Source organism: Actinomycetospora chiangmaiensis DSM 45062, assembly GCF_000379625.1.
Taxonomy (GTDB): Bacteria; Actinomycetota; Actinomycetes; order Mycobacteriales; family Pseudonocardiaceae; genus Actinomycetospora; species Actinomycetospora chiangmaiensis.
Genome location: NZ_KB903243.1, coordinates 168526 through 222404, shown reverse-complemented (window position 1 = coordinate 222404; position 53879 = coordinate 168526). Strand labels below are relative to the sequence as shown.

At 74.9% G+C, this 53879-nt stretch carries 59 protein-coding genes and 1 pseudogene (2 of these 60 only partly in view); 32 read left to right on the top strand and 28 right to left on the bottom strand.

Annotation, left to right across the window (positions count from 1 at the left end):
• Both A3CO_RS0120545 and A3CO_RS0120540 read left to right on the top strand, forming a co-directional pair.
• Positions 1 to 928, top strand: partial view of an amidase gene (locus A3CO_RS0120545; RefSeq protein WP_018334131.1) — the 3' portion only. It extends 488 nt beyond the left edge of the window; the window shows 928 of its 1416 coding nt (coding positions 489–1416); its start codon lies off the left edge, out of view; the stop codon is at positions 926 to 928.
• Between the two features lie 51 nt (positions 929 to 979).
• Entirely contained in the window at positions 980 to 2239 is a 1260-nt protein-coding gene (locus tag A3CO_RS0120540; RefSeq protein WP_051086036.1) for an acetamidase/formamidase family protein, read from the top strand.
• Positions 2240 to 2275: 36 nt separating this feature from the next.
• Here A3CO_RS0120540 and A3CO_RS0120535 read toward each other — a convergent pair whose 3' ends face one another.
• On the bottom strand, positions 2276 to 3730 hold the full coding sequence (locus A3CO_RS0120535; RefSeq protein WP_018334129.1) for an MFS transporter: 1455 nt from the start codon (positions 3728 to 3730) through the stop codon (positions 2276 to 2278).
• Positions 3731 to 3806: 76 nt separating this feature from the next.
• Here A3CO_RS0120535 and A3CO_RS0120530 point away from each other — a divergent pair, with 76 nt between their 5' ends.
• Together A3CO_RS0120530 and A3CO_RS0120525 are read left to right on the top strand one after the other, a co-directional pair.
• Positions 3807 to 4391: a TetR/AcrR family transcriptional regulator gene (locus tag A3CO_RS0120530; RefSeq protein WP_018334128.1), complete on the top strand. Its 585-nt coding sequence runs from the start codon at positions 3807 to 3809 to the stop codon at positions 4389 to 4391.
• A 57-nt stretch (positions 4392 to 4448) separates the two neighbouring features.
• Positions 4449 to 4793 carry a DUF3040 domain-containing protein gene (locus A3CO_RS0120525; protein ID WP_018334127.1) on the top strand — a complete coding sequence of 115 codons (345 nt, stop codon included), beginning with the start codon at positions 4449 to 4451 and terminating at the stop codon, positions 4791 to 4793.
• On the opposite strand, the gene A3CO_RS0120520 is transcribed toward A3CO_RS0120525, so the two are convergent.
• From A3CO_RS0120520 to A3CO_RS0120510, 3 genes are all read right to left on the bottom strand, one after another.
• Entirely contained in the window at positions 4794 to 5672 is an 879-nt protein-coding gene (locus tag A3CO_RS0120520) for an alpha/beta fold hydrolase (protein WP_018334126.1), read from the bottom strand.
• A 110-nt stretch (positions 5673 to 5782) separates the two neighbouring features.
• Positions 5783 to 6268 carry a DnaJ family domain-containing protein gene (locus A3CO_RS0120515; protein WP_033414780.1) on the bottom strand — a complete coding sequence of 162 codons (486 nt, stop codon included), beginning with the start codon at positions 6266 to 6268 and terminating at the stop codon, positions 5783 to 5785.
• A 39-nt stretch (positions 6269 to 6307) separates the two neighbouring features.
• A complete protein-coding gene (locus A3CO_RS0120510; RefSeq protein WP_157647730.1) occupies positions 6308 to 7327 on the bottom strand; it encodes a hypothetical protein in 1020 nt (339 codons plus the stop codon).
• A 414-nt stretch (positions 7328 to 7741) separates the two neighbouring features.
• On the opposite strand from A3CO_RS0120510, the gene A3CO_RS33465 reads away from it, so the two are divergent.
• From A3CO_RS33465 to A3CO_RS0120485, 5 genes are all read left to right on the top strand, one after another.
• Entirely contained in the window at positions 7742 to 8293 is a 552-nt protein-coding gene (locus A3CO_RS33465) for a recombinase family protein (protein ID WP_033414721.1), read from the top strand.
• Positions 8294 to 8334: 41 nt separating this feature from the next.
• The gene (locus A3CO_RS0120500; RefSeq protein ID WP_018334122.1) at positions 8335 to 9240 is read left to right on the top strand and encodes a cytochrome c oxidase assembly protein; all 906 of its coding nucleotides are present in this window, start codon (positions 8335 to 8337) and stop codon (positions 9238 to 9240) included.
• Between the two features lie 97 nt (positions 9241 to 9337).
• A complete protein-coding gene (gene ftsW, locus A3CO_RS0120495; protein ID WP_018334121.1) occupies positions 9338 to 10516 on the top strand; it encodes a putative lipid II flippase FtsW in 1179 nt (392 codons plus the stop codon).
• Positions 10517 to 10547: 31 nt separating this feature from the next.
• On the top strand, positions 10548 to 11003 hold the full coding sequence (locus A3CO_RS0120490) for a MaoC family dehydratase (RefSeq protein ID WP_018334120.1): 456 nt from the start codon (positions 10548 to 10550) through the stop codon (positions 11001 to 11003).
• Complete coding sequence (locus A3CO_RS0120485) at positions 11003 to 12319, top strand: LLM class flavin-dependent oxidoreductase (protein ID WP_018334119.1); 1317 nt, start codon at positions 11003 to 11005, stop codon at positions 12317 to 12319. The genes A3CO_RS0120490 and A3CO_RS0120485 overlap by 1 nt, the downstream gene beginning before the upstream one ends.
• A 707-nt stretch (positions 12320 to 13026) precedes the next feature.
• On the opposite strand, the gene A3CO_RS0120480 is transcribed toward A3CO_RS0120485, so the two are convergent.
• The 3 genes from A3CO_RS0120480 to A3CO_RS37110 form a co-directional block, all read right to left on the bottom strand.
• Entirely contained in the window at positions 13027 to 14184 is a 1158-nt protein-coding gene (locus A3CO_RS0120480; protein ID WP_018334118.1) for an acyl-CoA dehydrogenase family protein, read from the bottom strand.
• An 83-nt stretch (positions 14185 to 14267) separates the two neighbouring features.
• A complete protein-coding gene (locus tag A3CO_RS0120475) occupies positions 14268 to 14954 on the bottom strand; it encodes an SDR family oxidoreductase (RefSeq protein WP_018334117.1) in 687 nt (228 codons plus the stop codon).
• A 258-nt stretch (positions 14955 to 15212) separates the two neighbouring features.
• On the bottom strand, positions 15213 to 15821 hold the full coding sequence (locus A3CO_RS37110) for a L,D-transpeptidase (RefSeq protein ID WP_245561560.1): 609 nt from the start codon (positions 15819 to 15821) through the stop codon (positions 15213 to 15215).
• A 164-nt stretch (positions 15822 to 15985) separates the two neighbouring features.
• Between A3CO_RS37110 and A3CO_RS0120465 the strand changes: the two genes are divergently transcribed.
• Both A3CO_RS0120465 and A3CO_RS40445 read left to right on the top strand, forming a co-directional pair.
• Positions 15986 to 17248 carry an NAD(P)/FAD-dependent oxidoreductase gene (locus A3CO_RS0120465; RefSeq protein ID WP_018334115.1) on the top strand — a complete coding sequence of 421 codons (1263 nt, stop codon included), beginning with the start codon at positions 15986 to 15988 and terminating at the stop codon, positions 17246 to 17248.
• A 67-nt stretch (positions 17249 to 17315) separates the two neighbouring features.
• A pseudogene (locus A3CO_RS40445) lies at positions 17316 to 17462 on the top strand (YrhK family protein); the annotation flags it as partial.
• Between the two features lie 52 nt (positions 17463 to 17514).
• Here A3CO_RS40445 and A3CO_RS33460 read toward each other — a convergent pair.
• From A3CO_RS33460 to A3CO_RS0120445, 3 genes are read right to left on the bottom strand one after another with little or no spacing between them, the layout of a single operon-like run.
• Positions 17515 to 18966 (bottom strand): chloride channel protein, encoded by a 1452-nt coding sequence (locus tag A3CO_RS33460; protein ID WP_018334113.1) that lies wholly within the window; start codon positions 18964 to 18966, stop codon positions 17515 to 17517.
• A gap of 16 nt (positions 18967 to 18982) precedes the next feature.
• Complete coding sequence (locus tag A3CO_RS0120450; RefSeq protein WP_018334112.1) at positions 18983 to 19258, bottom strand: SHOCT domain-containing protein; 276 nt, start codon at positions 19256 to 19258, stop codon at positions 18983 to 18985.
• 25 nt (positions 19259 to 19283) lie between these two features.
• Entirely contained in the window at positions 19284 to 19745 is a 462-nt protein-coding gene (locus tag A3CO_RS0120445; protein ID WP_245561559.1) for a DUF6325 family protein, read from the bottom strand.
• Between the two features lie 152 nt (positions 19746 to 19897).
• On the opposite strand from A3CO_RS0120445, the gene A3CO_RS0120440 reads away from it, so the two are divergent.
• Entirely contained in the window at positions 19898 to 21412 is a 1515-nt protein-coding gene (locus A3CO_RS0120440; protein ID WP_018334110.1) for an MFS transporter, read from the top strand.
• 3 nt (positions 21413 to 21415) lie between these two features.
• Here A3CO_RS0120440 and A3CO_RS0120435 read toward each other — a convergent pair whose 3' ends face one another.
• Together A3CO_RS0120435 and A3CO_RS0120430 are read right to left on the bottom strand one after the other, a co-directional pair.
• A complete protein-coding gene (locus A3CO_RS0120435) occupies positions 21416 to 21796 on the bottom strand; it encodes a hypothetical protein (protein WP_018334109.1) in 381 nt (126 codons plus the stop codon).
• Positions 21797 to 21811: 15 nt separating this feature from the next.
• The gene (locus A3CO_RS0120430; RefSeq protein WP_245561558.1) at positions 21812 to 22348 is read right to left on the bottom strand and encodes an Lrp/AsnC family transcriptional regulator; all 537 of its coding nucleotides are present in this window, start codon (positions 22346 to 22348) and stop codon (positions 21812 to 21814) included.
• A 94-nt stretch (positions 22349 to 22442) separates the two neighbouring features.
• On the opposite strand from A3CO_RS0120430, the gene ald reads away from it, so the two are divergent.
• Positions 22443 to 23543: an alanine dehydrogenase gene (gene ald, locus A3CO_RS0120425; RefSeq protein WP_018334107.1), complete on the top strand. Its 1101-nt coding sequence runs from the start codon at positions 22443 to 22445 to the stop codon at positions 23541 to 23543.
• On the opposite strand, the gene A3CO_RS0120420 is transcribed toward ald, so the two are convergent.
• Both A3CO_RS0120420 and A3CO_RS33455 read right to left on the bottom strand, forming a co-directional pair.
• Positions 23489 to 24388, bottom strand: coding sequence for a hypothetical protein (locus A3CO_RS0120420; RefSeq protein ID WP_018334106.1), 900 nt, complete (start codon positions 24386 to 24388; stop codon positions 23489 to 23491). The genes ald and A3CO_RS0120420 overlap by 55 nt on opposite strands.
• Positions 24389 to 24450: 62 nt before the next feature.
• Positions 24451 to 25572: a branched-chain amino acid aminotransferase gene (locus tag A3CO_RS33455; protein ID WP_051086021.1), complete on the bottom strand. Its 1122-nt coding sequence runs from the start codon at positions 25570 to 25572 to the stop codon at positions 24451 to 24453.
• A 64-nt stretch (positions 25573 to 25636) separates the two neighbouring features.
• Between A3CO_RS33455 and A3CO_RS0120410 the strand changes: the two genes are divergently transcribed.
• From A3CO_RS0120410 to A3CO_RS33450, 5 genes are all read left to right on the top strand, one after another.
• Positions 25637 to 26200 carry an RNA polymerase sigma factor gene (locus A3CO_RS0120410; RefSeq protein WP_018334104.1) on the top strand — a complete coding sequence of 188 codons (564 nt, stop codon included), beginning with the start codon at positions 25637 to 25639 and terminating at the stop codon, positions 26198 to 26200.
• A complete protein-coding gene (locus A3CO_RS0120405; protein WP_018334103.1) occupies positions 26197 to 26793 on the top strand; it encodes an Asp23/Gls24 family envelope stress response protein in 597 nt (198 codons plus the stop codon). The genes A3CO_RS0120410 and A3CO_RS0120405 overlap by 4 nt, the downstream gene beginning before the upstream one ends.
• Before the next feature lie 66 nt (positions 26794 to 26859).
• Positions 26860 to 27591, top strand: a complete 732-nt coding sequence (locus A3CO_RS0120400) for a pirin family protein (RefSeq protein ID WP_018334102.1) — start codon at positions 26860 to 26862, stop codon at positions 27589 to 27591.
• Positions 27588 to 28157: a VOC family protein gene (locus A3CO_RS0120395; RefSeq protein ID WP_018334101.1), complete on the top strand. Its 570-nt coding sequence runs from the start codon at positions 27588 to 27590 to the stop codon at positions 28155 to 28157. The genes A3CO_RS0120400 and A3CO_RS0120395 overlap by 4 nt, the downstream gene beginning before the upstream one ends.
• A 2-nt stretch (positions 28158 to 28159) precedes the next feature.
• Positions 28160 to 28615: a MarR family winged helix-turn-helix transcriptional regulator gene (locus tag A3CO_RS33450; protein WP_018334100.1), complete on the top strand. Its 456-nt coding sequence runs from the start codon at positions 28160 to 28162 to the stop codon at positions 28613 to 28615.
• 1 nt (position 28616) lies between these two features.
• On the opposite strand, the gene A3CO_RS37100 is transcribed toward A3CO_RS33450, so the two are convergent.
• The 3 genes from A3CO_RS37100 to A3CO_RS0120375 form a co-directional block, all read right to left on the bottom strand.
• Entirely contained in the window at positions 28617 to 29138 is a 522-nt protein-coding gene (locus tag A3CO_RS37100; protein WP_018334099.1) for a L,D-transpeptidase, read from the bottom strand.
• A 109-nt stretch (positions 29139 to 29247) separates the two neighbouring features.
• Positions 29248 to 30018, bottom strand: coding sequence for a hypothetical protein (locus tag A3CO_RS0120380; protein ID WP_018334098.1), 771 nt, complete (start codon positions 30016 to 30018; stop codon positions 29248 to 29250).
• Between the two features lie 53 nt (positions 30019 to 30071).
• Entirely contained in the window at positions 30072 to 30386 is a 315-nt protein-coding gene (locus A3CO_RS0120375) for a hypothetical protein (RefSeq protein ID WP_018334097.1), read from the bottom strand.
• A 412-nt stretch (positions 30387 to 30798) separates the two neighbouring features.
• Here A3CO_RS0120375 and A3CO_RS33440 point away from each other — a divergent pair, with 412 nt between their 5' ends.
• Positions 30799 to 31215 carry a GNAT family N-acetyltransferase gene (locus A3CO_RS33440; protein WP_018334096.1) on the top strand — a complete coding sequence of 139 codons (417 nt, stop codon included), beginning with the start codon at positions 30799 to 30801 and terminating at the stop codon, positions 31213 to 31215.
• Here the strand turns inward: A3CO_RS33440 and A3CO_RS0120365 are convergent.
• Complete coding sequence (locus A3CO_RS0120365; RefSeq protein WP_018334095.1) at positions 31190 to 32326, bottom strand: acyl-CoA dehydrogenase family protein; 1137 nt, start codon at positions 32324 to 32326, stop codon at positions 31190 to 31192. The genes A3CO_RS33440 and A3CO_RS0120365 overlap by 26 nt on opposite strands.
• 141 nt (positions 32327 to 32467) lie before the next feature.
• Positions 32468 to 34030, bottom strand: a complete 1563-nt coding sequence (locus A3CO_RS0120360) for an aldehyde dehydrogenase family protein (RefSeq protein WP_018334094.1) — start codon at positions 34028 to 34030, stop codon at positions 32468 to 32470.
• 110 nt (positions 34031 to 34140) lie between these two features.
• Here A3CO_RS0120360 and A3CO_RS0120355 point away from each other — a divergent pair, with 110 nt between their 5' ends.
• Both A3CO_RS0120355 and A3CO_RS33435 read left to right on the top strand, forming a co-directional pair.
• A complete protein-coding gene (locus A3CO_RS0120355) occupies positions 34141 to 34722 on the top strand; it encodes a TetR/AcrR family transcriptional regulator (protein ID WP_018334093.1) in 582 nt (193 codons plus the stop codon).
• A gap of 71 nt (positions 34723 to 34793) precedes the next feature.
• On the top strand, positions 34794 to 36452 hold the full coding sequence (locus A3CO_RS33435) for a DHA2 family efflux MFS transporter permease subunit (RefSeq protein ID WP_084682117.1): 1659 nt from the start codon (positions 34794 to 34796) through the stop codon (positions 36450 to 36452).
• A gap of 99 nt (positions 36453 to 36551) precedes the next feature.
• On the opposite strand, the gene A3CO_RS0120345 is transcribed toward A3CO_RS33435, so the two are convergent.
• Complete coding sequence (locus A3CO_RS0120345; protein ID WP_018334091.1) at positions 36552 to 37043, bottom strand: GNAT family N-acetyltransferase; 492 nt, start codon at positions 37041 to 37043, stop codon at positions 36552 to 36554.
• Positions 37044 to 37171: 128 nt separating this feature from the next.
• On the opposite strand from A3CO_RS0120345, the gene A3CO_RS33430 reads away from it, so the two are divergent.
• Both A3CO_RS33430 and A3CO_RS0120335 read left to right on the top strand, forming a co-directional pair.
• Positions 37172 to 37909 (top strand): vitamin K epoxide reductase family protein, encoded by a 738-nt coding sequence (locus tag A3CO_RS33430; protein ID WP_084682116.1) that lies wholly within the window; start codon positions 37172 to 37174, stop codon positions 37907 to 37909.
• A 127-nt stretch (positions 37910 to 38036) separates the two neighbouring features.
• Positions 38037 to 40514, top strand: a complete 2478-nt coding sequence (locus A3CO_RS0120335; RefSeq protein ID WP_018334089.1) for a heavy metal translocating P-type ATPase — start codon at positions 38037 to 38039, stop codon at positions 40512 to 40514.
• Positions 40515 to 40555: 41 nt separating this feature from the next.
• Here the strand turns inward: A3CO_RS0120335 and A3CO_RS33425 are convergent, their stop codons facing one another.
• Both A3CO_RS33425 and A3CO_RS0120325 read right to left on the bottom strand, forming a co-directional pair.
• Positions 40556 to 41302: a DsbA family protein gene (locus tag A3CO_RS33425; RefSeq protein WP_018334088.1), complete on the bottom strand. Its 747-nt coding sequence runs from the start codon at positions 41300 to 41302 to the stop codon at positions 40556 to 40558.
• A gap of 78 nt (positions 41303 to 41380) precedes the next feature.
• Positions 41381 to 43297 (bottom strand): cytochrome c oxidase assembly protein, encoded by a 1917-nt coding sequence (locus tag A3CO_RS0120325; RefSeq protein WP_018334087.1) that lies wholly within the window; start codon positions 43295 to 43297, stop codon positions 41381 to 41383.
• Between the two features lie 143 nt (positions 43298 to 43440).
• On the opposite strand from A3CO_RS0120325, the gene A3CO_RS0120320 reads away from it, so the two are divergent.
• Positions 43441 to 44145, top strand: a complete 705-nt coding sequence (locus A3CO_RS0120320) for a DUF5134 domain-containing protein (RefSeq protein ID WP_018334086.1) — start codon at positions 43441 to 43443, stop codon at positions 44143 to 44145.
• Here the strand turns inward: A3CO_RS0120320 and A3CO_RS33420 are convergent.
• Positions 44131 to 44949 carry a helix-turn-helix transcriptional regulator gene (locus A3CO_RS33420; RefSeq protein ID WP_018334085.1) on the bottom strand — a complete coding sequence of 273 codons (819 nt, stop codon included), beginning with the start codon at positions 44947 to 44949 and terminating at the stop codon, positions 44131 to 44133. The genes A3CO_RS0120320 and A3CO_RS33420 overlap by 15 nt on opposite strands.
• A gap of 67 nt (positions 44950 to 45016) precedes the next feature.
• On the opposite strand from A3CO_RS33420, the gene A3CO_RS33415 reads away from it, so the two are divergent.
• Positions 45017 to 46162, top strand: a complete 1146-nt coding sequence (locus A3CO_RS33415) for a zinc-binding dehydrogenase (RefSeq protein WP_084682088.1) — start codon at positions 45017 to 45019, stop codon at positions 46160 to 46162.
• Here the strand turns inward: A3CO_RS33415 and A3CO_RS33410 are convergent.
• Entirely contained in the window at positions 46123 to 46527 is a 405-nt protein-coding gene (locus A3CO_RS33410) for a hypothetical protein (protein ID WP_018334083.1), read from the bottom strand. The genes A3CO_RS33415 and A3CO_RS33410 overlap by 40 nt on opposite strands.
• Before the next feature lie 174 nt (positions 46528 to 46701).
• Here A3CO_RS33410 and A3CO_RS0120300 point away from each other — a divergent pair, with 174 nt between their 5' ends.
• Positions 46702 to 48297, top strand: coding sequence for a CocE/NonD family hydrolase (locus A3CO_RS0120300; protein WP_157647728.1), 1596 nt, complete (start codon positions 46702 to 46704; stop codon positions 48295 to 48297).
• A gap of 118 nt (positions 48298 to 48415) precedes the next feature.
• Here A3CO_RS0120300 and A3CO_RS0120295 read toward each other — a convergent pair whose 3' ends face one another.
• Both A3CO_RS0120295 and A3CO_RS0120290 read right to left on the bottom strand, forming a co-directional pair.
• Positions 48416 to 48664 carry a hypothetical protein gene (locus tag A3CO_RS0120295; RefSeq protein ID WP_018334081.1) on the bottom strand — a complete coding sequence of 83 codons (249 nt, stop codon included), beginning with the start codon at positions 48662 to 48664 and terminating at the stop codon, positions 48416 to 48418.
• A 23-nt stretch (positions 48665 to 48687) separates the two neighbouring features.
• Positions 48688 to 49014 carry a DUF6247 family protein gene (locus tag A3CO_RS0120290; RefSeq protein ID WP_018334080.1) on the bottom strand — a complete coding sequence of 109 codons (327 nt, stop codon included), beginning with the start codon at positions 49012 to 49014 and terminating at the stop codon, positions 48688 to 48690.
• A 258-nt stretch (positions 49015 to 49272) separates the two neighbouring features.
• Between A3CO_RS0120290 and A3CO_RS0120285 the strand changes: the two genes are divergently transcribed.
• A complete protein-coding gene (locus A3CO_RS0120285; RefSeq protein WP_026204807.1) occupies positions 49273 to 49986 on the top strand; it encodes a hypothetical protein in 714 nt (237 codons plus the stop codon).
• Between the two features lie 158 nt (positions 49987 to 50144).
• Here the strand turns inward: A3CO_RS0120285 and A3CO_RS0120280 are convergent, their stop codons facing one another.
• Positions 50145 to 50399 carry a DUF2630 family protein gene (locus A3CO_RS0120280; protein WP_018334079.1) on the bottom strand — a complete coding sequence of 85 codons (255 nt, stop codon included), beginning with the start codon at positions 50397 to 50399 and terminating at the stop codon, positions 50145 to 50147.
• Positions 50400 to 50486: 87 nt separating this feature from the next.
• Between A3CO_RS0120280 and A3CO_RS0120275 the strand changes: the two genes are divergently transcribed.
• Complete coding sequence (locus A3CO_RS0120275) at positions 50487 to 50924, top strand: Brp/Blh family beta-carotene 15,15'-dioxygenase (RefSeq protein ID WP_018334078.1); 438 nt, start codon at positions 50487 to 50489, stop codon at positions 50922 to 50924.
• Here A3CO_RS0120275 and A3CO_RS0120270 read toward each other — a convergent pair.
• Positions 50896 to 51324: a TIGR03618 family F420-dependent PPOX class oxidoreductase gene (locus A3CO_RS0120270; RefSeq protein WP_018334077.1), complete on the bottom strand. Its 429-nt coding sequence runs from the start codon at positions 51322 to 51324 to the stop codon at positions 50896 to 50898. The two genes, A3CO_RS0120275 and A3CO_RS0120270, sit on opposite strands and share 29 nt — an antisense overlap.
• A gap of 97 nt (positions 51325 to 51421) precedes the next feature.
• Between A3CO_RS0120270 and A3CO_RS0120265 the strand changes: the two genes are divergently transcribed.
• The 4 genes from A3CO_RS0120265 to A3CO_RS0120250 all read left to right on the top strand — a co-directional run.
• Complete coding sequence (locus tag A3CO_RS0120265; RefSeq protein WP_018334076.1) at positions 51422 to 52222, top strand: ABC transporter permease; 801 nt, start codon at positions 51422 to 51424, stop codon at positions 52220 to 52222.
• Positions 52223 to 52634: 412 nt separating this feature from the next.
• The gene (locus A3CO_RS36130; RefSeq protein WP_018334075.1) at positions 52635 to 52985 is read left to right on the top strand and encodes a hypothetical protein; all 351 of its coding nucleotides are present in this window, start codon (positions 52635 to 52637) and stop codon (positions 52983 to 52985) included.
• A 123-nt stretch (positions 52986 to 53108) separates the two neighbouring features.
• A complete protein-coding gene (locus A3CO_RS40245) occupies positions 53109 to 53732 on the top strand; it encodes an Lsr2 dimerization domain-containing protein (RefSeq protein WP_018334074.1) in 624 nt (207 codons plus the stop codon).
• A gap of 75 nt (positions 53733 to 53807) precedes the next feature.
• On the top strand, positions 53808 to 53879 hold the 5' end (the start) of the coding sequence (locus tag A3CO_RS0120250) for an acetyl-CoA C-acetyltransferase (RefSeq protein WP_018334073.1). Its footprint extends 1071 nt past the window's final position; only the first 72 of its 1143 coding nucleotides appear in the window; it begins with the start codon at positions 53808 to 53810; its stop codon lies beyond the right edge, outside the window.

The window sequence follows — 53879 nt, the reverse complement described above, 5'->3', positions numbered from 1 at the left end:
GCTGGCCTGCCGTCTGCTGGCCGCCGCCGACGGCAGCGACTACATGGGCTCGCTGCGCAACCCGGCGGCCTGGTCGTCGGTGAACGGCCTGCGCCCCTCCCGCGGGCGCGTGCCCGGGTCGCCGGGCTTCGTCGCGCAGCTCGGCGAGGCCGGGCCGATGGCCCGCTCCGTCACCGACCTCGCCGCGCTGCTCGGGGTCATGGCGACCGGTGCGCCCGTCGGCCCGCTCGACCGGGCCGACCCGCTGGACCTCACCGACCTGCGCCCGGCCGAGCCGACGGCGCTGCGGGTGGGCTGGCTCGGCGATCTGGGCGGGCGCCTCGCCTGCGAGGACGGGCTCCTCGACCTCGCCCGCCTCGGGTCCGTCGACGTGTTCGCCGGGCTCGGCGCGGCCGTCGAGGACGTGGTCCCGCCGTTCGACCTCGACGCGCTGTGGGACGCCTTCCTGGTCTGGCGCTGGTGGAACGCCTGCGAGATGGCGCCGCTGCTGGAGCACCACCGGGACGACCTCAAGCCCGAACTCGTGTGGGAGATCGAGCAGGGGCTGCGGCTGACCGGGCTGCAGGTCCACCGCGCCGCCGCGGTGCGCGCCGAGTGGTACCGCGCGGCCGCGGGGCTGTTCGAGCGGTTCGACGTGCTCGTCGCGCCCGCGACCCAGGTGCACCCGTTCCCCGTCGAGGTGACGTGGCCGCGCGCGATCGCCGGCCGGACGATGGACACCTACCACCGCTGGATGGAGACGGTGGCGCCCTGGTCGATGGCTGGCGTCCCGGCGATGGGTGTGCCCGCGGGATTCACTCCCGGCGGGCTGCCCGTCGGGGTCCAGGTCATCGGCCCGCCGGGCGGTGACCGTCGCGTGCTCGAGGTCGCCCTCGTCCACGAGGCGGCCACCGGGTACGCCCGTGCCGTGCCGCCGCTCGCCGCCTGACGTCACACGCCCGCAACCTCCGGGCGCCCGGCAGCTGATCGGGTGTCCGACATGTCGGACACACCGGTGGACGAGCAGTGGGCGACGACGTTGCGCGGAGCCCTCGGGCGACGCGGCTTCCTCCTCGCGAGCGCCGGGGTGGCCGCGCTCGGGACGGCGGCCTGCTCGAGCGCGGCGCCCGCGCAGGCCCCGGCCGGGATCCCCGTCCTGCAGCCGCTCGGCGGCGGGGCCCCGCCGAACTACGTGCCGGCCACCCCGACGAACGTCCTCTGGGGTCGGCTGCCGACCCGGGGCACCCGGCCGGTGGCGACGGTGGACAACGGGGCCACCGTCGTCATCGACACCATCTCCCACGAGGGCGTCCTGGAGGACCAGGGGAAGGACCCGGTCGCCTACTTCACCGGGCAGGGCGTGGCGCCGGGCGACGTGCTCACCGACGCCGCCGCCGTCGCCCGGCAGACCCCGCACGACGGACCCGGCCCGCACGTGATCACCGGGCCGATCGCGGTCCGCGGCGCCGAGCCCGGGCACACGCTCGCCGTCGACGTCCTCGACCTCGCCCTGCGCGTGCCCTACGGCGTCGTCTCGAACCGCCACGGCAAGGGGGCGCTGCCCGGCGAGCTCCCCGAGCAGTGGGACGGGCGCCCGGAGTTCGCCCGGTGGTTCAACCGCGGCGGCGAGGTCAGCGTCTTCACCCCCGCCTCGGCCGGTCCCACCGGCCTTGTGGGCTCCCTCGGCCCGGCGACGTTCCCGCTGGCCCCGTTCCTCGGCGTGATGGGGGTCGCGCGGGACACCGACGCGGTCGTCGACTCGGTCCCGCCCACCGACGCCGGCGGCAACCTCGACGTCAACGACCTCGTCGTCGGCTCGCGGCTCTACCTCCCCGTGCGCGTCCCCGGCGCCCTGTTCTTCACCGGCGACCCGCACATGGCCCAGGGCGACGGGGAGGTGGCCCTGACCGCGATGGAGGGCTCGCTGCGAGCGACGGTGCGCCTGACCTCGATCCCGCCCGGCGGGCCGGCGCCGCGGGCGGCGTTCACCTTCCCGTTCGGCGAGACCCCGACGCACTGGGTGCCCATCGGCCTGTCCGACCCGGACGGCCCGGAGGGCGGCGGCAACCAGACGTCGCTCGACCTCGCGATGCGTGACGCGGTGCGGCGGGCCCTCGCCTTCCTGGTCTCCGACCGTGGGATGGCCGCCCCGGTCGCCTACGCCTACCTCTCGGCGGCGGCCGACTTCCAGGTCTCCCAGGTCGTCGACCGCACCACCGGGGTCCACGCCCTCATCCGCAAGGCCGACTTCGGGGCGTGATCCGACCCGGGCGTGTCCCGTTCCTGACGTCGGGTGTCAGCGGTGGGCCACGGCCGGCACCGGGATCGACTCCTCGGCCGGCCGCAGCAGCCGCGCCTGCCACGCGGCGTACGCGATCGCGACGGCCGCGACGGCACCCGACACGCCGAGCGCGACGGTGAACGCCGGGCCGGCGACGGCCGGGTCGACGCCCGCGGCGAGCGTGCCGCCGAGGGTCTCGCCCGGCACCCCGTCGGGCAGGCCCGCCCGGTAGACGGCCGCGGTGACGCTGCCCAGCACGGCGATGCCGAGGGCGCCGCCGAGCTCGAACCCGGTCTCGGAGATCGCCGAGGCGGCCCCGGTCCGGTCGGTGGGGGCGGACGTGAGGACGAGGTCGGTGGTCAGCGTCTCCACCATGGCGACGGCGAGGCCCGCCACCGCCATCCCGACGACGACCACCACCGGTCCCGCGCCGACCGCCAGGAGGGCGAGCGCCGACCAGCCCACGGCCGCGACCGCCAGACCGCCGACGACGAGGTGGCGCACCGCGACGCGGCGAGACAGCCGCGGGGCGGCCAGCGCGCCCGCGACGCCGGCGAGGCTGCCGGGCAGCAGCCACGTCGCGGCGGCCAGCGGCGACATCCCGATGACGAGCTGCAGGTACTGGGGGACCAGCACGAGCAGGCCGACCAGAGCGAACACACAGATCGTGTTCGTCGCGACCGACACCGAGAACGCGCGGTGGGAGAACAGCGTGAGGTCGATCAGCGGGTCGGGGAGGGTGCGCTGCCGGTGCACGAACGCCACACCCGCGGCGAGCCCGACAACGGCGGCCACCGCTCCCGTCGTCGTGATCCCGTCGGTGGCGACGGACTTCACCGCGTAGACCACCGGCAGCATCGTCGTGAGCGCCAGCGCCGCGGAGGCGAGGTCGAAGCGACCCGGGTGCGGGTCCCGGCTCTCGGGCAGCAGGAACGGCCCGACGCCGAGCAGGGCGAGACAGACCGGGACGTTGACGAGGAACACCGAGCCCCACCAGAAGTGCTCGAGCAGCCAGCCTCCGATGACGGGGCCGGCGGCGGCACCGCCGGAGAACACGGCGGCCCAGACCCCGATGGCCCGACGGCGGGCGTCGGGCTCCGGGAAGACGGTCCTGATCAGCGACAGCGTCGAGGGCATGAGCGTCGCGCCGCCCACGCCGAGCAGGGCGCGGGCCGCGACCAGCGCGCCCGCCGTGGGCGCGAACGCCGCCGCGACCGACGCGAGGCCGAAGGCGGCCGTGCCCAGGAGCAGCAGGCGGCGCCGGCCGATGCGGTCGCCGAGCGACCCCGCGACCACGAGCAGGCCCGCGAGGACGAACGAGTAGACGTCGACGATCCACAGCTGGGTCGCCGCGCCCGGCCGCAGGTCCTCGCTGATGGCGGGGAGCGCGGCGCCGAGGACGGTCATGTCGAGGGTGATCAGCAGGACCGGGGCGGTGAGGACCCCCAGGGCGAGGGCTCGCCTTCGCATGTCGTTCTCCGTATATCGACAGTCCGGACGGTACAGTAATGAAACTGTACCAGCTGGACGGTGTACGGTCCCGCGCATGCCCCGACCGTCCCAGCGGGACCGGATCGTCGACGCCTACGTCGACCACGTGGTGAGCGAGGGTCCCGAGACCGTGACGCTCGACGCGGTGGCCGCGCGGGCCGGGGTCTCCAAGGGCGGGCTGCTCTACCACTTCGGGTCCAAGGAGGCCCTGCTCGCAGGGATGCTCGAGCGGGTCCGGGCGCTGACCGATGCCGACATCGCCACGGCCCGCGCGGGCGCCGCGGCCGGCACCGAGTCGGTCGCCCACTACTACCTGCGCACCTCGGCCGCGGACCCGGAGCGCGACAGCGACGTCTTCCGCGCCATGGTCGCCGTGCTGAAGGTCGCGGCCACCGAGGAGGCGGCCGCGGCGACGGCGCGCGCGTCGATGTCGGCGTGGCTGGAGGTGCTCGTCGAGGAGACCGGGGACGAGCTCACGGCGGACCTGATCGCCGCGCTCGGCGACGGCATCTACCTGCGCGCGATCGCGGGGGAGCGGTCCACCCCGTTGACCCGCGACTGGCCCGCGACGCTCGCGCGTCTGGGCGTCCCGGTACCGGCCACGGCACCCGTCACGGCACCCTCGGAGCAGTCCCGATGACGCCGCGTGTCCGACCCCACGGTGTGCTCATGGACCGCGGCGGGTCACTCTGGAGGAGTGCAACCGTCTGACGAGGACGATCAGCGTCCCGACTCCGCCCGTGCCGACGGTGGGCGCGCCCCGGTCGACCGCCGCTTCGCCTCCCTCGTGGGGGACCTGCGGACGAGCGACCCGCGCTTCGCCCGCCGGGTCTCCGAGCCCCACCGGTTGCGCAGCGGCCAGATCATGATGCTGCTCGGTTTCGTGGCCACCGTGCTCCTCGGGCTGATCCCGCTCGCGCTCGGGATCCACCTGCAGGCGGCGGTGCTCCTCACGTTCGGCGCGATCGGCACCGCCTTCTCGCCGGTCGTCGTCCCGCCGCTGGCGGGCGTCGTGCTCTCGCGGATCCGCCCGCTCTGGTGATCAGCGTTTCACGGCGCGCGTGATCCAGTCGACCAGCTCGTCCTCCACGTCGTCGCGGTCGACCTCGTTGAGGATCTCGTGCCGGTCGCCGGCCCACACCCGGAACGTCACGTCGGTGAGCCCGGCGTTGCCGTAGCGGTCGGCGAGCGCCTGCGCGAGGACCACCGGGCCGCCGACGGGGTCGTGCTCGCCGACGGCGATGTACACCGGCAGGTCCTTCTGCATGGCGTCGAGGCGCTGCGGGTCGGCGACGGCACGACCGCCCTCGAACATGCCCGCACCGCCGGCCGGATCGAGGCCGAAGCCGCACCACGGGTCCGCCACGTAGGCGTCGACCTGGGCCTCGTCGCGGGAGAGCCAGTCGTAGTCGGTGCGCGCCGGGGCGAAGGGCGCGTTGAAGGCGGAGAGGTCGATCGGCCCGCTGGTGTCGATGGCGGCCTCGAGCTGGTCGAGCAGCGACGTCCCGGTGAGCACCGCGGCGTCCACCTCGGCGGAGTGGTCGAGCAGCCACTGCTGGACGGCGAACGAGCCCATGCTGTGGCCGAGGAGCACCACCGGCACTCCGGGCACGTCCTCGCGGCCGCGCTCGAGCAGCCGCCCGACGTCGGCGACGAGCTCGGCCCACCCGCCCTCGCCCAGCACGCCCGGCTCGGTGCCGTTGGCCTCGGCGGTGGCGCCGTGCCCGCGGTGGTCCTGTCCCTGCACGAGGAACCCCAGGGCGGTGAGCCGGTCGGCGAGGTGCTGGTAGCGGCGCACGTGCTCGCCCATCCCGTGGGTGAGCTGCACGACGCCGCGGGCCTCGCCCTTCGGGAGCCACCGGAAGGTGGCCAACGTCAGTCCGCCCGCGGAGGGCACGTCGATGCGGGTGGGCTCGGTCATACGGCTGGCTCCTCGTCCTCGGGCGGGTCAGGAGTCTGGCCCGCCCGAGGGCGGAGCGCCAGCGCCGATCGACGACGGGGTGCCCGTGCGGGTCGCGCCGACCGGGTCGCTCAGTCCCGGCGGCGACGCCACCAGCGGCGACGGGCCGGAGCGGCGGGCGGTGGCTCCGGGGCGGCCGCGACCGCACGGGCGGCGCGCCAGCGTCCGACCACGGCGTCGGCCGAGGGGCGGCGGATCGGGACCGGGGGCCCGACGGGGAAGCGCAGGTGGGCGACCACACGCCGGTCGAGGTCGGCGACGACGGCGCGCACGGCTGCCTCGTCGGCGAGGTCGCGCACGTCGTCGTCGAGCCGCTCGACGTCCTTGCGGAGTCGCAACGACGGCGGCAGGAGCGCGTCCGTCGGGACGCCCTCGGCCCGCAGCTTCGACCGGACCCACCAGTTCTCGTCGTCCCGGGCGGGCAGGTCGAGCGGCTTGCCCGCGCCCCGCAGGTCGTCGAACGCGCCCTCCGCGGTGGCGCGGCGGATCTGTTCGTCGATCAGCGACTCGTAGCGTTCCCAGTAGGTCTCGCCCGGCTCGCCCCGCTCGCCCCGCACCCCGACCACGGTGCCGGAGCGGGCCGGACGGCGCGACCGCTACCGGGCGGCGAGGACCACCGTCTGCGCCGCCCACGCCCCGAGGGGCGCCGAGGGCGTGAGCGACACGGGGGCCGCGGCGTCCGGGGACAGCGCGGGCCGGGCGACGAGGGCGGTGGTGGCCTTGACGACGTTGTCGGCCTTGACCGTCCAGGCGTCGTTCAGCGGGTCCGGCGGGGCGATGTCGGCGACGCCGGTGCCGGCGACGAAGTACAGGACCTGCGTGGAGCTGTCGGGCGGGGCGGGCGACGCCGTGACGGCCCCGCCGGTGCCGGTGCTCTCCGCGGGCGCGGTGACCCCGGTGATGTTCGACCAGGCCCCGATGCCGCCGAGCAGCGTCGCGGGGGAGTCGGACGTGAAGGTGATCGAGCCTGTCGGGTCCTGCGCCGTGGCGGTGAACAGCGAGACCGAGCCGGCGCCGTTCGGCAGCGCCGTGGTCCGCAGCGTGGTCCAGCCCGCCGGCGCGGTCACCTGCCCGGCCCCCGACCGGAAGATCTGGGCGACGAGGACGTCGCCCGCCTCCACCCCCGCGGGCGTCGACAGCGTCACCTGGGTCGCGGCGTCCGCGGCCGTGTAGGCGACCGCCCGCGAGAGGGGCAGCCACGGCACGGTCGCGACGACGACGAGCCCGGCCACGAGACCGATCGCGGCGAGCAGGCCGGCGCCGCCCCACAGGGCGGGGGCGGGCAGCGAGCGGGCCGCGGCGACGCCGATCACGACGAGCAGGCCCGCGAGACCGGCGGTGAGGCCGAGCAGCGTCGCGGTCGAGTCGGTCCGGAAACCGCGCACCCCGAACTCCGCGACGGCGACCGCGATCGCGGCCAGGCCGAGCAGGGCGCCGAGCGCGACGACGACGTTCTGCAGGCCCGGGGGCAGCGAGACCGTGGTCACGAGGGCGGCGGTGATGACGACCAGTACGGCCGCGGTCGCCCACGCCACGGCACTGGTGAGCGCCCCGGCGGCCACCACCGCCAGTACGGCGACCACGACGGCCAGGCCGATCGCGACGGTCTTGCGCACGTCCACCCACTCCTCCCGCGGGCCCCGGTCTGGAGCCCTGCTCTGTTCAGCGGTACCTCGACGGCCGCTTCGCACAGCGTGTCGCTCCGGGAGGTTCCACCGTTTCGGACGCGCGGGGGTGCCTCCGGAGGCCCGGCCGAGGTCACGGTTCGATTACGAAAACGCGAACGGCCGGGCCCTTCCTGATGGCACACAAGACATCCGGTAACGGAGCGTACCGAGTTCTCGTCACCCGTCCGAGGTGTGCCACCTGCGACGACGGTCCGCGCGCCCGTCCTCGGAACCGGTTTCTCCGCCGTTCGACGTGCCGTCAAGGGGACCGGGCTGTGATCACGGGGGCGATCGGGGGCGTTACGGAACGTGGCTCCGTGGCGATGCCACCTAGCGAACCGACGTCGAACAGGAGGCTGAGGGGTGCTGCGGGGCTATGCACGGGTGGCGTCGGCGACGGACGACGCCTCGGACCAGGTCGAGCGGCTGGCGGCCGCGGGGGTGCCCGCGGACCGGATTCGGGTCGACACCTCGCTCGGCACCCGCGGGGCGCGCCCCGAGCTGGAGGCGGTGCTCGGCGACCTGCGCCGCGGCGACGTCCTCGTGGTCGCCCGCCTCGACCGGCTGGCCTCCTCGGTGCTGCACCTCGTCCAGGTCGGGCAACGCCTGCGGGCGGTCGGCGCCGAGCTGCGCTCCCTCGAGGAGGAGGTCGACACGACCGCCGACCCCGGCGTGCTCCCCACCCTCGACCTCCTGGCGGGCCTGCAGCGCAGCCTCGTCTCGGCCAGCACCCGCGCCGGGCTCGACGCGGCGCGCGCCCGCGGACGGCGGGGCGGTCGGCCGCCGCGGCTGACCGCCGAGGCCGCCGCCGAGGCCCAGCGGCTCTACGACGAGGGCCGTTCGGTCACCGAGATCGCCGAGAAGCTCGACGTGCCGCGCACCACCGTCTACGGCCACCTGCGCCGGCCGACGTAGACCTCACACGGGGTGTACGGGTCCGGGCGTGTGCTGCGGCCGTGATCGTGCCGGGCGCGGGCCTGCCCCCGCTGAACGGAGCGCGCCTGCTCACCGCCTGGACCCTCTCGCCGGGGGTCCTCGCGGGCGTCGCGCTCCTCGCCGGCGGCTACGGCGCCGGCCTGCGTCGTCTCGCCGGACCGTGGCCCCGTCGGCGCACCGTCAGCTTCGGCGCGGGGGTCCTCCTGCTCGCACTCATCGGGTGCAGCGCGATCGCGGTCTACGACGACACGCTGTTCTGGGCCCGCGCGGTCCAGGGCGTCGTCCTGCTCGTGGTCGCGCCGATGCTGCTCGCGGGCGGGGCGCCCCTGACCCTCGCGCGGGAGACGCTGCCGGGACCCGCCGTCGTGACCCTCGGACGCTGGCGCCGGTCGGGTCTCGCCCGGACGCTGTGCGCCCCCGGGATGGCGACGCTCGCCCTCGTGGCGCCGCCCTTCGTGCTCTACCTGACCGGGCTGTACCCGCTGGAGCTCGAGAGCGCGACGGTGAGCGGGCTCGTCTCGCTCGGCCTGCTCGGCGCGGGACTGCTCTACGCGGTCAGCCGCCTGCAGATCGACCCGGTGCCGCGCACCACCCACCACGGACTGACCCTCGGGATCGCGATCGCCGAGGTGGTGACCGACGGCGTGCTGGGCCTCGTGCTCTGGCTCGGCCCGCTGCTCGCGGTCGCGCACTACACCGCCGTCGACCGGACCTGGGGCCCGAGCCCGCGCGACGACCAGGCCATCGGCGCCGGGGTGTGGTGGATCGGCGGGGACCTCGCGGGGCTGCCGTTCCTCGGCGCGATCGCCGCCCGGTTCGCCGCCGCGGACGCGAAGGAGGCGCGCCGGATCGACGCCGAGCTCGACGAGCAGGAGGCGGCCGGCGAGCGCGGATCGGGCCTGTGGTGGGAGCAGCAGGGTCGCTGAGGACGTCCGGTGACGGCCCGGGTGTCCGGATGCTGCCCGGGCACGCAGGTCGGGCACGTCCCGCCGTCGGGACGGTCGCTGCCGGAGGCTGGGCGGCGTGACCAGCGCACGCAGCCCGATCGCCCCCCACGTCGTCGCGCTGCGGCGCACGGTGGCGGCGACGCTGCAGCGGCCGCTGGCGTCGTACTACCTCGTGGTCGGGCTGACCGTGGTGCTCGCGGGCCTCGGGCTGGTGATGGTGCTCTCGGCGTCGTCGATCGACTCGCTGACGCGCACCGGCAACCCGTACGGGGTCTTCCTCCACCAGGTCGTCTACTGCGTGGTCGGCGGGATCGCCTTCTGGCTGACCGGCCGCGTGCCGGTGCGGCGCTGGCGGGTCCTGAGCCCCTGGCTGCTCGGGGCGAGCCTCCTCGCGCTCGTCGCGGTGATGGTGCCGGGGCTGGGCTCGTCGGTCGCCGGGGCGCAGAAGTGGTTCGTCGTCGGGGGGCTGTCGCTGCAGCCCAGTGAGCCGGCGAAGCTCGCGCTGGTGCTGTGGGGCGCCCACGTCCTCGTCGCGCAGCGCGGGGTGGTGGGGGTGCGCCGGCTCCTCCCGGTGGTCCCGGTCGGGGTCCTGACGGCGGGTCTGGTCGTCGTCGAGCCCGACCTCGGGTCCGCGCTCGGCATCGTCGTCGTGCTGTTCGCGCTGCTGTGGTTCGCCGGGGTGTCCGGCCGGCTCCTCGGGCTGCTCGGCGGCGGGGCCCTCGTCGCGGTCGGGGTGCTCGCCGTGACCGCGAGCTACCGGCTGGCCCGCCTGACGTCGTTCCTCGGCAGCGGCGACGACACGCTCGGCGCGGGCTACCAGTCCCAGCAGGCGCTGTACTCGCTCGCCGACGGCGGGCTGCTCGGCGACGGCCTCGGGCAGGGCGCGGCGCAGTGGAGCTACCTGCCCAACGCCTCGAACGACTTCGTCTTCGCGATCCTCGGCGAGGAGCTCGGGCTGGTCGGCGCGTGCGCCGTGCTGGGGCTGTTCGCGCTGCTGACGTGGGTCGGGCTGCGGATCGCGGCGCGCACCGTCGACCCGTGGAACCGGGTCGTGGTCGCGACCCTGACGGTGTGGCTGGTGGCGCAGGCCGTCATCAACATCGGCTACGTGCTCGGCCTGCTGCCCGTCACCGGCATCACGCTGCCGCTCATCTCGGCGGGCGGGACCTCGATGATCGTGAGCATGATCTCGCTCGGGCTGCTGGCAGCGGCGGCCCGCGACGAACCCGACGCCCGCGTCGCGCTGCGGGGTTAGGGTCGCGGGGAGATCACGTCAGGAGGCACACGTGGAGATCCTCGCCGGCGCGGACGGGGTGCGGGAGGCCATCGGCCGCGAGCTGGGCCCGGGGGACTGGTTCACGGTCGACCAGTCACGGGTGGACGGCTTCGCCGACGACACCGAGGACCACCAGTGGATCCACGTCGACCCGGAGCGGGCGAAGGCCAGCCCCTTCGGCGGGACGATCGCCCACGGGTTCCTCACGCTGTCGCTGCTGCCCCACCTCGCGAACTCCGCCCGCCGCCTCGACGGGGTGCGCATGGGCGTGAACTACGGGCTGAACAAGGTGCGCTTCCCGTCGCCCGTGCGGGTCGGCAGCCGGGTCCGGGCCACCGTGACCATCAGCGAGGCCGAGGACCTGCCGGACAACGGGGTGCAGGTCGTCTCGACGGTCACCGTCGAGATCGAGGGCATGCCCAAGCCCGCCTGCATCGCCGAGTGGGTCACGCGCGCGTACTTCTGATGCCCGCCCGTCCCCGCATCCACCTCAACGCCTTCGCCATGATGTGCGCGGGCCACCAGTCGCCGGGCCTCTGGCGCCATCCGGCCGACCAGGGGTTCCGGTACACCGACCTCGACCACTGGACCTCGCTGGCCCGGCTGCTCGACGGCGCGGGGTTCGACGCGCTGTTCCTGGCCGACGTCCTCGGGGTCTACGACGTGGCCGCCGGCTCGCGCGACGCCGCCGTCCGCGCCGGGATCCAGATCCCGCTGGGCGACCCGATGATGCCGGTGTCGGCGATGGCCGCCGCGACGACGAACCTCGGCTTCGGGGTGACCGTCTCGACGTCCTACGAGCACCCGTACGCCCTGGCGCGGCGCTTCACGACCCTCGACCACCTGACGCGGGGCCGGATCGGCTGGAACGTCGTCACCGGCTACCTGGCCAGCGCCGCCGCGAACCTCGGGCTCGGCGAGCAGTTGGCCCACGACGAGCGCTACGCCCAGGCCGACGAGTACCTCGAGGTCTGCCGCCGGCTGTGGCACGAGTCGTGGGAGGACGACGCCGTCGTCCGCTCCGGCGACACCTACACCGACCCCGCCAAGGTCCACGACATCGACTTCCACGGCCGCTGGTACGACGTGCCCGGCCCCTTCCTCTGCGAGCCCTCCCCGCAGCGCTCCCCGGTGATCTTCCAGGCGGGCGCCTCCCCGCGTGGGCTGGCGTTCGCGGGTCGGCACGCCGAGGCGGTATTCATCTCCGGGCCCTCGACGACGGTCCTCGCGGGCCAGGTCGACCGGCTGCGCTCCGCGGTGTCCGACGCCGGCCGCGACCCGTCGTCGGTCACGGTGTTCTGCCAGCTCGCCCCCGTCGCGGCGGCGACGTCGACGGCGGCGGACGACCTGTACGCCGAGTACCTCGACTCGTTCTCGCTCGAGGGCGCGCTCGCCCTGTTCGCGGGCTGGACCGGGCTCGACCTCACCGGCATCGACCCCGACCAGCCCCTGCGCTACGTCGAGTCCGACGCCGGCCGCTCCGCGCTCGCCTCGTTCACCACCGACGACCCGGACCGCGAGTGGACCGTCGGCGAGGTCGCCCGCCACCTCGCGGTCGGCGGACGGGGTCCCGTCGCGGTGGGCTCGGGGGCCGAGGTGGCCGACCAGATGGAGACGTGGGTCGACGAGACCGGCGCCGACGGGTTCAACCTCGCCTACGCCGTCGTCCCCGGGACGTTCGAGCAGGTGGCGGAGCACGTGGTGCCCGAGCTGCGCCGCCGGGGCCGGATGCCGTCGGGCCCGGTGCCCGGGACGCTCCGGGAGCGGTTGGCGCTGCGCTGACTCCACGTTCGTGGCAGCGAAGCGTCGTTGCTGTCGTCCAGTGGCAGGAACGCCACGTTCTCGACGGCGGGTGGGGCCCGGTTCGCCGCCGCGTGCTGCGCCCACTCTCGGCCCGGCCGTGGCTGGGTCGTGGTGACTGGTGCGCGGGGCGCACACAGCTCGGCCCCGCCAGAGCACGGCCAGGGCGGCTCCTGCGCGCCGCGCACACAGCTCGGCCCCGCCAGAGCACGGCCAGGGCGGCTCCTGCGCGCCGCGCACACAGCTCGGCCCCGCCATGACCCGGCCGCGGCCAGTCCGGCGCGGGGCGCACACAGTTCGGCTTCGCCATGACCCGGCCGCCGTGACTCCTGCGTCGGACACACCTTTCGCCGGCCCTGTCGCGGGTTCCGGCGGTCGTCCCGACGCCCTGTCGTTGTGATTCGTCGTGACAACACGTCCGAAGCGCCGCGGGTCACCGAGACAGGGTGCACCCGGGAGGCGGCGACGCGGCCAAGGAGTGCGACGGCCCGGTCGAGTTGTGTGCGCCACGCGCAGAGGTCCGGTGGGTCGCTCGTTGGGTCGCCAGAGTGTGTGCGCCACGCGCAGAGGTCAGGTGGGTCGCTCGTTGGGTCGCCAGAGTGTTTGCGCCACGCGCAGGGGTCGCGTGGGCCGGCGGCTGGGCGGCCGGAGTGGGTGCGGGACGCGCACCACCCCGGCCGCACCCGTCGTCAGGAACGCGCGGCCTTGCCCAGGGCGCCGCGGGCGATGATGACCTGCTGGATCTGACTCGTGCCCTCGTAGATGCGGAAGAGGCGCACGTCGCGGTAGATGCGCTCGACCGGCACGCCGCGCATGTAGCCCGAGCCGCCGTGGACCTGCACGGCGCGGTCGGCGATCCGCCCCACCGCCTCGGAGCAGAAGTACTTCGCGGTGGAGGGGCCGGTGACCTTGTCGGAGCCGTCGTCGTAGGCCTTGGCCGCCTCGCGGACGAGGGCGCGGCCGGCGTGCCAGTCGGTCACGGAGTCGGCGACGAGGCCCTGCACGAGCTGGTAGGTGGCGATGGCGTGCCCGCCCTGCTCGCGCTGGGTGGCGAACTCGACCGTCTCGTGGACGAGCCGCGCGGCCATGCCCATGCAGAGCGCGGCGATGTGCAGCCGGCCGTGCGCGAGGCACTTGAGCGCCGTGACGTACCCGCGGTGCAGGCCCTCCTCGCCGCCGACCAGGTTCTCCGCCGGCACCCGGACGTCGTCGAGGTAGACCTCGCAGGTCCAGGAACCGCGCTGGCCCATCTTCGCGTCGTGCTCGGAGAAGCTGATCCCGGCCGACGAGGTCGGGACGAGGAACGTGGAGATGCCGCGGGCCGGCGAGGCGTCGGGGTCGGTGCGGGCGAACACCATGAGGACGTCGGCGAAGGGCGCGTTGGTGATCCAGCGCTTCGCGCCGCTGAGGACCCAGGAGTCCCCGTCACGGACCGCCTTGGTCGTGAGCGACGACGGGTCGGACCCGGCGTCGGGCTCGGTCAGCGCGAACGAGGCGACCACCTCGCCGGACGCGAGCCGTGGCAGCCACTCCTTCTGCTGCTCGGGCGAGCCGCCGGTGAGCAGCACCTGCCCGGCGATGCCGTTGTTGGTGCCGAACAGCGAGCGCAGCGACGGCGTCGTCCAGCCGAGCTCCATCGCGAGCTCGACCTCCTCGGCCATCGACAGGCCGATCCCGCCGTGCTCCTCGGGGATCGCGAAGCCGTAGAGGCCCATCGCCTTGCACGCCTCACGGAGCTCGGCGGGGACCTCGTCGGTCGCCTCGATCTCGTCCTCCCGGGGGACGACCTGCTCGCGGACGAACTCTCGGACCGAGGTCAGGACGTCGGCGAAGTCGGACGGGTCCACGGCGGAGGCCTCCTGGAGAACGACGGTGTCCGGGGCATTCTCGCCCCTGCTCAACCCGTCTGCGTGGTCGAGCTCCGCTGTGCTCAACCCGTCGGCCGCACGACCAGGTCCGTGAGGTGCGCGTCGCGACCGGCCATGACCGCCGCGAGCACCACCGCCGCCACCGACTCCGGGCGCAGGTACGTCGAGCCGTCGTAGGTGCCGCCCTCGTGGGCGACGACACCGCGCTGCATGTCGGTGTCCACCCGCCCGGGGTGCACCGAGCACACGCGCAGGGCCGGTTCCTCCCCGCGCAGCGCGTCGGCGAAGGCCCGAAGCGCGAACTTCGACGCCGCGTACGAGCCCCACCCGGGTCGGGCGGCGAGGCCCGCGCCGGAGTTGAGGCAGACGACGGTGCCGCGGGCCGCGCGCAGCGCCGGGAGCAGCAGCCGCGTCAGCTCCGCCACCGCGACCACGTTCACCTCGAACTGCCGGCGCCAGGTGGTGACGTCGAGCTCGGCGACCGTCCCGAGCAGCCCGACGCCTGCCGAGTGCACCAGCACGTCGAGCTCGTCGATGCGCTCGGTGGCCCCGGCCAGGGCCTCGGGGTCGGTGAGGTCGACCGGCCACGGCAGCGCGCGGTCACCCAGTCGGGCCGCGACCCCACCGAGGGCCGCCGCGTCCCGGCCGCCGAGGAGGAGGTCGTGGGTGGGCGCGAGGGCCGTCGCGACGGCCGCACCGATACCGCGCGAGGCACCCGTGACCAGGGCGAGAGGACGCTGCGAGCTCACGTGGAGAACCCTAACGACGCGTTTCACACCCCGATCCGGACGTTCCACCCCACCGTGTACGGCACGGCGTGGACGCGTCACGAGCCGTGGGGACCCGCGTTGGGCAGGACATCTCTCCGGAGACGGAGGGTGACGAGCACGGCGTGGCGTTTCGTTCCCCAGCTGGCCCGCGTCCCACTCGTCGGGGACTACCCCGAACGGTCCCTGGATGTGACCCGGCGCCTCGCCCCACGAGGCGCCGGGTCACCTCGCTCCCGGCTACCGCACGACGACGACGGTGTCCCCGACGGCGAGCGTGCGGAAGAACTGCCGGGCGACGGCGTCGGACAGGTGGATGCACCCCGCCGACTGCCGCGACAGGCTCCCGGTGTGGAAGGCGATCCCGCCGTTGAAGAACACCGACCACGGCATCGGCGCGTCGTTGAACTCGCTCGACAGGTGGTTCGCGTCCTTCCACGTCACGTGGAAGGTGCCGGTCGGGGTGCGCTCCCCGGGACGTCCGCTGGTGATCGGGGCGCTCCGGACGACCTGCCCGTCCTGCACCAGCCAGGCCCGCTTCGCCGAGAGCGAGACGCACGCGCCGTCGCCGGTGATCGAGCAGGGCATTCCCGACGACGGGTCGCTCGTGGCCGTGGTGCGGGTGGTCCTCGTGGTGGTCGGCGTTGTGGTGGGTCGCGTGGTGGTCGAGGCCGGCAGCGTTGTGACGCCCGCGGTGACCGGGTGCACGACCGGGGCCGCGACCGACGCGACCGGTGTCGCGACGGCGGCCGGCCGGTCCGCGCCGACGTCGGGGAGCGCCAGCCCTGCCGTCACACCGATGGCGCCCAGCACGGCGACCGCCGACCCGGCCATCCCGACCCTGGTCATCCGCATCGCGACCCCCCGACCTCGTTCGAACCCCGGCGTCGAACCGTTGTGCTGTCGAGATCGCTCCGCTGGGCCGGCCGTGTTAGCGCACTCCCCCGAAGGGATGATCGTCGTGCGGCCGACGAGGGTGCCATAGCCAGAGTTACGGTCGTTACGCTCGGGACATGGCCGATCTGGTGGTGGTGGGAGCGTCGCTGGCGGGGCTGCGGGCGGTCGAGGCCGTGCGCAACGACGGTTTCGCGGGGTCGATCGCCCTGGTCGGCGCGGAGGAGCACCTGCCCTACGACCGGCCGCCCCTGTCGAAGGAGCACCTCGGCGACGAGGACCCGCGCGACCCCACCTACCGCGAGCGGGAGAAGCTCGCCGAGCTCGACGTCGAGCTCCTGCTGGGGGCGCCGGCGGAGGCGCTCGACGTCGGGAACCGGACCGTGACCGTCGACGGGCGCGACGTCGGCTACTCCGGGCTGGTCATCGCGACCGGGGCGGACGCCCGGGCGCTCCCGGCGTCGGTGTGCCGCCCGGACCTGGCCGGCGTGGTGACGCTGCGGACCCTCGACGACTCGCGGCACCTGCGGGAGCTGCTGTGGACCGGCACGCCGCGGGTGACGGTGATCGGGGCGGGCTTCATCGGCTCGGAGATCGCGGCCGTCGCGCGTACGCGGGGTCTCGAGGTCACGATCGTCGAGGCGCTGCCGGTGCCGCTGGTGCGCGGCGTCGGGGAGCGGATGGGCCGGGCGCTGACCGCCATCCACGAGCGGCACGGCACGACGGTGCTCACCGGGGTGTCGGTCGAGCGGATCACCGGGGAGGGGCACGTCGAGTCGGTCGTCCTCGCCGACGGCACGGAGATCCCGACCGACGTCCTCGTCGTGGGGATCGGGGCGGCGCCGAACACCGGGTGGCTGGAGTCGTCGTCGCTGACGGTCGACGACGGGATCGTCGCCGACGCGACGTTGGCGGCGGCGCCGGGCGTCTACGTGGCCGGGGACGTCGCGCGCTGGCCGAACGCGCTGTTCGACGACGTGCTGAGCTCCCCGATGCGCCTCGAGCACTGGACGTCGGCGTCGGAGCAGGGTGCCCTGGCCGCGCGCAACGCCGTCGACCCGGAGTCGGCGAAGTCCTACGAGACCGTCCCGTACTTCTGGTCGGACTGGTACTCCAGCCGCATCCAGTTCGTCGGGGTCTCGCGGGTCGACGACGGCCGGCCGCCGGTCGAGACGGAGATCGTCCTGGGCTCCGAGGACGACGGCGCGTTCGTCGCGCTCTACCGCAGCGGCGACCGGCTCGTCGGGGCGCTCGCCGTCGACAAGCGCGCCGAGGTGATGCAGTACCGCCGCCTCATCCTCCACCGGGCGAGCTGGTCGGAGGGCCTGGAGAAGGCCGAGGAGCGCCGAGAGCGCGCGGCGAGGAAGGCCGCCGCGGGCTGACCGGCCGCCGGAGTCACCCGTTGCGGGTGAGGGCCGGCGGCGCACCGACGGGTGAGGGTCCCGGACCGTGCTGCTCTTCCTCTACCTGCGTCGCATCTCCCGGACCGCGCACGATCTGCCGTGGGTCCACCTGTTGATCGGGCTGGTCGGGAACCTGGCCTTCGTCGTGGGGAGCCTGTTCTTCCTGTACCCGGCGCTCACCCGGGCCGGGACCTGGCTCTTCGTCGTCGCCTCGTGGGGCCTGCTCATCGGCGTGCTCGGAGAGATCATGGTCCGGTACGAGTCCCGTCGGCGGGCGCGGCAGGCGGCTCCGGCGCCAGCGACGACTCCCGGGGCTCCGGCTCCGGCTCCCGCGGCGGCTCCGGCTCCCGCGGCGGCTCCGGCTCCCGCGACGGCTCCGGCTCCCGGGGCGGCTCCGGCGGACGCAGCCTCGTGGCGGTCAGGTGGGCCACCACCACCGCGACGATGACGAGCGGCGTCACCGCGAGCGCGTCGGTCGAGAGCAGCAGGACCGCCAGCAGGACCGAGGTCAGCGGGAGGCGGAGCATCACGACCGCCATCGCGCCGATGCCCATCGCCACCGCGGGGACGAGCGGGAGCCCGGGCAGCCGGGAGAGCGCGAGACCACCGGCCGCGCCGAGGAACATCGCCGGGAAGATCGGGCCGCCGCGGAAGGCCCCGAGCGAGAGGGCGTAGGCGAGGGCCTTGGCCAGCAGCAGCGCCACGGCCGCCCCGGTGGAGAAGGTCGCCGCGCCGGTGAGCAGGGACGGCAGGGCGGTCTGGCCCGAGAAGAGCACGTCGGACGGCGGGTGACCGGTGATGAGACCGTAGAGCCCGGCGAGCAGGGCCACGACGACCCCGACGGCGACCGTGAGGGCCACGGTCCGCCGCGCGACGAGGTCGGCGAGGCGCCGGGCGACCCGCGACACCGCGGTGCCGAGCAGTGCGGCGGCCACCCCGATCACGATCGCCCACCCGAACTGCGGGAGGTCCGGTCGGAGGTCGGGCGGGAGGTCGGGCAGGGTCAGCGACACCGGACCGAGGCCGGTCAGCGACCCGAGCCCGACGAAGATCAGCGAGCCGACGCCGGCGGCCAGGAGGCCCGGCAGCAGGAGCGGCCCGACCATGCCCCCGCCCACCCCGGTGGCCTCCATGAGCAGGAAGGCCCCGAGGAGCGGGGAGCCCAGCAGCGTGGCGATCGCCGCGAAACTGCCCGTGCCCGCGATCACGCGGCGGGCCGACGGCGACGGTTCCTGACGGGTCACGCGGGTCGCGAGCACCGCGAGGCCGCCCCCGAGGGCGATCAGGGGCGCCTCGGGCCCGAGGACGGCGCCGCACGTGAGCGTCACGACCGCCGCGAGGGCGACCCCGGGCAGGGCGACGGCCGTGGGCGGCGCGTGGGTGCCGAAGCCCGCGGCCGGGGAGCGCCCGCCGTACCCGGGCAGGAAGCGGACCGTGCTCCCGACGATCAGTCCGCCGGCCGCCAGCACCGGGACGGGCCACCAGAGCGGGGCGTGACCTGTGCCGTCCGTCAGGTGGAGCGCCCGCGGCAGGTCCTCGTAGACCAGGCGCGCGAGGACGGCGGTGAGGGCGAGGAACAGGTAGGCGACGGCCGAGATCGGGATGCCGAGCAGGACGGCGAACAGGATGAGCCGCAGGTAGGCCGGCGAGCGCAGCAGCTCGTCGGGGGAGGGGTCGGCGCCCGGCTCCGTGGTCATGGCCGCCCCGGCGGGATCAGGCGCCGAGGACCCGTCGCTTGGCCGCCGCGAACTCCTCGTCGCTCAGCACGCCGCGGTCGCGGAGGTCCCCGAGCTGGCGCAGCTGGGCGACGGTGTCGTCCTCGGCGGGCGGCGCGGCGGCCGGCGCGGGTGCCGGGGCGACTCGCTCGGCCGCCCACGCGTCCTGCTCGGCCCAGCGTCCGGCCTGACGGCGGGAGACCCGGTTGGAGACCGCCGTGGCGGTCCCGGCGACGACGGCGGTCCGGGCGATCCCCCGGAGCAGTCCTGGCATGGCGCGCTCCCGTGAGCTGGTCGGATCAGTGGACGGCGTCGACGGCGTCGACGGCGTCGACGGCGTCGACCGACGCCGCCAGGACCTCGACCGGGATGCGACCCCCCGCCACGAGCTGCGCACCGTTCCGGCGCAGTGCCGCGGCGAGCGGGGCGGCCCAGAGGTTCTCGTAGACGAGCACGGCGGCGAGGGTGTCCGGCGCGAGGACCGTCCCGGCGTCGTGCAGGTCGTCCCGCGCCAGGAGCCCCGAGGCGACCCCGTGGAAGACGTCGAGGCCGTCCCCGCCCGCGAGGTCGGTGAGGTCGGTGAGCTCGACGACCTCCACCGCACCGTCGCGGGCACGGCGGACGAAGCCGAGGTCGAGGATCCGGATGATGCCGCGGTCGACGAGGTCGACGAGCAGCGGCAGGCCCTCGCCGGTCGGCTCGCCGTCGGCGAACTCGACGACGAGGTAGTCGACCGGCCCCATGTCACGTGGTTCGTTCACGTCCCCGAGGGTCGGGGCCGGACCCGCGGGACGTCCTCACCCGCACCGGGTGAGCCGGGTCGCGCCCGCACCGCCGGGTGTCGGGCGGCCGGGGGAGCCCGGGACCTTCGGCCGTGCCGACGGTGCCCGCGCCCGGCCCACCCTCCGGACCCATGACCCGTGCCACGACCCCCGGCGACACCACCCGACCCGGCGTGCGCCCGGGGGCAGGGGTCCTGCTCGTCGCCTGCGTGTCGACGTTCGTGGTCAACGCGAACACCTCGGCGGTCAGCATCCTGCTCCCGTCGATCAGCGCCGACCTCGGCGCCTCGCTCGGGCTGCTGCAGTGGGCGGTGACCGGCTACCTGCTGGTCGGGGCGGCGACGATCGTGACGACGGGCGCGCTCGGCGACGTCCTCGGCCGTCGGAACGTGTTCCTGGCGGGGCTCACGCTCTTCGTGGCCACCTCCGTCCTGATCGCACTCGCACCGACGGGCGAGGTCGTCGTCGCCGGGCGGGTGATCGCCGGGGCCGCCGGCGCGACGATCCTGGCCTGCGGGCTGAGCCTGCTCTCCGTGGCCTCGTCGGGGCAGGGGCAGATGTGGGGGGTCGCGCTGTGGGGCGGCGCGTCGGCGGCGGGGGCGGCCGCGGGGCCGGTGGTCGGCGGCGTGCTGAACGAGGTCACGGGCTGGCCGGGGCTGTTCTGGGTCAACGCCGTGATCGCCGCCGTGCTGCTCCCGGTCACCGCCGGGACCGTGCAGGAGTCCTCGGACCCGTCCCGCCCGCGGCGCATCGACTGGGCGGGGACGGTGCTGGTCGCCGTGGTCCTCGTGCCCTTCGTGCTCGCGATGACCGAGGCGCCGTCGTGGGGGTGGCTCTCGGCCCGCACCCTCGGGTGCCTCCTCGTGACCGTGGCGGGCGCCGTCGGGTTCGTGCTCGTCGAGCGGCGCGTCACCGCCCCGCTGGTCGATCTCGCGCTGCTGCGCAACGTCCTGCTCGTCGCCTCGACGCTCGCCATCCTGATCGGCGCGGGGGCGATCGCGGCGATCAGCTTCCTCATCAGTCTGTACTTCCAGAACCCGCTGATCTTCGGCATGTCGAGCCTCCGGGCGGGCCTCGCGACGTTGCCGGTGGCCGCCGTCGTCGTGGTCGTCGCCCCGGCCGTCAGCCCGCTCGCGCACCGCTACGGCGCCCGCCGCATCGTCATGGTCGGGTTCGTCCTGCTCACCGTGGCGTTCGCCGTCCTCGCGGCCGTCCGGCCGTCCTGGGGATACGTCGCCTTCCTCGTGCCGCTGCTCGGGGTGGCCGCCGGCCTGGCGCTGTCCAACGGTCCGGCGTCCTCGGTCAGCACCGCGTGCGTGCCTCCCGCCCAGGTCGGGGCCGCGTCCGGGATCTCGAACATGGCCCGCTACGTGGGCGGCGCGGTGATGACGGCGGTCGTGGCGGGCATCGTCACGCGGGTGGCGTCGGCGAAGGCCGACGCGGGCGCGGCGGGGGCCGAGGCGCTCGCGGCCGGGTTCGGCCGCGCGTGTCTGGTGCTGGCGGTCTTCTCGGCCTGCGGGATCGTGCTCGGCGTCCTCGTCGCCCGCCGGGTCCGGCGGCCGCGGCCCGTGGACCTGGCCGCCGCGGCGGCGGCGACGGTGCACACGCTGCCCCCGGTCGAGACCGAGGACGCCGCGGCGGCCTGACCGTCAGCGGATCAGCCCGACGACGGCGGCCCCCACCAGCCCGCCGCTGGTCAGCGTGAACGAGACGACGCTCAGCGCCTGGAACCAGGTGCGGGTCGCCGCACGGGGGAACCTGGCGAGCGGCAGGAACAGGGTCGGGTTGAGCCAGGTCCCGATCACGATCGCGACCGTGAGCCACGTCGGCAGGCCCGGGACCGCCAGCCCGACCGCGATCAGGATGATCCCCATGATCACGTAGTCGAGGTGGGCCTGGAGGATCCGCCGGGGCTTGCGCACTCCGGCGCGCTCCACGAGCTGCGGGGTGATCATCGTGGCCGCGACCGCCCACCCGAGCACGGCACCGAACGCCAGCTCCACCAGGCCGATGCGCGTCAGGACGTCCACGGCGCTGATGCTCTCTCACACCCCGTGTGCGGTGCGGACGTGGTCGAAGATCAGGCTGGTGACGGTCCCCGCCACGTCGCGGTGGTTGTTGAGGGTGGCGACGAGGTCGCGCAGCGCCCCCGTCCCCGCCGTGGCGACGTGGAGCAGGTAGTCGTCCGCCCCCGCGACGAAGTAGACGTCGCGCACGGCGGGCAGGCGCCGGACGAGCGCGGTGAACTCGCCGAGCCGGTCGCGGGCGTCGCTCTGCAGGCGCACCGAGATCATCGCCTGGAGCGGGAGCCCGACGGCGGCCGGGTCGACGTCGGCGTGGAACCCGCGGATCACGCCGCGCTCGCGCAGGGCCCGCACCCGGGCGAGGCAGGTGGACGCCGCGATCCCCACCTTCTCGGCGAGCGCGGCGTTGGTGGTGCGGGCGTCGGCGACCAGGTGGCCCAGCAGGGCACGGTCGATCTCGTCGAGGGCCCTCCCCGTCGCCCCGCTCGCCCCGGTCGGCCGCAGATCGTTCGGCGACGGGTCCGGCCGGACCACGGAATCGTCGGGAAGTTCGGCCACGCTTCCAGGTTACAGAACCTTCTTCAACAATCTACCCACGAAACAGCAGGACGTTCAGAATAGAGGAGCAGGCACGACGAGGAGGAGGACGATCATGAAGGTCGCGGTGCCCACCGAGGTCAAGGACAACGAGTTCCGGGTGGCCCTGACGCCCGGGGGTGTGCGCGAGCTGGTCGGCCACGGCCACGAGGTCGTCGTGCAGGAGGGCGCGGGCGTCGGCTCCGCCTTCGGTGACGAGGAGTACAAGGAGGCGGGGGCCCGCCTCGTCGCCGACGCGGACGCCGTGTGGGGCGACGCCGAGCTGGTCGTGAAGGTCAAGGAGCCGGTTGCCTCGGAGTACCACCGCCTGCGCCCCGACCTGACGCTGTTCACCTACCTGCACCTCGCGGCCTCCCGCGAGTGCACGCAGGCCCTGCTCGACGCGGGCACCACGGCGATCGCCTACGAGACCGTCACCCGCGACGGGGCACTGCCGCTGCTGGCGCCCATGAGCGAGGTCGCGGGCCGGCTCGCGCCGCAGGTCGGCGCCTACCACCTGATGCGCTCGCACGGTGGTCGCGGCCTGCTGCTGGGCGGCGTGCCCGGCGCCCCGGCCGCGCACGTCGTCGTCATCGGCGGCGGGGTGTCCGGCGCGGCGGCCATCCAGATGGCGGTCGGGATGCACGCGCGGGTCACGGTGCTCGACAAGAACCTCGACACGCTCCGCGCGCTGGACGCCCGCTACGCCGGTCGCGTGCAGACGCTGTACTCGAACACCGACAACCTGGAGCGTGCGGTCCTCGACGCCGACCTCGTGGTCGGCGCGGTGCTCGTACCCGGTGCCCGTGCCCCGAAGCTCGTCGGCAACGACCTGGTCCGGCGGATGAAGGCGGGCGCGGTGCTCGTCGACATCGCGATCGACCAGGGCGGGTGCTTCGAGGACTCCCACCCGACCACGCACTCCGACCCGACGTTCGCGGTGCACGACACGCTCTTCTACTGCGTGGCGAACATGCCGGGGGCGGTGCCGAACACCTCCACGCACGCCCTGACGCACGCCACCACGCCGTTCGTGCTCGCGCTGGCCGACCGGGGCTGGCGGCAGGCGACGGCCGACGACGCCGGGCTCGCCGCGGGTCTCGCGACCCACGCCGGTGAGCTCTACAGCGCCACCGTCGGCGAGGCGCACGACCTGCCGGTGTCGTCGCCGGCCTGACGCGGGGCGGGCACCGGGGCCACTCGTGCCCGCGCGGCCTCGACGGCCCGGGCCCGGGTCGCCCGGCGCGCCGCGGTGCGGGCGGGACGATCGGCCTCCGGGGCGCGCCGGTGGTGGGCATCGGTCATGCCCCGCAGTGCCCCGGCGAGGGCGCAGGCCGCGTCGACCGATGCGAGGTCGAAGACGCTCGTGATCCCGGCGGCGCGGACCGTGAGACGGCCGAGCCGACCGCCCTCGGCGCGGTCGAGGACGCTCGCGTCGACCTCCAGCCCGCCGTAGCCGACGACCGCGTGGAACCGGTCGTCGCGCAGCACGACGCGGTCGGGGAGGAAGGCGAGCTCCCGCGCCGTCCCGGCGAAGGTGGGCACGGGCAGGTCCGCGCGCAGGTGGCGCGGGCCGTCGCTGCGGCGGGTCACCGGGGCGTGCCCACCCTGCGGGGCCACCTCCCAGACGGCGGGCTCCCAGGACGTGGCGGCGCAACGCAGCCGGTCCCAGGTGGCCACGAGCTGCTCGTGGCGGCGGAGCCGGTCGGCGTCCGGCACCTCGTGCGTCGCGAGGACCGTGCGCCGCCCGCGGTCGCGGTGGTGGGCCAGCACGGCGGCGACGGCGGCGACGAGCACCGTGGCGAGGACGGCGGGGACGGAGAGGTCGGTCCCCGCCGCCACCGCCACCGCCAGGGCGAGCGCCGCCGTCACGACGGCCGGGGCGGCCGGCCTCCGCGCGGCCGCGGCGTCGAGGGCGTGGCGGAGGGCGTCGACGTCGGCCTCGCGCAGCCCGTCCGGCGTGCTCGTGAGGTAGTGCGCCCCGCCGGCCTCCAGGCAGGCGTGGTGGCGGGCGATCGGCACGGTCGGCCTCCGCTGCTCGGGGATCGTGACCGTGTGTCGCCGTTTAGGCGCACATTGTTACGTCAAGTGATGTCACTCGATGGGCTGTCCAGTCCAACCGGCACGCGCCAGCCCCGCGGGTCGGGGACCCGACCGAACTGGATGTCGAGCAGGTCGGTGCGGAGCGCGAGCGTGTGCGGACCGGGGGTGCCGGCGCCGACGGCGAACTCCCCGGACGCGGCGCGGAAGGCGACGATCGGGCTGATGACGGCCGCGGTCCCCGTCGCGAAGACCTCCGTGATCGAGCCGTCCGCGCACCCGGAGCGCAGCTCGTCGACCGACACCGCGCGCTCCACCGGGGTGAGGCCGTGGTCCGGGGCGAGCTCCAGGACGCTGCGGCGGGTGACGCCGTCGAGGATCGTGCCCAGGGGCGGGGTGACGAGCTCGCCGTCCGCCGTCACGAGCAGCACGTTCATCGTCCCGGACTCCTCGAGCCAGCGGTGCTCGCGGGCGTCGAGGAAGAGGACCTGGTCGCAGTCGTGGGCCCGGGCCACCGCCTGGGCGGCGAGGCCCGCGGCGTAGTTGCCCCCGCACTTCGCGTCGCCGGTCCCGCCCGGGGCGGCCCGGGAGAGCTCGTCGGAGATCCACAGGGTCAGCCCGGCATCGCGCCCGGCGAACAACGGGCCGGCGGGGGAGGCGGTGACGAGGAAGCGCGCCTCCTCGGCCGGCCGCACCCCGAGGAACGCCTCGGTGGCGACGGTGAACGGCCGCAGGTAGAGCGAGGCGGGCGGCTCGGGCACCCACGCCGCGTCGGCCCGCACCAGCGCGGCGACCGCGTCGACGAAAGCCTCCTCGGGCAGCGGCGGCAGGGCCAGCCGTCGGGCGGAGTGGGTGAAGCGGGCGGCGTTGAGGGCCGGCCGGAACAGGGCCACCGACCCGTCGGGCTGGCGGTAGGCCTTCAGGCCCTCGAAGATCTCCTGCGCGTAGTGCAGCACCGCGGCCGCCGGGTGCAGCGAGAGCGGCTCCGACGCGCGCACCCCGGCGTCGTGCCAGCCCCGGCCCGCCGACCAGGTGGCGGTGGCCACGTGGTCGGAGAACACCCGGCCGAACCCGGGGTCGGCGAGCAGCGCGTCGCGCTGCCCGGCGGGCGTCGGGTGCGGGGTGGGGCGGTGCGGGAACTCGACCCCCACGGCGGAACTGGTCATCCCCGGGACGGTGACAGACGGGCGGGGGCGGGTGCCAGTGCCACGTCACGGGTAGTGGCAGGGGGTGGACGGCGTCGGGGTCGACGAGCGCGACCGGGGCGCGCAGATCGACCGGTGGCTCGTCGGGAAGGCGCGGGACGGCGACCCGCAGGCCTACGAGGAGCTGATCCGGCGCCACCGCGACCGCATCTACCGGATCGCGCTGCGCATCACGGGCGACCGCGCCGACGCGGACGACGTGACCCAGGAGGTCGTCATCCAGCTCTGGACGGCGCTGTCGGGCTTCGCGGGGACCTCGGCCTTCACCACCTGGCTCTACCGCGTCGTGGTCAACCGCAGCCTCGACCACCGGCGGCGCCACCGCGTCGGGCCGGAGCCGCAGGAGACCGACCTGGCCCCCGTCGCCGGCCCGGAGCGCTCGGTGGTCGCCGGCGAGGAGGTGCGCGCCGGCCTCGAGGCCATCGCGCGCCTGCCCGAGAACGAACGCGTCCCGCTCGTGCTCTGCCAGATCGAGGGCCTGTCCTACGCCCAGGCGGCCGCCATCACCAAGACCTCCGAGGCGACCGTGCGCGGGCGCCTCGCCCGTGCCCGCGCGACCCTGCTCGCCGAGATGAGGAGCTGGTCATGACCGAGATCCCGGGTCTCCCGACGACCCTGCCGTGCGGGCGCCCCACGGCCGCGCTCGTCGAGCAGGTCGCCGAGGGCCGGGCCGACCGGCTCGACGCCCACCAGCGGGACTGCCCCCACTGCCGCGCGGCACTGGCGGAGTACGCGCGCCGCTGGGCGCCCGTCGCCGCGGTCGCCGCCGAGCGCCCGCGCGCGCCGACGTCGTCGATCGAGGCGGCGTTGCGGGCGCTGCGGGGGCCGGGCGGTGAGGAGGAGTACGGCCGCATCGGGTCCCCGCAGGGCCACACCCGGGTGGCCGCGCGGGTGGTGGTCGCGCTCGCCCGTCACCTGGCCACCGGGGTCCCCGGCGTGGAGGTGGCCCTCGGTGGGCTGGTGGCCGACCGGCACGGGGCCGGCGGTGAGGTGGTGCCCGACGTCGAGGTCGGCGTGACCGGCGGCTCGACGGCCGTCCGGATCACGCTGGCGGCCGCGTACGGCCAGGACCTGCAGGCCCTCGGGGAGCGCATCCGCACGGTGGTGGCCCGCGGGATCCGCGACGCCACCGGGCTGGAGCCGGTGGACGTGACGGTGCACGTCGACGACGTCTTTTCCTGACCCCGTTCGCGGATGGCAGCCGCGCCGGTCAGGCGCTACGTTGCAGGTTCAACGAAACGGGGAGCCATGGTCGGGACGGTCGAGGTGCGGCGCGCCGCCGATCGCGGCGTGCTGCCCGGCGTGCCCGGGGTCGACTCCCGCCACTCGTTCTCCTTCGGCGCCCACCTCGAGCCCGGCAACACCCACCACGGCGTGCTGCTCGCGCACCACGAGGACCGCATCGCCCCCGGCGCCGGGTACGACGACCACCCCCACCGCGACACCGAGATCGTCACCTGGGTGCTCGACGGGACCCTGGTCCACGCCGACGACGCCGGGCGCACGGCGTTCGTGACGCCCGGCTCGGTCCAGCGGCTGTCCGCGGGCCGCGGGGTGGTCCATAGCGAGCGCAACGCCGCCGACGACGAGCTGCACCTGGTGCAGATGTGGCTGCTCCCCGACGAGGCCGGGACCGAGCCGGTCCACGAGGTCGTCGACGTCGCCGAGGCCCTGCACGACGGCGGGTGGGTCCCGGTGGCGGGCCCGGCCGGCCGGTCCGTCGGGGCCGGGCTGGGCATCGCGGACGCGGTCCTGCACGTCGCGCGCCCGCCCGCGGGCCGCGAGCTGGCGCTGCCCGTGGCGTCCCACCTGCACGTCTTCGTCGCCCGCGGGGAGGTCGGCCTCGACGGGGCCGAGCTCCACGCCGGCGACACCGCCCGTCTCGTCGAGTCCCCGGCGACCGGGCTGCGAGCGCACACCGACGCCGAGGTCCTCGTGTGGGAGATGGCGTCCGACCTCCTGGGAGAGGGAGTCCGATGAGCACGACCGAGTCGCAGACGCCGGAGCCGACCCGCGACGAGTACGACCGCGAGGACAAGGCGTCCCTGATCAGCGCCGAGCAGCGGCGGGAGCTCGAGGAGATCCGCGACCGCGTGCGGGCGGAGTTCCTGTTCTCGAAGGAGAAGCGGCCGAAGAGCTACGGCCAGGGCGTCCACCACGTCGCGCTCATCTGCCGCGACGTGCGCACCACCACCGAGTGGTACCAGAACGTGGCCGGCTTCCCCGTCACGGTGCTGTTCGAGAACCGCGACCTCGCGGGCTCGACGCACTTCTTCTTCGACGTCGGGAACGGCAACCACCTGGCGTTCTTCGACCTGCCCGGGGTCGAGCCGGGGCCCTACCAGGAGGTGCTCGGCGGGCTGCACCACCTGTGCCTGTCGGTCTCCGAGGAGCACTGGCACGAGATCAAGGGCCGGCTCGACGAGCGCGGGATCGAGTACATGCTCGAGTCCGGCACGTCGATCTACACCTTCGACCCCGACGGTGCCCGCATCGAGTTCATCCACGACCCGCTGGGCCGGATGTACGGGCACGACACCATGTAGGGGTGGCACCCCCCGAAGAGCGCGCCGCGATCGTGCGGGCCCTGCAGCGGCTCACGGCCTCGTCGCGTCACCTCGCGGACGCGTTCGCCGCGCGGCAGGGCCTGCACCCGACCGACCTCGAGGCGCTCCTGCACGTGATGCAGGGCGAGGCCGAGGGCACGCCGCTCACCGCGGGTGCCCTCGGCGAGGCGCTGTCCCTGACGTCCGGCTCGGTGACCGGGGTGGTCGACCGGCTGGTCGCCGCCGGCCACGTCGAGCGGCGTCGTGACGCGGGCGACCGACGCCGGGTCCTGCTCTTCCACGCGCCCGAGGCGCGGGCGGTGGCGGCCGAGTTCTTCGGCCCCATCGGCACGCTCTCGGACGCCGTGATGGACACGTTCGACGACGCCGAGCTGGCGACCGTCCGCCGCTACCTCGAGGCGATGACCGACGCCGTGTCCGCCGCGCTGCGGACCTGACTCACGACACCACCTGCACCTGGTTGCCGGGCTGCAGCGTGTCGTAGAAGGTCTGCGAGGGGCCCCACCCGAGGTGCACGCACCCGTTGGACGCGACGTTGACGCTGTCCTCGTGGAAGGCGATCCCGGGCTGGAAGAACACCGCGTTCGGCATGGGCGCGTCGAACTCGGTGCTCCAGTAGTGCCTGACCTTCTTCTCGACGCTGAAGGTGCCCACCGGTGTGGGGGCGCTCGACTTCCCGCCGCGCGCGGCGAACGGCCCGGCGGTGACGTGACCGGCGCCGTCGGTCAACCAGGCCTGCCGGGTCGACAGGTCCATGCAGGCCTTCGCGGTGGTCGCGCAGGGGGTGCCGGGGGTGGTCGCCGCCAGAGCGGCGGGCGCCGCGGGGGCGGCGGGCGCGGCGGGAGCGGCGGGAGCGGCTGGGGCGGCCTGGGCGGTGCCGAGTCCGAGTCCGGCCGCCGCGGCACAGGCGGCGACGGTGGCTCCGAGACGGGCGATCCAGCGGCCGGTCACGACGATCATCTCCTCGTGGAACAGGAATCCTCTCCCGGAAGGGCTACCTGTTCGTGAGCGCAAGCATTCACGCGGGATTTCGCCAAACCGCCGTGATCGGATCGTTCCCGATCCCGGGCTATTCCGTCATCCGCAGGCGGTGGCGCAGGGCCCGCGCGTGGCGGCGGGCCAGGAGGGCCGCCCCGGCCAGGCCGAGCACCCAGCAGAGCACACCCACCGCGAGCGGGGCCCCCTTCCCGAGGGCCGCCGCCGTCCGGTCGGCGAGCCGCAGGGCGGGCTCCAGGCCGAGCACGGCGATCCAGGGGGCGCCGACGCACGTCGCCCACCGGATCCAGGTGCGGGGCAGGGCGAGCCGGGCCCGCCACGGCAACGGGCGGTAGGGCAGCAGGACCGACAGCACCGAGCCGACCCCGAGCCAGCAGAACACCGCACCGACGTCCGCGAGGGAGGCGCGACCGAGGTCGGGGGCGCGGGTCGCGAGCGCCTGGGCCACGAGCGTCACCGTGAGCGCGAGCGGCACGATCACCGTGGCCAGGGCGAGGTTGCGCACCGCGAGGATGCGGGCCACCCCGCGGCCGGCGTCGAGGAGGGCGTGGACCTCCTCGCCGTCCGCGCCGAGCTGGTTGGTGTTGACGACGTCGGCCATCATCCACACCACCACGAGCACACCGACGTGGGCGGCCGCGAACGCCTCCGGGCGCGAGGGGTGCCACTGCGACCAGCCGATCCAGCCGACCGCCAGCAGCAGGTTGACCAGCAGCCCGACGAGTCGGGTCCGGCGGCGGGTGTAGGTGGCCATGACCTCGCCGAGGACCTCCGCCCCGAACGCGACGGCGTCCAGGGGCGGGCGCAGCACCGTGGTCGGGCCCGCGAGCCGCCGTCCGGACATCCCCCACCTCCCGCGTGTCGGTTGCCCCGTTCGTGGCGGGACAACCGCGCAGGTCAGGACGCGATCGCGTGACGCCCCGATCGGGGCGCCATCGGGAGGTGGTGGCGGACGACGGCGACGTTGACGTCACCGAGGTCGCCCTCGTCGAGGTCGCGGCGACGACGCTCGGCGTCGATCAGCGCGTGGGGCCCGTCGAAGGGGCCGTAGGAGTCGAGCGCGCCGGTCGCGGGGTCGGCCACGAGGACGACGTAGGCGTCGCACGCGTCGAGGCGGTCCTCGATCGCCTCCTGGTCGGCGAGGACCTCCGCCACGAGGTCGTGGACGGAGGACAGGGTGTCGTGGAGGCGGTCGGGCGCGTGGTCGTCCACGGCGGAATCTCCTCGGTGTCGTCGGCCGGGCGTCGACGTCAGGTCCTCCCGGACGGCCCCGACACCGTCCGACTTCCTGACGTTCTGCCGACGGAGGGTAGGAGGAGCCGGGAGTACCGCCCACCCCTTCGTGAGTGGATCTCGGTCAGGTCACGGCCGTATCTCGACACGCTTCGTGAACGAACCCGCTGATGTGGGTGACGCAACGAGACACGCGCAGAGGTCCGGACCACTCGCGGAGTGGCCAGATGTGTCCGCTGACGCGGGCGCGTGTCCCCGATCCGGTGAGATGTGCATCACAGTGGTCGGAGGCGGCCGTTGTGCACGTTCCGCGAGCCGATGTCACGGTGCGTCGTCGAACGGCGTCGGAAAACGGCTGGCGGCCCGTCGCGGCGCGGCGCACGCTCCGCGGATGACCGAGGTGCTGCATCCTGCCGTCACGCTGCGGGAGTTCGATCCCGCCGACGGGGACGAGGCCGCCGCCGTCGTCACCGCAGCGGTGCTCGGCGCCCGGCCGCGCGAGGTCATGCCGCCCGACGACGCCCCGGACCCCGACGACTGGACGCTCGCCCGCGAGCGCGCCTACGCGCGGTTCCTGCGGTCACGGCGGGCGATCGAGACCTCGTTCCTCGTCGTCGAGGGCACGGCGGTCGTCGGCGTGGCGTGGCTGCGGCACGACCCGGCGGGCGCGGAGACGGGCGGGTGGCTCGCCCGGTCCGCCCGGGGCCGCGGGCTGGGCACCCTCGTGCTCGGCCTGCTCGCGGCCCGCGCCGGCGGGGCGGGGGCGCTGCCGCTCCGGGGCCTCAGAGCCCCAGGGTCTTCCCGATGATGTCGCGCTGGATCTCGCTCGTCCCGCCGTAGACGGTGGAAACGACCGAGAGGCGCAGCAGGCGCTCCATCCCGTACTCGGTGGCGTAGCCGTACCCGCCGAGCATCTGCATGCCCTCGAGCGAGAGGTGCTTGGCGAGCTCGGTCGCCTTGAGCTTGGCCATCGACGCCTCGCGCGGGAAGAGCGCGGTCGGGTTCGCGTCGATGGTCGCCGCTGTGTCGTGCACCAGCAGCTTCGTCGCGGCGAGTTCGGTGGCGTTGTCGGCGATCCGGTGGCGCATCGCCTGGAAGCTGCCGACCGGCCGGCCGAACTGCTGCCGCTCCTTCACGTAGGCGAGCGTGTCGTCGAACGCCCGTCGCGCGAGCCCGAGCATGAGCCCGGCGAGGATCATCCGCTCCAGGTTCAGGCCGGCCATGAGCTGACGCCAGCCCTGGCCCTCGACCCCCACCACGGCGTCGGCGGGCAGGTGGCAGTTCGTGAAGTAGAGGTCGTTGACCTCCTTGCCCCCCATCGTCTCGATGCCCCGGATCTCCAGGCCGTCGACGTCGGTCGGCACCACGAACATGGTCAGGCCGTCGTGCTTGCCGCCCTCGGTGGACGTGCGGGCGACGAGCAGGATGTGCGAGGCGATGTGGGCGTTGGAGCACCACGTCTTCTGGCCCTCGATCAGCCAGCCGTCCTCGGTCTTCGTGGCCTTGCAGGTCAGGCCGCCGACGTCGGAGCCCGCGCCCGGCTCGGACATCGAGATCGCGAGCACGTCACCGCGCAAGGTGCCGCCGAGCAGCGTCCGCTTCTGCTCCTCGGAGCCGAACTTCTGGATCGCGGCCGCGGTGATGATCGTCGTGCCGAAGCCGCCGATCGGCAGCCGGTGGTAGCTGGTCTCCTCGAGGAAGACGAGCAGGTCGGTCATCGTGCCGTCCGCGCCGCCGTACTCCTCGGGCAGCGAGATGCCGAGCCAGCCCAGGTCGGCGATCTTGCGGTAGATCTCGTCGGAGTGCGGCCCCTCGACGGTGAGCCGGTCCAGGGCGGCCTTGTCCGGCACCTCGCGCCGGGCGAACTCGGCGATCGCGCCGGCGAACGCGGTCTGCTCCTCGGTGAGCGTGACGGGCATGCGGGGTCCTTCCCGACGGCGGGTCCTGCCGGTCGATCCTGACTGTTTGTGCGCCCGCCGTCGAGACCCGTTCGGCCCCGGGGGTCACGTGAGGCAGCCTCCGGACGTGCCGGGGCTGCCTCATGTGCCCCTCGCGGCCGCTCAGACCTCCGGGTAGCGGCTGTAGCCCGGGAAGTTGCCGTACAGCGACTCGCCCTCCGGCCCCACGCTCACGGCGTGGACGAGCAGCTCTCCACCGACGAAGGCGCCCTTCCACGACGCGCCGCGCCCGCCGAAGGGCTCGTCCTTGTCGCCGCGGGAACGGAGCTTGTTGATCCCGACCTTGAACGCCTGCACCTGCTCGGCCATGCGGGCGGCCGCGTCGGTGTCGTCGCAGGCGATCGAGGCGACGAGTGCGCCGTTGGAGGCGTTCATCTGCGCGAGCAGCTCGGCCTCGGTGTCGACGACGGTGATCGAGTCGATCGGTCCGAACGGCTCCTCGTGCATGAGCCGTGAGGCGCCCGGCGGGGCCAGCAGGGTCACGGGGGCGTGGTAGGCCGAGGTGTCCTGCTCGGGCAGGAACTCGCCGTGCTCCACCCCCGCGCGGTGGAGCGGGATCGCGCCGTGGCGCAGCGCCTCGCGGACGGAGTCGTCGAGCTCCTTGGCCTTCGCCGCCGAGATCAGCGGGCCGAAGTCCAGGGCCGGCAGCTCGCCGTCGGGGCTCGCCAGCGGGTGGCCGAACCGGATGCCCTGCACCACGGGCAGGTAGGTGGCGAGGAAGGCGTCGACCAGCTCGCGCTGCACCACGAACCGCGGGTAGGCGGTGCAGCGCTGCTTGGCGTACTCGAAGCCCTTCTTCACCAGCCCGGCGAGGGTCTCCCAGTCGGAGAACTCCCAGATGCCGAAGGTGTTGAGCCCCTCCTGCTCGAGCATGTGCCGCTTGCCGGTGTCGGCGAGCTGGGCGGCGACCTTGCCGCCGTTGGACCGGCCGCCGACGAACGCCAGCGCCCCGATCTCGGGGGAGCGGATGAGGGCGTCGGACAGCGACGACCCGTCGCCGGAGAGCAGCGTGACCGGCAGCCCCTCCCGCGCCATGATCGCGTGGGCCACCGTCAGGCAGACGGCGCCGCCCTGGGTGGGGGTCTTCGCGACGACGGCGTTGCCCGCGAGGAGCTGCACCAGCTCCGCGTGCACGAGCACGCTCATCGGGTAGTTCCAGCTGGCGATGTTGCTGACGGGGCCCTCGAGCGGGGTCCGGGTCGCCGGCCGGCCGTCGACGTCGCGGGAGAGCATCCCCTCGATCTGCTCGACGTACCAGCGCCCGCCCTCCAGGCAGCGGTCCACGTCCGCGCACGCGGCCTGCCACGGCTTGCCGATCTCCCAGGCGAGCAGCAGGGCCAGGTCGTCGCGGACGGCCGCCATGCCCTCGATCGCCGTGGTCACGCGACGGCGCCGCTCGTCGAGGTCGACCGCGCCCCACTCCCGGTGGGCCCGCGCGGACGCCCGGACCGCGTCCCCGGCGGTCTCCGCGTCGACCTTGAGCATCGTCCCCAGCGTGGTGCCGTCGACGGGCGTGGTCTGCGACGCGGCCGTGCCCACCGCGCGCCACTCGCCGTCGACGAGGTTCGCCGGGCCGTCGTCGGTGAACGCCTCGGGCGCGGCCGCCCGGGCCCGTTCGCGGACCGTCTCCCAGCGTGCGTACTCGGGGACCGTCAGTTCCGTCATGTCGGATCCTCTCGTCGACCGGCCCCCATGGTGACCAGCGTCACGCCGTGATCGGAACCGCCCGCCGGTGCAGGGTGACGGGGACCGATCGGTCCGCTACGGTCGGGGGCATGCCTCGACCGCCCGCCCCCGGCACCCGGGAACGCATCCTGGGCACCGCCTCGCGGCTCTTCTACGCCCACGGGGTCCGCGGCGTCGGGATGAACCGGATCATCACCGAGGCCGGCACCGGCAAGAACCTGCTCTACCTGCACTTCCCCACCAAGGACGATCTCGTCGCCGCCTACCTCGAGCGGACGCGGTCGTGGCGCGCCGAGGCCGCCCGCCGCGCCCTGGAGGGGGCGGGGGAGGACCCGCGCGCGCAGCTCGTCGCGGTCGTCGCCGAGGTCGCGCGGATCGCCGACCGGCCGGATTTCCGGGGATGCGCCTTCCGCAACTACCTCGCCGAGTTCCCCGACGACGAGGCGCCCGGGCCCGCCGCGGTCGCGCGGGAGCACCTCGCGGAGTCCCGCGCGACGATCGAGCGGCTCGCCGGCGAGCTCGACGTCGCCGACCCGGCGGAGCTCGCCGAGGAGCTCTGGCTCCTCGTCGACGGGCTCTACGTCCAGGCCGCCTACCGCAGCCGCGAGGAGCGGGTGCGCGGGGCCGAGGCCGCCGTCGCCCTGGCCCGCCGGCTCGTCGGCCTCGACTGACGGGCCGGGAGCCGACCATGTCGCACGTCCGTCCGGACCGATCGGTCCGCCACCGCGACGAGAGGTCCGCGATGCCCCCGAGACCCGGCCTGGTCCTGATCGTCGCGTCGGCCGCGGCGTTCCTGTCCAGCCTCGACCTGTTCATCGTCAACATCGCCTTCCCCGACATCCGGGCCGACTTCCCCGGCACCGACCTCGGCCAGATGTCGTGGATCCTCAACGGGTACACCGTCGTCTTCGCGGCGTTCCTCGCCCTCGCCGGTCGGCTGGCCGACCGCTACGGGCACAAGCGGGTCTTCCTCGTCGGCCTCGCGGTGTTCACCGTCGCCTCCGCCGCCTGTGCCGTCGCCCCGACCGTGTGGCTCATCGTCGCGGCGCGGGCGGTGCAGGCCGTGGGCGCGGCCTTCGTCATGCCGACCTCGCTGTCGTTGCTGCTCGCGGCCTATCCGCCCGAGCGGCGGAGCCACGCGGTGGGCGCCTGGGCCTCGATCGGAGCGGTGGCCGCCGCGCTCGGGCCGCCCCTCGGCGGCCTCCTGGTCCAGGCCTCGTGGCACTGGGTGTTCCTGGTCAACGTGCCGGTGGGACTCGTCGCCCTGGTCGCCGGCCTGCGGGTGCTGCGCGAGTCCGACGTCGCCCGCACCGGCACCCCGGACCTGCTCGGGGCGCTCGCGCTCATCGTCGGGGTCGGCGCCCTGGCCTACGCGCTCGTGCGGGCCCCCGACGGCGGGTGGTCCTCGACGCCCGTCGTCGTGGGGTTCGTCGTCGCCGTGCTGGGCCTCGTGGCGGTCGTGGTCCGCTCGCGGCGGCACCCGGTGCCCGCGCTCGACCTCGCCATGGTCCGCGTCCCCGCCGTCGGGCTCGGGGCGCTGACGATGATCGCGTTCACCACCGCCTTCGCCGGGATGCTCGTGGTCAACGTGCTCTACCTGACCGGGACGTGGGGCTGGTCGGCGCCGCTCGCGGGGATCGCGCTGAGCCCGGGGCCCGCCGTCGTCGTGGTGGTCTCGCGGCTGGCCGGGCACCTGTCGGCGCGGATCGGGATCGGGGCGACGGCGGCGCTCGGGGCGCTGTCGTTCGCCTGCGGCCCGCTGTGGTGGTTGTGGCACCTCGGTCTCACGCCCGACTACGCCGCCGGGATGCTGCCCGGCCAGCTGCTGACCGGGCTCGGCGTCGGGCTGATCCTGCCGACCCTGTCGTCGGTCGTGGGCTCGGCGCTGCCCGCGGCGCAGTGGGGCTCGGGGTCGTCGCTGATCAACACGGCGCGGCAGGTCGGGTCGGTGCTCGGCGTCGCGCTGCTCGTGTCGGTCATCGGGGTGCACACGACGGGGCTGCCGTCGGAGTTCGGGTCCGTCCGCGCGGGGTGGTGGCTGCTCGTCGCCGCCGGGGCGGTCGCGGTGGTGCTGGGCCTCGTCCTGGCGACGGTCACGCGCCGACCCGTGCCGGCTCCTCCTCCTGACGGCGGGAGCGGTCCGGCCGTGCGGGGGATCGTGCGGGATGCGGGAGGACAGCCGGTCGCCGGAGCCGTCACCACCGTCATCGACGACACGGGGGCCCAGCTCGCCCGGGCGGTGACCGACGAGGAGGGCCGGTTCTCGGCGCTGCTGGGGGCGCCGCACGAGCACGTCCTCGTGCTGGTGGCCGAGCCCGCGCACCGACCGTCGGTCCAACGCGTCGTGGTGGGCCGGGCGGCGGACGTCGCGCTGGCCCGTCGCGACCCCGCCCTCGCCTGAGCCCCGTGTCCCGCACGGTCGTACCCATGATCACGTCGAGTGGTGCGTCAGTGCTGCCGGTGCACCCCGACGACAGCACTGGCGGACCACTCGACGTGATCACGGCGGCGGCGTGAGGGACCGGCGCAGCCGCGACTCCCGGACGGTCGGGTCGCTCGGCAGCGGTCCCCGCTCCCCGGTGGGCCGGAACCCGAGCCGGTCGTAGAAGCGGCGGGCACGGTCGTTCCCGTCGACGACCCACAGGGCGAGCGCGCGTGCGCCGTCCTCCCGGGCCCACCCGACGACGGCGTCGACCAGCCGCCAGGCCGTCCCGTCCCCGCGGTGCGCCGGCTCCACCCACATCCCGACGAGGTGGCGGGCGTCCGGCTCGTCCGGGTCGTCGATCCCGACCGCCACCCCCACGATCCCCTCGGCCGTCCCGGCGAGGAACCAGGCGCCCGTCGTGACCCGCTCGCGCCACCCGGCGTCGGGAAGGGCCGCCTCGCGGGCGAGGGTGGAGGCGAAGGCGCCCGGGGACTCCGCGAGCGCCCGCAGCCGGACGTCGCGGACGGCCGCGGCGTCGGCGAGGACGGCGCGCCGGATCCCGATCACACGGGTCATCCTGCGGGAGGCGGCCGCGTTCACCGACGCCGGACACGTCAGGATGAGGATGGGAACTCCCACGGCCCGCCGGACGACCGGAGGAGTCGGCGGCATCGTGTGAGGTGGAGGAGACGAGCATGGCCGAGCACGGCAGGCACCGCGGGAGCACCGCGACGGCGGACCCCGCGCCGACAGCGGGGCCCGCGGACCCGACCGCACCTCTCGCGAGCACCACCCCGCCCGCGCCGGTGGACGACGTCGAGGTCGACGACGGCGACGATGACGACGGCGCGGGCCCGGTCCGGGGAACCGGCTGGGTGCTGCTGGTCGGCGGGATCGTGGGCGCGGTCGTGTCGCTCGTGCTGCTGATCGAGAAGCTCGACCTGCTCGCGAACCCCGACTACATCCCGAGCTGCTCGATCGACCCCGTGCTCTCGTGCGGGACGATCATGAAGACCTGGCAGGCGTCCCTCGCGGGGTTCCCGAACCCGGTGTTCGGGCTGCTGACGTTCCCGCTCGTGATCGTCTCGGGCGCGCTCGTACTGTCGAAGGTGGAGCTGCCGCGCTGGTACTGGCAGGCGCTGCAGGTCGGCGCCCTCGCCGGCGTCGCGTTCGTGCACTGGCTGATCGCGCAGTCGCTGCTCGTCATCCACGCGCTGTGCCCGTACTGCATGGTGGCCTGGGTCGCGGTGCTCGCGATCTTCTGGTTCACGACGATGCACAACCTGCGCGAGGGCAACCTCGGCGGCGACCCGAGCGGCCCGACGCTCGTCCGCCGCCACGGGTGGGGCCTCGCGGCCTGGTACCTGCTGATCGTGGTGGCCGTCGTCGCGAGCTTCCCGGCGTACTTCGGCGCCATGGTCGGACTCGCCTGAGAGCTGCTGCTCCGTCCGGAGGAGCGCGCCGACCGCTCGTCGTCGGCCGTCCTCCGGTGATCGCCCGTCGCCGGGCGGGGGCTCAGGCTCCGGCCTTCCCGACGACGGGTCTGCCTAATTTCCCCGCGTGACCGTCACCGACAGCCCCGTCGTCACCGAGCTCGCCGTCACCGGCATGACGTGTGGTGCATGCGTGGCGCGGATCGAGCGCCGGCTGGGCAAGCTCCCCGGTGTCGAGGCGCAGGTCAACCTGGCCACCGGCCGGGCGCGGGTGACGCATCCGGGCGACGTGGACGTGCTCGTCCGCACGGTCGAGAAGCTGGGGTTCGGCGCGTCGGTGGTGGGCGCCGCCCCCGCCCCGTCGACCGCCCAGTCGACGGCCCCCACCCCGTCGACCGCCCCCGCTCCGTCGACCGAAGGGCACCTTCGCTCGACAGAGCCGACGGTGGGCGCCCCTCGCCAGTCGGCCCCTGTCGGCGCCGACCCGACCGAAGGGACCCTCCGCTCGATAGACCCGACCGACGGTGCCCTTCGGTCAACCGGGGAAACCGGCTCCGACCCGGTCGACCACGACCCCGAGGTCGCCGACCTCAAGCAGCGCGCGCTCGTGTGCCTGGCGTTGTCGGTCCCGGTCGTCGCGGTCGCGATGAACTACGCCTGGCAGTTCCGGTACTGGCAGTGGTTCTCGCTCGTGCTGGCCGCGCCGGTCGTGTTCTGGGGCGGCTGGCGGTTCCACCGGGCGGCGGCGAAGCACCTGCGGCACGGGTCGTTGACGATGGACACGCTCGTGTCGGTCGGCGTGCTCGCGGCGTTCGGCTGGTCGGTGTACACGCTGTTCCTCGGCGACGCCGGGCTCGGCGGCGTGCGGCACCGCATCTCGATCGTCCCCGGCCCCGACCCCTTCGGTGGCACGCGCACGATCTACCTGGAGACGGCGGTCGCGATCGTCACCGCCGTGCTCCTCGGCCGGTGGATCGAGCTACGGGGCCGCCGCCAGGCCCTGGCCGAGGGTGGGGCCGGCGTCGACGAGCACGCCACCCCCGACGCCCGACTGCTGGTGGGGGAGCGGGCGCTGCGGGTGCCGGTCGGCACCGTCGCGACCGGTGACCACGTCGCCGTGCTGCCCGGGGAGACGGTGCCGGTCGACGGGGTCGTCGCGCACGGGACCGCCACCCTCGACGTCGCCGCGATGACCGGCGAGTCGGTGCCGGTCGACGCCGGGCCGGGCACGCGGGTGCTCGCGGGCACGGTCGTCGTCACCGGTCGGGTCGCCGTGCGCGCCACGGGCGTCGGCGAGGACACCCAGTGGGCGCGCCTCACCCGTCGCGTGCAGGACGCGCAGCTCGGCAAGGCCTCGGTGCAGCGCCTGGCTGACTCGATCGCCGGCCGCTTCGTGCCCGTCGTCATGGTCCTGGCGCTCTACACCCTCGGCTTCTGGTGGTTCGCCGACGCCGACCCGTCCTTCGCGGTCGCCGCCGCCATGGCCGTCCTCGTCGTTGCCTGCCCGTGCGCGCTCGGCCTCGCCACCCCGACCGCCCTCGCCGTCGCCTCCGGTCGCGGCCGCCGGCTCGGCATCCTGCTGCGCGGCCCGCAGGTCCTCGAGACCACGCGGCGGATCGACACCGTCGTCCTCGACAAGACCGGCACCGTCACCACCGGCCGCATGTCGCTCCGCTCCGCCTTCCTGACGGCGGGTGTCGCCGCCGCCGACGTCTGGCGCCGGGTCGCGGCGCTCGAGGCGGAGGTCGACCACCCCGTGGCCCGCGCGCTGGTCGAGGCGGCGGCGGCCGACTCCTGTGGCAGCGCGTCGTCGCTGTCGTCCAGTGGCAGGAACGCCACACCGTCGAACGACGTCGAGGTGCTCGACGGCCTCGGGGTGCGCGGCACGGTGGACGGCACTCCCGCCGTGATCGGTCGCCGCCGCCTCGTCGGGGACCTCCCCGCCGACCTCGAGGCCGCGTTCACCGACGCCGAGGCCACGGGCGCGACCGCGGTCGTCCTCGCCTGGGCCGACGCCCCGGACGCGGAGCCGATCCCGCGCGCCGTCCTCGTCGTCGGCGACACCGTCCGCGAGACCTCCGCCGAGGCGATCACGCGGATGCGGGCCCTGGCGCTGCGGCCGATGCTGCTCACCGGCGACAACCCGGCCGCCGCGCACGCCGTCGCCCGCGAGGTCGGCATCGCGCCCGAGGACGTCGTCGCCGGGGTGCTGCCGACGGAGAAGGCCGACGTCGTCGACCGGCTCCGCGCGGAGGGGCGGACCGTCGCGATGGTCGGCGACGGGGTCAACGACGCCGCCGCCCTCGCCCGCGCCGACCTCGGCCTCGCGATGGGCACCGGCTCGGCGCTCGCCGTCGACGCCGGGGACCTCACGCTGGTCGGGGACGACCTCCGTGCCGTCACCGACGCCCTCCGGCTCGCGCGCCGCACCCTGGCGACGATCCGCGGCAACCTCTTCTGGGCGTTCGCCTACAACGTCGCCGCACTCCCGCTCGCGGTGTTCGGGCTGCTCAACCCGATGATCGCCGGCGCGGCGATGGGGCTGTCGAGCGTCTTCGTGGTCGGGAACAGCCTGCGGCTGAAGCGCTTCGCTCGTGAGCACTAACTGGGGCTATAGCCCCGATTAGTGCTCACGAGCGGAGCACCTTAAAGCGGCGGCGCGATCACGTCGAGGCGCGCGTCCCCGGCCTCCAGCATCTTCCCGTCGAGCACGAGGGTGGGGGTGCCGAAGCTGCCGGTCTGCTGGTGGCGCAGGGCCGGGTCCTTCGCGGCCGCCGCGAAGTTCGCGGCGATCACCGGGGCGTACTTCCCGCTGCGGACGCAGTCGGCGTAGCCCGGGCCCGCCCCGAGCCGTGTGCCGAGGTCGACGAGCTGGTCGGCGGTGTACGCCGTGCCGCCCTCGTCGGGCTGGGCGGTGTAGAGGCTGACGTGCAGGTCGGGGAAGATCCCGTTCTCGGCGCCGCAGAGCATCGCGTTGCCGCCGAGCGTGGAGTAGCCCTCGGGCTCCGAGCGCTGCTCGAGCAGGTTCACCAGGTGGTAGCGGACCCGCAGCTTCCCCTCGGCGACCACCTTGGCGATGCGCGCGCCGCCCCGGGCCTCGAACGACTGGCACGCCGGGCAGAGCGCGTCCTCCCACACGTCGAGCGTGTGGCTCGCCGAGCGCCCGGCGACCACCACACCGCTGTCCACCGTGGTGGCGAACGGCGTGCCCGCGCGGGAGATCGGGATCGAGCCGGCCGGGGTGGACGGGTCCGCCGCGCCGGTCGCCGCGGTGTGCTGCGTCAGCACCACCCCGCCGATCACCACGGCCAGCACCGCCACCACCACGATCCCGACGATCATCGGCGCCCGTGACCGCCGCCGCCGCTCCTCGACCCCCGCGCGCTCGCTCATACGCGCGACAACGACCGGGTGCTCCGGGCGCCGAAGGCCTCCCGTCGGGGTCTCCGACGCGCGGTCGGGCCGCTGCGGTCAGCGGCGGCTGCGGGCGAGATCGGCGAGCATCGCGTTGTAGGCGGAGAGCTCGGCACCGCCGTCCCGGTCGGCGCGCCGGTCGTGCCGCTCGCCCTCGACCTTGTCGTGGCGCGACCACTGCACCAGCAGCGCGACGATCACGACGACGAGCGGTACCTCGCCGGCCGCCCACGCGATGCCGCCGCCGAGGGACTGGTCGCGGAGCAGGTCGGTGACCCACGGCAGCGACAGGTCGGCGTAGAACCGCTGCCCGATCACGGTGTCGGCGCCGAGCAGCGCCACCCCGAAGAAGGCGTGGAACGGCATCGAGGCCAGCAGGAGGGCCAGCCGCGCGACGTGCGGGAGCGGCCGCGGCGAGTGGTCGACCCCGATGATCGGCCAGAAGAACAGGTAGCCGGTGGCCATGAAGTGCAGGTACATCAGCTGGTGCGCCCAGTGGTACGGCAGCGCGGCGGCGTAGATCGGCGAGAAGTACAGCGCGTAGAACGAGCCGACGAACACCACCAGCGAAACGACCGGGTGGGTCAGGAACCGTGACACCGGCGAGCCGATCAGCGAGAGCAGCCAGTCCCGCGGGCCGCTCGGGTCCTCGCCCGAGGGCAGGGCCCGCAGCGCCAGCGTGACCGGCCCGCCCAGCACCAGCAGGATCGGCACGAGCATCGAGAGCAGCATGTGCGTCCCCATGTGCACGCTGAACATCGCCATGGCGTACTCGCCGAAGCCGCTCGACGTCGTCCACACGAGCAGGACGCAGCCGCCCAGCCACGCGGCCGTGCGCCCGGGCGGCCACGCGTCGCCGCGGCGCCGGAGCCGCAGCACGCCGGCGAGGTAGAGCCCGGCCAGGGCCAGCGCCAGGACGTCGAGCAGCACGCTGAAACGGCCCGGCGCGAGCAGGGTAAGCACCGTGGGCGGGCCCGGCAGCTCGAACCCGAGCAGCGTCTCCTGCGCGCTCGCCGGGCGCAGCAGACCGGGCGGCAGGCCCGCCGCGAGCAGGCCGTTGACGGCCGTGGCGGCCGCCACTGCACCTGCCGTCGGGAGGAGCAGCCCGCGCAGGTGCAGCAGGAACGCGACGAGCACCAGCGCGAGCTGGGTGAGCGCGAGGGCGCCGTAGAGGGTGGCCCAGCCGTCGCGCACGAGGTAGACCGCGACGATCGCGAGCCCCGCGAGGGCGACCGGCCCGCACACGTGGCCGACGCGGCGGGCCCGGCGGCGCACGACGTCGACGTGCGGGCGGCCGGCGGCCACGTGCGCGCCCGCGGTGGCGGTGACCCCGAGCCACGCCGCGAGGGCGAGGGCGGCGAGGACGGCCGCGTCGGTGGCGATGTCGTGGCCCCCGCCGACGCTCGCGACCACCCCGGTGGCCACCGGGGCCACGACGGCGAGCGCCGCGGGCGCGAGCGCGCCGACCGCGGTGCGCCAGGAGAAGGTGACCCGGCACATCACCGCGACGACGGCGGCGGCGACGGCGCTGACCAGGAACCCGGCCGGCTCCTCGAGGGCACCCAGGGACGCGAGGAAGGCGCCGGGCAGCGACAGGACCCGTGCGCTGCCCCCGGTACCGACGATCACGGCGAGCACGACGAGGCCCGAGGCCGCCACGGCCCACAGCGCGGCGACGAGCCCCACCCGGCGGACCGCGACGAACGCGTGGGGCGAGAGCCGACCGTCGCCCTTGTCGCCGGGACCGCGGCCGGGCAGCACCCCGACGGCCGCGACGAGCCCACCGAGGGTGAACCCGGCGGCGAGGGCGACGACCATCCGCACCAGCGGGGTCGCGATCCGCAGCCCCTCGTCCGGCGTCGAGACCCCGAGGGCCCGGAACGGCGCCTCCCCGACGCCGCGGACGGTGAGCACCACCGCGACGACGGCGAGGACGAATCCCACCCCCGTCGTCAGGAACCGACGCGCCACCACCGGCGACCTCCTCGTACGACAGACTGTCGTATCAGTGTCCACCAGCGCACGGGGCTTCACAGCGCGGCCTGCCCGCCGGGAAGCTGAGAGCACCTGAACGCCTCGTACGGTCATGGGGACACGACCCGCAGGGAGGACCCGCCGTGGTGGAAGGTTGGACGGGCATCGCGATCGCGACGCTCTTCGTCCTGACGACGGCGCTGTGCGGGCTCTCGCTCGGCGCCCACGGCGTGCGGCGCAGCGGCCGGCTCGCGCTGGCCGAGGCGAACCACGTCGCGATGGGCGTGGCGATGATCGTGATGGCGGCCCCGACGACGGCGGGGCTCGTCCCGCCGGCGATCGGCGTGGTCGTGTTCGGCGTGGCCGCCGCTGGCTGGCTCGGCGTGCTGCTGACCTCGCGCCTGCTCGACGAGCCGCTCGGGTCGATCATCGGGCGCGACCGCTGCACCGGGCACCCGGTGCACCTGCTGCTGGTGAACGCGGCGATGGTCGCGATGTACGTGGCGATGCTGCCGGGCGGTGCGCACGCGCACGACCACGCGCACGAGATGCCGGCGATGACCGGCATGGTCCACCCGGCGCCGGCGCCGGGGATCACGCCGCTGCAGGTGGTGGCGGCGCTGCTCGCGCTCTACCTGGTCGGCCACGCGGTCGCGACGGCGGTGGTGGTCACCCGCCGCGCCCGGCCGGAGCCCGCGCCGTGCCACGAGGAGCCGGCTGCGCCCCTCGACGGCGGCGTCGCCGTCGCGGCCCGCCCGGTCCGGCTCCTCGCGCACGGCCGCGTGCAGCTCGTCGGCCAGGCCGGCATGGGGCTGGCGATGGCCGCGATGCTGCTAGTCGGCGTCTGAGAGGCCGTCCGAGGGGCCCTCGGAGGGGCCGTAGACCACCAGGGTCAGGTCCGGGCGCTCCGCGGGGTGCAGGGCGGTGTGGGTCAGGGTGACCACGGTGCCGTCGGGCCGGCGGAGGCGCTTGCGGCCCGACCGGTCGTCGCGCACGTCCTGGCGTGACCACCAGCGCGCCGCCTCGGACGAGGTCTCCCGCAGCTGCGTGACGACCTCGGCGATCCGTCCGTCGTCGGGATGGCGGGCGCTCGCGGCGCGCAGGCGGGCGAGGATCCCCAGCGCGACCTCCTCGCGGTCGACGAGCACCTCGTCGGCCGCCGGGGCGGTGAACACCCACAGTGCGACGTTCGGGGCGATGCCCCGGAACACCGTCCGGGCGGCCGCGTTGGCGGCGAGCACGTCGAAGCTCGCCGCCGTGACGTAGGCCGGCCGGGGGTCGAGCGCGTCGACGAGGTCGGCCAGGGCCGCGTCGACGCCCGGTCCGGCGGACGGGCCGTCCGGGGCGATGCCTGCGAGCCGGAACATGTGGTCGCGCTCGTCGTCGGTCAGGCCGAGCGTGCCGGAGATCGCCCCGAGGACCTGGGCGGAGGGCCGCACCGGGCGGCCCTGCTCGAGGAACGTGTACCAGCTGGTGCTCACGCCCGAGACCAGCGCGACCTCCTCGCGCCGCAGCCCCGGTGTGCGGCGCCGTCCGCCCGCGGGGAGCCCGACGTCGTCGGGGGTGCGGCGTTCCCGACGGTGGCGCAGGAAGGCGCCGAGATCGAGGGAGGCGGGGCGCAGCGGAGCCCGACCGTCGGGGACAGCGGTCACGGGTACCTCCGGTACCAGGATGAGCAGCGGCTGGATACCAGGCTGGACGCGACGAAGAGTACGTCCCATGCGTGCATGGATGCTCGACGGACCCGGTGCCCCCCTCCGCGTGGCCGAGCTCGACGACCCCCGTCCCCGCACGGGCGGGGTGGTGCTCGAGATGCTCGCCGTCCACGTCCCCGCCTACACCGACGTCGTCGCGCAGGCCGGGCCGCGGGGCGGGGTGCCGACCCCCCTGGTCCTCGGCGTCGGCGGGCTCGGCCGGGTGCTGGCGGTGGGGGAGGACGTCTTCGGGATCGCGGTCGGGGAGGTGGTGGCGCACATCGGCCTGCTCACCTCCGACGACGTGGTGGCCCCGGAGGACTTCCTCACGGGCTGGACGGGGATCGGCGGCCGGGGCGAGCGGACCCCGACGATCGCCGCGATGCAGCAGCGCTGGCGCGACGGGACCTTCGCCGAGCGGGTCCACGCCCCCGCCGGCGCGGTCGTCCGGCTACCCGGGGCGACCGGGGCCCCGCACGAGGCACTGCTCGGCTGGTTCGCGATCGCCGCGGAGGCGCTCGACCGGGCCGGCCTGACGGCGGGTCACGAGGTCGCCGTGCTGGGCGCCACCGGACAGCTCGGGACGGTGGGCGTGCACCTGGCCCTCGCGCGGGGTGCGTCGCGGGTGGTCGCCGTCGGTCGGAACCCGGCGCAGCTGGAGCGGTTGGCGGCGCTGGACCCCCGGGTGCGCCCGGTGCCGCTCGTGGACCGCGAGGTGACGGCCGCGGCGATCGGCGAGGTCGACGTGGTGCTCGACGCGCTCGGCCCGACCCCGAGTGCGGAGCCGACCCTGGCCGGGCTGGACGCGGTGCGGCCCGGGGGAGTGATCGTGCTGGTCGGCGGGGTGCGGCAGGACCTTGTCATCCCGTACGGCGTGATCATGCGTCGCCGGCTGCGCCTGCTCGGGTCGTGGATGTTCCGGCGCGAGACCCTGCTCCGCGTCTGGCGGCAGGCGGCGGCCGGCGTCCTCGACCTGCGGGCCGTGCCGCTGCACACCGTGGGGCTCGACGACCCGGCCGCGGCCCTGGAACTCGCGGCGACGACCGGGGGGTCGGGCTTCGTCGTCCTGGTGCCCGGAGGGGCGGCCACGCGGGCGTCGGACCGGAGGCAGGCCCGGGGTGGACCGGACCGTCAGCCCGACGCCGACGGTTCCGTCGCGGGCCTCGGCTGAGGCCGGAGCGCTCGTGCGCTGACCAGGTGCGCGATTCCCAGGAGCAGTGGTGCGGTCGTCATCGCCGGGTCGCGTCGACCGATCCCGAGGACCGAGTCGCCGAGCTGGACCGTCCCGGCCGCGATCAGCAGCTGGGGAACCGACCGTCCGGTCGCGAGGCCGGCCACCAGGGGCGCGCAGATCGCCCACGTGCGGATCCCCGAGGCTGCCGCCCAGAAGCGCGTTCTCGCACCGACCGGCTCCTGCTCGTCGGGCAGGGCGACGTCGGGTCGGAGCGCGCCGGCGGCGGCGAAGGCGGACGAGCCGACCGCTCCGGCGACGTTGGCGACGACGAGCGCACGACGGGCGGCAGGGCTGAGGGGCACGACCGCCAACCTAGGGCCGGCGGCCGGGACGCACGGTGAATCCGACCCGTCGTCAGGACGAGGGCAGCCGGACTCCGACGGGGTCCGGACCCGACTCGCCGGCTGCGCATGATCGCACTCCGACGCACACTTCTGTGCGTCAGCTGCGAGCTGTCGACCGGCTACGGTCTGGCCGTGAGCCTCGTGATCGACACCGGCGTCGAGATGACCACCCGCGACGGCGTGGTGCTCGTCGCCGACGTCTACCGGCCCGACGCCGACGGTGCGTGGCCGACCCTGCTGCACCGCACGCCCTACGACCGGACCGACCCCACGCTCGTGAGCGCCATCGTCGCCGACCCGCTGTGGCTCGCCCGGCAGGGCTTCGCCGTCGTGGTGCAGGACGTCCGCGGCCGGTTCGCCTCGGGCGGCGAGACCGACTTCGCCGTCCAGGAGGTCGACGACGGGTACGACGCCGTCGAGTGGGCCGCCGCGCAGCCGTGGAGCACCGGCGACGTCGGGATCTACGGCTCGTCCTACCACGCGATCGCGGCCCTCAACGCCGTCGCGGCGCGCCCGCCCCACCTGCGGGCGGCGCTCGCGATGATCGGCGGCGCGGACATGGCGGCCACGAGCTGGCCCGGCGGCACGTTCGAGCTCGGCTTCCTGGCCCTCTATTCCCTCGGTCAGACCGTCGACACGCTGCGCCGGACGGGCCGGCTCGACCGGCTCGCGGACGTCCAGCGCGCCGCGGCCGACCCGCTCGGCACCGTGTCGACGCTGCCGCTCACCGCGATCGAGGTCCTCGACGACCCGACGGTCGCGCCCGCCTGGCACGAGCGTCTCGGCCACGCCCCCGACGACCCGTGGTGGCACCGGCACCCCAACGTCCACCACGACCCGTCCCTGGTCGGGGTGCCGCTGCTGCAGGTCGCGGCCTACCGCGACTTCCTCTCCCCGCCGATGTTCCGGCTCGCGGAGCAGCTGGGGGAGCCGCACCGGTTCGTCGCCGGTCCCTGGGCGCACGGCGGCGTCTACACCGGCCACACCGGCGCGCGGGTGCTGCCCGACACCGCGGGCGGGGTCGGGGCGTGGGGCCCGCTGATCGCGGCGTGGTTCGACCGGCACCTGCGCGGCGGCGAGGGCCGGCACGGGTTCCTCACAGACGACCCGGTGCACTACTACCTCGGCGGCGAGAACCGGTGGACGAGCGCGGCGAGCTGGCCGCCCCCGTCGTCGGGAACGCGCCTGTCCCTCCTCGAGGAGCCGGCGCGTATCCGTGCCGATCCCCGTCATCCCGTCCCGACCACGGGTGGGGCGATGTCCGCGCCGCCGCTCGGCCCGGACGGCATCCAGGACCAGCGCGGGCTCGACGGCCGCGACGACGTGCTCGTGCTGGTCACCGAGCCGCTGACGGAGGCCCTGACCGTGGTCGGCCGGCCGCGGCTCGAGCTGGAGTTCTCGACGACGGGCGTGGACGCGGACGTGTGCGTGACCCTCGTCGACGTCGAGCCGGACGGCTACGCGCTGCCCGTCGCGGAGGGTGCGGCGCGCCTGCGGGTGTTCCAGGGTCGGCTCGTGTCACCGGACGAACGGGTCGCGGTCACCGTGGCGCTGCACGACACCGCGCACGTGTTCCGGGTCGGCCACCGGCTCCGGGTGCAGATCGCGGGCTCGTCGTTCCCGCGGCGCAGCCGGAACCTGCACACCGCGACCGCGCCGGAGCACGGGACGCTCGAGGAGGCCGTCGTCGCGACGCACACGGTGCACGCGGCGACGCTGGTGCTCTGACCACGCTGCTCGCCGACGGCGGCTCCGAGGAGAAGTGGCCCTACCTCGCGTAGCTGACGCGGCGTCGCCCGAGGCGCACGTGCCGTGCGGCACCGACGAGGCGGTCGCTCGGTGCCCGCTAGAAGATCGTGAGCTGGAGCAGATCGACTCTGCGGTCCCGCTCGATGACACCGAACACCAGGAGAATTCGGCCGCCGGCGGTATCGGCGCTCCGGAGGCCGTCCGGATTCAGCGCCCGCAGTGGCCGACCGACCGTCCGGGGCGAGACCTCGAGAGCGGCCCGTAGCTCGGCGTAGTGGTCGAGCAGCTCCCGAGGCATCGTGGCGACGGCAGCTGTGACCGCATCGTCGTCGTAGATCGTGTACACGTGGCCCGGACGGGAGGGAGCGGTCAGATGCCAGCCTTGGCGCGGGTGACGGCCAGGGGTTCGTCCTCGGGCGAAGGCCGGCCGGTGGCCCGCTCGGCCGCGTAGCGGACCGTGCGGCGGAAGCCTGCCGGGTCGGTCTGCAGGACCGCGATGCGGCGCCACTCCTCGATCGTCTCGTGAACAGCGGCGAGGTCGAGCTCATCACGAGCGCGGTCGAGGGCGGTCGCGTACTCCTCGAGGAAGCGAGCTCGGTCCTCGTCGGTTGCCAGCCACGCCCGGATGGTGGCAGGGGTTGCGCCGGGCAACAGCGGGTGCGGTGAATCCTCGCGGGAGCTCGACGGGGTGCTCACAGGACTGAGGTTAGTCCGTCGCGGAGCCCGAGCGGGCGGCTTCCGACGCTTCGCCGGCTTGGCGCACCCCCGACTCCGGCGGCTGCCTCGCATGGACGCTCCGTCCCCTCGTCGGGGGACAGCGGTGTCGACCGGGGCTCGGGCTGCTCGGGGGACGGGACCGATCCGGTCGCGGCGGCAGAGTTCTCCTCATCAGCACGGAGAACGCCCCACCCGGACGCTCCCCGCACCACCTCCCTCACCCCTCGGGAGCTCGTCATGCGCCTCACCCGGATCGCCGCCGCCACCCTGATCGCCGGCTCGCTCACCGTCGCCGGCACCGGCGTCGCCCTGGCCGACACCGTCGTCCCGCAGACCTCGGCCGGGACGATCTCGGCCGTCTCCGAGCCCGGGGTCCTCACCCTCTCGGCGTCCTCGGTGAAGGCCGGCGCGCAGCTCACCTTCTCCGGGACGTTCGCCGAGCCGGCCGCCTCGACCGCGACCGGCCCGATCACCGTGACCTCACCGGCCTTCGCGGGGCCGGCCATGCTGACCCGCTCGAACCCGGAGGCGTTCGCCGGGTCGGCCACGGTCGCGACCCGCGCGAAGGCGGGCACGTACACGGTGACCGCGTCGTCCTCGGCCGGCACCGTCACCAGCCGGATCACCGTCGTCGGGGGCGCACCCGCGCCGGTCCCCGCCCACCACGGTGGCGGCACCGCCGCCGGGACGCACTCCTCGGGACACGGCCCGACGTCGGGCACGGAGAGCAGCACCATCTCCGACACCAACAGCACCGACTCCACCGACACCACCTCCGCCGCGATCGCCGACCCGACGAACTCCGACGTCCTGCCCTGGGTGCTGGGCGGTGCCGGCGCGGTGGTGCTGATCGGTGGCGGCGCGTACGCGATCGGCCGGGGCCGCCGCGCCGACCGACGGGTGCCCGCCCCGCAGGAGGACGCGCGGACCGAGGTCATGTCCCGCCGCTGAGCAGCGACCACGAGGCCGGGATCCGTGTCCGACGGACACGGTCCCGGCCTCGTGCTGTTGACGCCGAGCAGGACGGTCAGGGCGGTGGCGGTCAGGACGAGGTGTCGGAACCGGCGGGGCGGGGCGGCCGTAAGCCGGACATCGTGACCGTCGCCGGACTACTGCCGGTAGCCCTCGACGGTGCCCGCGTCGCGCTCGTGGGCCTCGGCCGGGTCCTGCCCGGCGTCGCGCTGGGCCTGACGCTGTCGCTTGAGGTCGAAGAGCCGGTCGCGTTCGACCTGCAGGGCGTGCAGGCGTTCCGCGTCCGCGTCGCTCAGCCCGCCGTGGCTGGTGCTGCGCAGGGCGTGCTCGGCCTCGGCGTTCTCGTCGATCGCCCGGGCGAGCTCGTCGTCGGTACGGGGTTCGTCGGCCATGGGCCCCAGCGTCCTCCCGGGTGACGGTGCCCGCATCGCGGATCGGCGGGCGGTCGAGGGGGATCGCGGGGGCGTGGACGTCTCCCCGTGCGACGCGCTCCGGCGGGCGGCCGCCGGGCCGCCGCGGGTGAGCTCGCGCTGCTCACCGCGCTGTTCCTCGTCGTCCCGCCGCTCGCGGCCTTCGGGCTGTACTTCGGCGCCTGGCACGGGCTGCGGCACCTCGCCCGGCTCGTGGCCCTCGACCCCGCGAATGCGGCCGACCTCGGGCAGCGGCGCCTCGCCCGTCCCGTCGGCCGGGTCCTGCGGCAGGCCGCCCTCCCGACGACGGCGGTGCTCGCCGCCCTGGGCGTGCTCCTCGCGGTCCCGGGGCTCGCGGGCCGGGCCGTCGAGGGCCTGGTCCCGGCCGGGCTCGCCCTGGTGCTGGCGCTGACCGTGCCGCACATGGCGGTGGTCGCCGTGATGGACCGCCGACAACGACCCGGAGGGCCGCCGGAGGTCAGTTCGAGTACACCCGCGTCGGGGTGACGAACACCGCCGCCCGCCGGTCCCGGGCCATGACGGCGTCGAACTCGTCCCAGTCGTCGTGGGTGCCGCCGGCCGCGCGGAACACCGCCCGCACGAGCTCCGGGATGTCCTCGGCGCCCGGCAGCGGATCGTCCGGGCCGGCGATCTCGGCCGTCCCCTCGACCGTGCCCCAGCGCCATCCCGAGCGTGCCGTCACGGCCGTCCACGGCCGCCGCCGCAGGTTGCCGAGCTTCGCCCGGCCGTAGGTGACGAAGGCGAGCACGTCCTGACCCGTCACCGGGTGCGCCATCACCCCGGCGTTCACCAGCGACGACTGGATCGACCCGTCCGCCCGCGCGGTCGCCACCACCACCAGGCCCTGCTCCTCGGCGGCCAGGGCACCGAACTCCACGAGGTCCATCGCCCCATCGTGCCCTGTCGGTTCCCTGACGGCGGGTTCCCGACGACCTGTCGAGCGCGATCGCGTCGCGCTGCCCCGACCCCGCCGGACCCCCACGATGACGGACGTGGCTCTCACGGGCACGGTCGAGCAGTCGGCCGGGCGCCCACCCCTGCGGTGGCGCGCGGTCCTGGACGCGTGCGCGGCGAACCCGGGCCTGTGGGTGACGCCCCTGCTCGTCGTCGCGGGTGTGTCGGTCGCCTTCGGCACGGTCTACGCCGGGCGGCTCGACTCCCTCGAGGCACGGGCGCTCGACCCGGCGAACGTCCTCGGCCAGCTCACCCAGCACCTGATGCTGACGCTGTACTCCACGCTGCTGGTCCTGGTGATCGCCCTGCCGCTCGGCCTCGTGCTGAGCCGACCGCGGTTCGCGGCCCTCGCGCGCGTCGTGGCGCTCGTCGGCGGGTTCGCGCAGGCCCTGCCCGCGTTCGGGGTGCTGATCCTGCTCGGCTTCTGGCGCTTCGGGCTGCCGAGCGCGGTCCTCGGGCTCGCCCTCGCCGCCTTCCTGCCCGTCCTGCGCAACACGATCGTCGGCTTGGCGGAGGTCGACGAGGGGGTCGTCGAGGCCGCGCGGGGCATGGGGATGTCGGCGCGGCAGTGCCTGCTCCGGGTCGAGATCCCGCTGGCGATCCCGGTGATCGTCGCGGGGGTCCGGGTGGCGCTCGTGCTCAACGTCGGCACCGCCACCCTCGCCTCCTACATCGGTGCGGGCGGCCTCGGCGCACTCATCCAGCAGGCGCTGCTGCTCAACCGGCTCACCGTGCTCGTCGTCGCAGGCTCCCTGGTCGCGGCCCTGGCTCTGCTGGTGGACTGGCTCGCCGGACTCGTCGAGCGGGCCGTCGCGGCCCGGACCGGCTGACCTCACACCGGAGCGCGCCCCGCTCCACGAGCCCGACGAGCTCGTCAGTGCGCGTACGCCCGCGTGAGTACGCCCTCACCGCACTCGGGACCACGCTCGAGGAGCCTTCCACGTGCTGACCACGTGGGCGAGGACGCACAGGGAGACGGTCCTCGAGGCGGGCACGCAGCCCGTCGAGGACAAGACCTGACCGCCATCTGATCCACGCTCGTCGTCATGAACCCGATGGAGACCTTCCGGCAAGCCGACCGCGCGATCGAGGGCGTCGTCGACGGGATTCCCGACGACGGGTGGGAGCGGGTCCCCGGGCCCGTCTTCGCCTCCGACCCGATCGGCGGTCGCAGCGTGCGGGACGCCGTCGCGCACCTCGCCCGACGAGGCGTGGATCCCCTCCCAGCTCGCGGGCGAGACGATGGACGGTGCAGGCGAGCCCGACGTCGGGCCGTTCCCCGACCTGGCGCGGCGGGCGCGGGGGGCCGCCGACCGCGTGACCGACCTCGGCGCGACCGTGCACTGCTCCTTCGGCGACTGCACCGTCGAGGAGTACCTGTGGCAGCTGACCGTGGCCCGGACCTTCGCGGCGGAGGCGCTCGCCCGGGCCGTCGGCTCGTCCTCGGCGGTCGACGAGGAGCTCGCGGCCGCGGTCCTCGTCGGGCTCCGACCGCGGGCGGGGCTGTGGCGGAGCGTCGGCATCCTGCTGCCGGCGCGTGTTCCCGTGTCGACCTCGGCGCGACACCGCCTGCTCGCCGTGGGCGGTCTGTGATCAAGGCCGCCGTCGTGTCCCGCGCCGAGTGTCGGGGTGAGCTGGTAGGACCTGCGCGGGGAGCGGGACCGGGGGGACCGGCGTCCTCGCCCACTCACCCAGGCCGACCCGAGGAGCACAGGTATGGCCACCAGGACCACCGTCACGTTGGTCGACGACCTCGACGGCGGCACCGCGGAGGAGACCGTCGGCTTCGGGCTCGACGGTGCCGTCTACGAGATCGACCTCTCGGCGGCGAACGCCGGTGAACTGCGCGCGGCACTGGAGCGCTACGTCGCCGCGGCCCGACGCACCGGCGGGCGCCGCGCGACGGGGAACGGGGTGACCGCCCCGGCCGCGCCGTCGCCGTCCTCCTCGGCGCCGTCGTCCTCGTCGCGGGAACGCAACCAGGAGATCCGGGCCTGGGCCAACGAGCACGGCGCCGGCCTGTCGTCGCGCGGCCGCCTCCCGGGCTGGGTCGTCGAGGCGTTCGACGCGGGGGACCCGTCGTTGCTCACCCGGACCGACGAGTCGGCGCGCACTGAGCCGGCTGGGCCCGCTGAGCCGGTCGAGCCCACTGAGCCGGTCGAGCCGGCCGAGCCCGACTCCGCCGCCGAGGAGCCGCGGGGCCGGGACGGTCTGACGGCCGACGAGCGTGAGCGCATCCGAGCGTGGGCGATCGACGAGGGCATCGAGGTCAAGGCGCGCGGCCAGCTCAAGAAGGACCTGATCGCGAACTACCAGGCCACGGCGACACGGCAGGGCTGACCGCAGCCCTGGTGTCAGCGGTGGCCCACCGCTGACACTGATCGTCAGCATCCGCACACACCCGGAGGAGGCACCGTGGCCGAGGCCTACATCGTCGACGCCGTCCGATCGCCGATCGGCACGCGCAAGGGCAAGCTCGCCGACGTC

Bases quoted from the DNA above. Each gene is read 5' to 3' on its own strand.
- A3CO_RS33460 (WP_018334113.1), bottom strand. From the start codon at position 18,966: ATGACCACGGAGCCGGGCGCCGACCCCTCCCCCGACGAGCTGCTGCGC.
- A3CO_RS0120360 (WP_018334094.1), bottom strand. From the start codon at position 34,030: ATGACGGAACTGACGGTCCCCGAGTACGCACGCTGGGAGACGGTCCGC.
- A3CO_RS0120535 (WP_018334129.1), bottom strand. From the start codon at position 3,730: ATGCGAAGGCGAGCCCTCGCCCTGGGGGTCCTCACCGCCCCGGTCCTG.
- A3CO_RS0120395 (WP_018334101.1), top strand. From the start codon at position 27,588: ATGAGCACGACCGAGTCGCAGACGCCGGAGCCGACCCGCGACGAGTAC.
- A3CO_RS0120465 (WP_018334115.1), top strand. From the start codon at position 15,986: ATGGCCGATCTGGTGGTGGTGGGAGCGTCGCTGGCGGGGCTGCGGGCG.
- A3CO_RS33415 (WP_084682088.1), top strand. From the start codon at position 45,017: ATGCGTGCATGGATGCTCGACGGACCCGGTGCCCCCCTCCGCGTGGCC.
- A3CO_RS0120520 (WP_018334126.1), bottom strand. From the start codon at position 5,672: ATGACCGAGCCCACCCGCATCGACGTGCCCTCCGCGGGCGGACTGACG.
- A3CO_RS0120355 (WP_018334093.1), top strand. From the start codon at position 34,141: ATGCCTCGACCGCCCGCCCCCGGCACCCGGGAACGCATCCTGGGCACC.
- ald (WP_018334107.1), top strand. From the start codon at position 22,443: ATGAAGGTCGCGGTGCCCACCGAGGTCAAGGACAACGAGTTCCGGGTG.
- A3CO_RS0120270 (WP_018334077.1), bottom strand. From the start codon at position 51,324: ATGGACCTCGTGGAGTTCGGTGCCCTGGCCGCCGAGGAGCAGGGCCTG.
- A3CO_RS0120450 (WP_018334112.1), bottom strand. From the start codon at position 19,258: ATGCCAGGACTGCTCCGGGGGATCGCCCGGACCGCCGTCGTCGCCGGG.
- A3CO_RS0120485 (WP_018334119.1), top strand. From the start codon at position 11,003: ATGCCCGCCCGTCCCCGCATCCACCTCAACGCCTTCGCCATGATGTGC.
- A3CO_RS0120400 (WP_018334102.1), top strand. From the start codon at position 26,860: ATGGTCGGGACGGTCGAGGTGCGGCGCGCCGCCGATCGCGGCGTGCTG.
- A3CO_RS0120405 (WP_018334103.1), top strand. From the start codon at position 26,197: ATGACCGAGATCCCGGGTCTCCCGACGACCCTGCCGTGCGGGCGCCCC.
- A3CO_RS0120285 (WP_026204807.1), top strand. From the start codon at position 49,273: ATGCGCCTCACCCGGATCGCCGCCGCCACCCTGATCGCCGGCTCGCTC.
- A3CO_RS0120280 (WP_018334079.1), bottom strand. From the start codon at position 50,399: ATGGCCGACGAACCCCGTACCGACGACGAGCTCGCCCGGGCGATCGAC.
- A3CO_RS0120440 (WP_018334110.1), top strand. From the start codon at position 19,898: ATGACCCGTGCCACGACCCCCGGCGACACCACCCGACCCGGCGTGCGC.
- A3CO_RS36130 (WP_018334075.1), top strand. From the start codon at position 52,635: ATGGACGGTGCAGGCGAGCCCGACGTCGGGCCGTTCCCCGACCTGGCG.
- A3CO_RS33455 (WP_051086021.1), bottom strand. From the start codon at position 25,572: ATGACCAGTTCCGCCGTGGGGGTCGAGTTCCCGCACCGCCCCACCCCG.
- A3CO_RS0120380 (WP_018334098.1), bottom strand. From the start codon at position 30,018: ATGTCCGGACGGCGGCTCGCGGGCCCGACCACGGTGCTGCGCCCGCCC.
- A3CO_RS0120265 (WP_018334076.1), top strand. From the start codon at position 51,422: ATGACGGACGTGGCTCTCACGGGCACGGTCGAGCAGTCGGCCGGGCGC.
- A3CO_RS33440 (WP_018334096.1), top strand. From the start codon at position 30,799: ATGACCGAGGTGCTGCATCCTGCCGTCACGCTGCGGGAGTTCGATCCC.
- A3CO_RS33430 (WP_084682116.1), top strand. From the start codon at position 37,172: ATGGCCGAGCACGGCAGGCACCGCGGGAGCACCGCGACGGCGGACCCC.
- A3CO_RS33435 (WP_084682117.1), top strand. From the start codon at position 34,794: ATGCCCCCGAGACCCGGCCTGGTCCTGATCGTCGCGTCGGCCGCGGCG.
- A3CO_RS0120365 (WP_018334095.1), bottom strand. From the start codon at position 32,326: ATGCCCGTCACGCTCACCGAGGAGCAGACCGCGTTCGCCGGCGCGATC.
- A3CO_RS37110 (WP_245561560.1), bottom strand. From the start codon at position 15,821: ATGACCAGGGTCGGGATGGCCGGGTCGGCGGTCGCCGTGCTGGGCGCC.
- A3CO_RS40245 (WP_018334074.1), top strand. From the start codon at position 53,109: ATGGCCACCAGGACCACCGTCACGTTGGTCGACGACCTCGACGGCGGC.
- A3CO_RS37100 (WP_018334099.1), bottom strand. From the start codon at position 29,138: ATGATCGTCGTGACCGGCCGCTGGATCGCCCGTCTCGGAGCCACCGTC.
- A3CO_RS0120540 (WP_051086036.1), top strand. From the start codon at position 980: ATGTCGGACACACCGGTGGACGAGCAGTGGGCGACGACGTTGCGCGGA.
- A3CO_RS0120530 (WP_018334128.1), top strand. From the start codon at position 3,807: ATGCCCCGACCGTCCCAGCGGGACCGGATCGTCGACGCCTACGTCGAC.
- A3CO_RS33425 (WP_018334088.1), bottom strand. From the start codon at position 41,302: ATGAGCGAGCGCGCGGGGGTCGAGGAGCGGCGGCGGCGGTCACGGGCG.